This window comes from Arthrobacter sp. Soc17.1.1.1, from assembly GCF_036867195.1.
GTDB lineage: Bacteria > Actinomycetota > Actinomycetes > Actinomycetales > Micrococcaceae > Arthrobacter_D.
The window spans coordinates 114,260-169,413 of sequence record NZ_JBAJII010000001.1; the positions used below are offsets into that span (position 1 = coordinate 114,260).

The 55,154-nt window shown below is 70.5% G+C and carries 58 protein-coding genes and 1 tRNA gene (2 of these 59 running past the window's edge); 33 read left to right on the forward strand and 26 right to left on the reverse strand.

Annotation, left to right across the window (positions count from 1 at the left end):
* The 7 genes from V6S67_RS00535 to dhaM form a co-directional block, all read left to right on the forward strand.
* Positions 1-841, forward strand: partial view of an ATP-dependent Clp protease ATP-binding subunit gene (locus V6S67_RS00535; RefSeq protein ID WP_334208389.1) — the 3' portion only. Its footprint begins 1,667 nt before the window's first position; the window shows 841 of its 2,508 coding nt (coding positions 1,668-2,508); its start codon lies beyond the left edge, outside the window; it ends in the stop codon at positions 839-841.
* Between the two features lie 153 nt (positions 842-994).
* The gene (locus tag V6S67_RS00540) at positions 995-3,019 is read left to right on the forward strand and encodes a S9 family peptidase (RefSeq protein WP_334208390.1); all 2,025 of its coding nucleotides are present in this window, start codon (positions 995-997) and stop codon (positions 3,017-3,019) included.
* Positions 3,020-3,055: 36 nt separating this feature from the next.
* Positions 3,056-3,565 (forward strand): amino-acid N-acetyltransferase, encoded by a 510-nt coding sequence (locus V6S67_RS00545; protein ID WP_334208391.1) that lies wholly within the window; start codon positions 3,056-3,058, stop codon positions 3,563-3,565.
* A 122-nt stretch (positions 3,566-3,687) separates the two neighbouring features.
* A complete protein-coding gene (locus V6S67_RS00550) occupies positions 3,688-3,864 on the forward strand; it encodes a CsbD family protein (protein ID WP_104181114.1) in 177 nt (58 codons plus the stop codon).
* Between the two features lie 237 nt (positions 3,865-4,101).
* Entirely contained in the window at positions 4,102-5,103 is a 1,002-nt protein-coding gene (dhaK, locus tag V6S67_RS00555) for a dihydroxyacetone kinase subunit DhaK (protein ID WP_334208392.1), read from the forward strand.
* Positions 5,104-5,105: 2 nt separating this feature from the next.
* Positions 5,106-5,756 (forward strand): dihydroxyacetone kinase subunit DhaL, encoded by a 651-nt coding sequence (gene dhaL / locus V6S67_RS00560; protein ID WP_334208393.1) that lies wholly within the window; start codon positions 5,106-5,108, stop codon positions 5,754-5,756.
* The gene (gene dhaM, locus V6S67_RS00565) at positions 5,753-6,499 is read left to right on the forward strand and encodes a dihydroxyacetone kinase phosphoryl donor subunit DhaM (RefSeq protein ID WP_334208394.1); all 747 of its coding nucleotides are present in this window, start codon (positions 5,753-5,755) and stop codon (positions 6,497-6,499) included. The genes dhaL and dhaM overlap by 4 nt, the downstream gene beginning before the upstream one ends.
* A 47-nt stretch (positions 6,500-6,546) precedes the next feature.
* Here the strand turns inward: dhaM and V6S67_RS00570 are convergent, their stop codons facing one another.
* A complete protein-coding gene (locus tag V6S67_RS00570; protein WP_334208395.1) occupies positions 6,547-7,488 on the reverse strand; it encodes an A/G-specific adenine glycosylase in 942 nt (313 codons plus the stop codon).
* A gap of 165 nt (positions 7,489-7,653) precedes the next feature.
* Here V6S67_RS00570 and V6S67_RS00575 point away from each other — a divergent pair, with 165 nt between their 5' ends.
* Positions 7,654-8,415, forward strand: a complete 762-nt coding sequence (locus tag V6S67_RS00575) for a hypothetical protein (protein ID WP_334208396.1) — start codon at positions 7,654-7,656, stop codon at positions 8,413-8,415.
* Positions 8,416-8,459: 44 nt separating this feature from the next.
* On the opposite strand, the gene disA is transcribed toward V6S67_RS00575, so the two are convergent.
* The 3 genes from disA to V6S67_RS00590 all read right to left on the reverse strand — a co-directional run bounded on the left by disA (position 8,460) and on the right by V6S67_RS00590 (position 12,410).
* Positions 8,460-9,536 carry a DNA integrity scanning diadenylate cyclase DisA gene (gene disA / locus V6S67_RS00580; protein ID WP_104048530.1) on the reverse strand — a complete coding sequence of 359 codons (1,077 nt, stop codon included), beginning with the start codon at positions 9,534-9,536 and terminating at the stop codon, positions 8,460-8,462.
* Positions 9,537-9,843: 307 nt separating this feature from the next.
* Entirely contained in the window at positions 9,844-11,229 is a 1,386-nt protein-coding gene (gene radA / locus V6S67_RS00585) for a DNA repair protein RadA (RefSeq protein WP_334208397.1), read from the reverse strand.
* Between the two features lie 53 nt (positions 11,230-11,282).
* On the reverse strand, positions 11,283-12,410 hold the full coding sequence (locus tag V6S67_RS00590) for an FUSC family protein (RefSeq protein ID WP_334208398.1): 1,128 nt from the start codon (positions 12,408-12,410) through the stop codon (positions 11,283-11,285).
* A 223-nt stretch (positions 12,411-12,633) separates the two neighbouring features.
* On the opposite strand from V6S67_RS00590, the gene pstS reads away from it, so the two are divergent.
* The 4 genes from pstS (at position 12,634) to pstB (ending at position 16,743) form a co-directional block, all read left to right on the forward strand.
* Positions 12,634-13,752, forward strand: a complete 1,119-nt coding sequence (gene pstS / locus V6S67_RS00595; RefSeq protein WP_133080104.1) for a phosphate ABC transporter substrate-binding protein PstS — start codon at positions 12,634-12,636, stop codon at positions 13,750-13,752.
* 142 nt (positions 13,753-13,894) lie between these two features.
* Positions 13,895-14,827 (forward strand): phosphate ABC transporter permease subunit PstC, encoded by a 933-nt coding sequence (gene pstC, locus V6S67_RS00600; protein ID WP_334208399.1) that lies wholly within the window; start codon positions 13,895-13,897, stop codon positions 14,825-14,827.
* Positions 14,827-15,933, forward strand: coding sequence for a phosphate ABC transporter permease PstA (gene pstA, locus V6S67_RS00605; RefSeq protein ID WP_334208400.1), 1,107 nt, complete (start codon positions 14,827-14,829; stop codon positions 15,931-15,933). Before pstC ends, pstA begins: the two co-directional genes overlap by 1 nt.
* Positions 15,934-15,963: 30 nt before the next feature.
* Positions 15,964-16,743, forward strand: a complete 780-nt coding sequence (gene pstB, locus V6S67_RS00610; protein WP_334208401.1) for a phosphate ABC transporter ATP-binding protein PstB — start codon at positions 15,964-15,966, stop codon at positions 16,741-16,743.
* A gap of 172 nt (positions 16,744-16,915) precedes the next feature.
* Here pstB and V6S67_RS00615 read toward each other — a convergent pair whose 3' ends face one another.
* From V6S67_RS00615 to V6S67_RS00625, 3 genes are all read right to left on the reverse strand, one after another.
* Positions 16,916-17,926 carry an inorganic phosphate transporter gene (locus V6S67_RS00615; RefSeq protein WP_334208402.1) on the reverse strand — a complete coding sequence of 337 codons (1,011 nt, stop codon included), beginning with the start codon at positions 17,924-17,926 and terminating at the stop codon, positions 16,916-16,918.
* Entirely contained in the window at positions 17,927-18,544 is a 618-nt protein-coding gene (locus tag V6S67_RS00620) for a DUF47 domain-containing protein (RefSeq protein ID WP_334208403.1), read from the reverse strand. It abuts the gene before it with no gap.
* 224 nt (positions 18,545-18,768) lie between these two features.
* Positions 18,769-19,416 (reverse strand): hypothetical protein, encoded by a 648-nt coding sequence (locus tag V6S67_RS00625; RefSeq protein ID WP_334208404.1) that lies wholly within the window; start codon positions 19,414-19,416, stop codon positions 18,769-18,771.
* Between the two features lie 146 nt (positions 19,417-19,562).
* Here V6S67_RS00625 and V6S67_RS00630 point away from each other — a divergent pair.
* Positions 19,563-19,639, forward strand: a tRNA-Lys gene (locus V6S67_RS00630).
* Between the two features lie 43 nt (positions 19,640-19,682).
* Here the strand turns inward: V6S67_RS00630 and V6S67_RS00635 are convergent.
* On the reverse strand, positions 19,683-20,438 hold the full coding sequence (locus V6S67_RS00635; protein ID WP_334208405.1) for a ZIP family metal transporter: 756 nt from the start codon (positions 20,436-20,438) through the stop codon (positions 19,683-19,685).
* Positions 20,439-20,587: 149 nt separating this feature from the next.
* On the opposite strand from V6S67_RS00635, the gene V6S67_RS00640 reads away from it, so the two are divergent.
* The 5 genes from V6S67_RS00640 (at position 20,588) to V6S67_RS00660 (ending at position 24,687) form a co-directional block, all read left to right on the forward strand.
* A complete protein-coding gene (locus V6S67_RS00640; RefSeq protein WP_334208406.1) occupies positions 20,588-21,280 on the forward strand; it encodes a hypothetical protein in 693 nt (230 codons plus the stop codon).
* Between the two features lie 37 nt (positions 21,281-21,317).
* The gene (locus V6S67_RS00645) at positions 21,318-22,592 is read left to right on the forward strand and encodes an endonuclease/exonuclease/phosphatase family protein (RefSeq protein ID WP_334208407.1); all 1,275 of its coding nucleotides are present in this window, start codon (positions 21,318-21,320) and stop codon (positions 22,590-22,592) included.
* Positions 22,593-22,820: 228 nt separating this feature from the next.
* Complete coding sequence (locus V6S67_RS00650; RefSeq protein WP_334208408.1) at positions 22,821-23,081, forward strand: hypothetical protein; 261 nt, start codon at positions 22,821-22,823, stop codon at positions 23,079-23,081.
* A 152-nt stretch (positions 23,082-23,233) separates the two neighbouring features.
* On the forward strand, positions 23,234-23,968 hold the full coding sequence (locus V6S67_RS00655; protein ID WP_334208409.1) for a hypothetical protein: 735 nt from the start codon (positions 23,234-23,236) through the stop codon (positions 23,966-23,968).
* Positions 23,965-24,687 carry a hypothetical protein gene (locus V6S67_RS00660; RefSeq protein ID WP_334208410.1) on the forward strand — a complete coding sequence of 241 codons (723 nt, stop codon included), beginning with the start codon at positions 23,965-23,967 and terminating at the stop codon, positions 24,685-24,687. Before V6S67_RS00655 ends, V6S67_RS00660 begins: the two co-directional genes overlap by 4 nt.
* Positions 24,688-24,972: 285 nt before the next feature.
* Here V6S67_RS00660 and V6S67_RS00665 read toward each other — a convergent pair whose 3' ends face one another.
* The 5 genes from V6S67_RS00665 to V6S67_RS00685 form a co-directional block, all read right to left on the reverse strand.
* Positions 24,973-25,251 carry an HPr family phosphocarrier protein gene (locus V6S67_RS00665; protein ID WP_055765843.1) on the reverse strand — a complete coding sequence of 93 codons (279 nt, stop codon included), beginning with the start codon at positions 25,249-25,251 and terminating at the stop codon, positions 24,973-24,975.
* Positions 25,252-25,303: 52 nt separating this feature from the next.
* Positions 25,304-27,421, reverse strand: a complete 2,118-nt coding sequence (locus V6S67_RS00670) for a PTS fructose transporter subunit IIABC (RefSeq protein ID WP_334208411.1) — start codon at positions 27,419-27,421, stop codon at positions 25,304-25,306.
* Positions 27,421-28,443 (reverse strand): 1-phosphofructokinase family hexose kinase, encoded by a 1,023-nt coding sequence (locus V6S67_RS00675; protein ID WP_334208412.1) that lies wholly within the window; start codon positions 28,441-28,443, stop codon positions 27,421-27,423. The genes V6S67_RS00670 and V6S67_RS00675 overlap by 1 nt, the downstream gene beginning before the upstream one ends.
* Positions 28,440-29,207, reverse strand: coding sequence for a DeoR/GlpR family DNA-binding transcription regulator (locus tag V6S67_RS00680; protein WP_334208413.1), 768 nt, complete (start codon positions 29,205-29,207; stop codon positions 28,440-28,442). Before V6S67_RS00680 ends, V6S67_RS00675 begins: the two co-directional genes overlap by 4 nt.
* A gap of 198 nt (positions 29,208-29,405) precedes the next feature.
* Entirely contained in the window at positions 29,406-29,660 is a 255-nt protein-coding gene (locus V6S67_RS00685; RefSeq protein ID WP_334208414.1) for a DUF6458 family protein, read from the reverse strand.
* Positions 29,661-30,008: 348 nt separating this feature from the next.
* Between V6S67_RS00685 and V6S67_RS00690 the strand changes: the two genes are divergently transcribed.
* Positions 30,009-30,278, forward strand: a complete 270-nt coding sequence (locus V6S67_RS00690; RefSeq protein ID WP_334211482.1) for a GlsB/YeaQ/YmgE family stress response membrane protein — start codon at positions 30,009-30,011, stop codon at positions 30,276-30,278.
* A gap of 193 nt (positions 30,279-30,471) precedes the next feature.
* Positions 30,472-31,257 (forward strand): hypothetical protein, encoded by a 786-nt coding sequence (locus V6S67_RS00695; protein WP_334208415.1) that lies wholly within the window; start codon positions 30,472-30,474, stop codon positions 31,255-31,257.
* On the opposite strand, the gene V6S67_RS00700 is transcribed toward V6S67_RS00695, so the two are convergent.
* On the reverse strand, positions 31,254-32,501 hold the full coding sequence (locus V6S67_RS00700; RefSeq protein ID WP_334211483.1) for a DUF445 domain-containing protein: 1,248 nt from the start codon (positions 32,499-32,501) through the stop codon (positions 31,254-31,256). The genes V6S67_RS00695 and V6S67_RS00700 overlap by 4 nt on opposite strands.
* Positions 32,502-32,630: 129 nt before the next feature.
* Between V6S67_RS00700 and V6S67_RS00705 the strand changes: the two genes are divergently transcribed.
* On the forward strand, positions 32,631-33,497 hold the full coding sequence (locus V6S67_RS00705; RefSeq protein ID WP_334208416.1) for a glycerophosphodiester phosphodiesterase: 867 nt from the start codon (positions 32,631-32,633) through the stop codon (positions 33,495-33,497).
* 21 nt (positions 33,498-33,518) lie between these two features.
* Positions 33,519-35,351 carry a glycoside hydrolase family 15 protein gene (locus tag V6S67_RS00710; protein ID WP_334211484.1) on the forward strand — a complete coding sequence of 611 codons (1,833 nt, stop codon included), beginning with the start codon at positions 33,519-33,521 and terminating at the stop codon, positions 35,349-35,351.
* A gap of 72 nt (positions 35,352-35,423) precedes the next feature.
* Here the strand turns inward: V6S67_RS00710 and V6S67_RS00715 are convergent, their stop codons facing one another.
* A complete protein-coding gene (locus V6S67_RS00715; protein WP_334208417.1) occupies positions 35,424-36,614 on the reverse strand; it encodes a zinc-dependent alcohol dehydrogenase in 1,191 nt (396 codons plus the stop codon).
* 97 nt (positions 36,615-36,711) lie between these two features.
* On the opposite strand from V6S67_RS00715, the gene V6S67_RS00720 reads away from it, so the two are divergent.
* Positions 36,712-37,458 carry an AzlC family ABC transporter permease gene (locus V6S67_RS00720; RefSeq protein WP_334208418.1) on the forward strand — a complete coding sequence of 249 codons (747 nt, stop codon included), beginning with the start codon at positions 36,712-36,714 and terminating at the stop codon, positions 37,456-37,458.
* Entirely contained in the window at positions 37,455-37,766 is a 312-nt protein-coding gene (locus V6S67_RS00725) for an AzlD domain-containing protein (RefSeq protein WP_334208419.1), read from the forward strand. The genes V6S67_RS00720 and V6S67_RS00725 overlap by 4 nt, the downstream gene beginning before the upstream one ends.
* Before the next feature lie 7 nt (positions 37,767-37,773).
* Here the strand turns inward: V6S67_RS00725 and V6S67_RS00730 are convergent, their stop codons facing one another.
* From V6S67_RS00730 to pta, 3 genes are read right to left on the reverse strand one after another with little or no spacing between them, the layout of a single operon-like run.
* Complete coding sequence (locus V6S67_RS00730; protein WP_334208420.1) at positions 37,774-38,109, reverse strand: YnfA family protein; 336 nt, start codon at positions 38,107-38,109, stop codon at positions 37,774-37,776.
* A 25-nt stretch (positions 38,110-38,134) separates the two neighbouring features.
* A complete protein-coding gene (locus V6S67_RS00735) occupies positions 38,135-39,250 on the reverse strand; it encodes an acetate/propionate family kinase (protein ID WP_334208421.1) in 1,116 nt (371 codons plus the stop codon).
* Between the two features lie 42 nt (positions 39,251-39,292).
* Positions 39,293-41,371 carry a phosphate acetyltransferase gene (gene pta / locus V6S67_RS00740; protein ID WP_334208422.1) on the reverse strand — a complete coding sequence of 693 codons (2,079 nt, stop codon included), beginning with the start codon at positions 41,369-41,371 and terminating at the stop codon, positions 39,293-39,295.
* Between the two features lie 189 nt (positions 41,372-41,560).
* Here pta and V6S67_RS00745 point away from each other — a divergent pair, with 189 nt between their 5' ends.
* Both V6S67_RS00745 and V6S67_RS00750 read left to right on the forward strand, forming a co-directional pair.
* On the forward strand, positions 41,561-41,905 hold the full coding sequence (locus tag V6S67_RS00745) for an ArsR/SmtB family transcription factor (protein WP_334208423.1): 345 nt from the start codon (positions 41,561-41,563) through the stop codon (positions 41,903-41,905).
* A 12-nt stretch (positions 41,906-41,917) separates the two neighbouring features.
* Positions 41,918-42,418 carry an SRPBCC family protein gene (locus V6S67_RS00750; protein ID WP_334208424.1) on the forward strand — a complete coding sequence of 167 codons (501 nt, stop codon included), beginning with the start codon at positions 41,918-41,920 and terminating at the stop codon, positions 42,416-42,418.
* A 59-nt stretch (positions 42,419-42,477) separates the two neighbouring features.
* Here V6S67_RS00750 and V6S67_RS00755 read toward each other — a convergent pair whose 3' ends face one another.
* On the reverse strand, positions 42,478-43,623 hold the full coding sequence (locus V6S67_RS00755; protein WP_334208425.1) for a fatty acid desaturase family protein: 1,146 nt from the start codon (positions 43,621-43,623) through the stop codon (positions 42,478-42,480).
* Positions 43,624-43,645: 22 nt separating this feature from the next.
* Complete coding sequence (locus tag V6S67_RS00760) at positions 43,646-44,758, reverse strand: ferredoxin reductase (RefSeq protein WP_334208426.1); 1,113 nt, start codon at positions 44,756-44,758, stop codon at positions 43,646-43,648.
* Positions 44,759-44,856: 98 nt separating this feature from the next.
* On the opposite strand from V6S67_RS00760, the gene V6S67_RS00765 reads away from it, so the two are divergent.
* Positions 44,857-46,056, forward strand: coding sequence for a PucR family transcriptional regulator (locus tag V6S67_RS00765; RefSeq protein ID WP_334208427.1), 1,200 nt, complete (start codon positions 44,857-44,859; stop codon positions 46,054-46,056).
* On the opposite strand, the gene V6S67_RS00770 is transcribed toward V6S67_RS00765, so the two are convergent.
* On the reverse strand, positions 46,053-46,922 hold the full coding sequence (locus V6S67_RS00770; RefSeq protein ID WP_334208428.1) for a DNA-3-methyladenine glycosylase family protein: 870 nt from the start codon (positions 46,920-46,922) through the stop codon (positions 46,053-46,055). The genes V6S67_RS00765 and V6S67_RS00770 overlap by 4 nt on opposite strands.
* Complete coding sequence (locus tag V6S67_RS00775) at positions 46,919-47,713, reverse strand: SDR family NAD(P)-dependent oxidoreductase (protein ID WP_334211485.1); 795 nt, start codon at positions 47,711-47,713, stop codon at positions 46,919-46,921. Before V6S67_RS00775 ends, V6S67_RS00770 begins: the two co-directional genes overlap by 4 nt.
* A 254-nt stretch (positions 47,714-47,967) precedes the next feature.
* Here V6S67_RS00775 and V6S67_RS00780 point away from each other — a divergent pair, with 254 nt between their 5' ends.
* The 3 genes from V6S67_RS00780 (at position 47,968) to V6S67_RS00790 (ending at position 50,041) form a co-directional block, all read left to right on the forward strand.
* Positions 47,968-48,273, forward strand: a complete 306-nt coding sequence (locus V6S67_RS00780; RefSeq protein ID WP_104048589.1) for a DUF4193 domain-containing protein — start codon at positions 47,968-47,970, stop codon at positions 48,271-48,273.
* A 168-nt stretch (positions 48,274-48,441) separates the two neighbouring features.
* Positions 48,442-49,083 (forward strand): alpha/beta hydrolase, encoded by a 642-nt coding sequence (locus V6S67_RS00785; RefSeq protein WP_334208429.1) that lies wholly within the window; start codon positions 48,442-48,444, stop codon positions 49,081-49,083.
* 31 nt (positions 49,084-49,114) lie between these two features.
* A complete protein-coding gene (locus tag V6S67_RS00790) occupies positions 49,115-50,041 on the forward strand; it encodes an AEC family transporter (protein ID WP_334208430.1) in 927 nt (308 codons plus the stop codon).
* Here the strand turns inward: V6S67_RS00790 and V6S67_RS00795 are convergent.
* On the reverse strand, positions 50,031-51,050 hold the full coding sequence (locus V6S67_RS00795; protein WP_334208431.1) for a GlxA family transcriptional regulator: 1,020 nt from the start codon (positions 51,048-51,050) through the stop codon (positions 50,031-50,033). The two genes, V6S67_RS00790 and V6S67_RS00795, sit on opposite strands and share 11 nt — an antisense overlap.
* Positions 51,051-51,131: 81 nt before the next feature.
* Here V6S67_RS00795 and V6S67_RS00800 point away from each other — a divergent pair, with 81 nt between their 5' ends.
* Entirely contained in the window at positions 51,132-51,299 is a 168-nt protein-coding gene (locus V6S67_RS00800) for a hypothetical protein (RefSeq protein ID WP_334208432.1), read from the forward strand.
* 63 nt (positions 51,300-51,362) lie between these two features.
* On the opposite strand, the gene V6S67_RS00805 is transcribed toward V6S67_RS00800, so the two are convergent.
* Positions 51,363-52,574: a low temperature requirement protein A gene (locus tag V6S67_RS00805; protein WP_334208433.1), complete on the reverse strand. Its 1,212-nt coding sequence runs from the start codon at positions 52,572-52,574 to the stop codon at positions 51,363-51,365.
* 138 nt (positions 52,575-52,712) lie between these two features.
* Between V6S67_RS00805 and V6S67_RS00810 the strand changes: the two genes are divergently transcribed.
* Positions 52,713-53,594: a YsnF/AvaK domain-containing protein gene (locus V6S67_RS00810; RefSeq protein ID WP_334208434.1), complete on the forward strand. Its 882-nt coding sequence runs from the start codon at positions 52,713-52,715 to the stop codon at positions 53,592-53,594.
* Positions 53,595-53,682: 88 nt separating this feature from the next.
* On the opposite strand, the gene V6S67_RS00815 is transcribed toward V6S67_RS00810, so the two are convergent.
* Positions 53,683-54,081 carry a VOC family protein gene (locus V6S67_RS00815; protein WP_334208435.1) on the reverse strand — a complete coding sequence of 133 codons (399 nt, stop codon included), beginning with the start codon at positions 54,079-54,081 and terminating at the stop codon, positions 53,683-53,685.
* 172 nt (positions 54,082-54,253) lie between these two features.
* The gene (locus V6S67_RS00820) at positions 54,254-54,712 is read right to left on the reverse strand and encodes a DUF4383 domain-containing protein (protein ID WP_334208436.1); all 459 of its coding nucleotides are present in this window, start codon (positions 54,710-54,712) and stop codon (positions 54,254-54,256) included.
* Positions 54,713-55,099: 387 nt separating this feature from the next.
* On the opposite strand from V6S67_RS00820, the gene V6S67_RS00825 reads away from it, so the two are divergent.
* A protein-coding gene (locus tag V6S67_RS00825) for an iron chaperone (RefSeq protein WP_334208437.1) crosses the window boundary here: on the forward strand, positions 55,100-55,154 show its beginning. Its footprint extends 386 nt past the window's final position; only the first 55 of its 441 coding nucleotides appear in the window; its start codon is at positions 55,100-55,102; the stop codon falls past the right edge of the window.

Consider the following 55,154-nt stretch of genomic DNA (forward strand, 5'->3'; position numbering starts at 1 on the left):
GACCGAGCTCGCCAAGGCCCTCGCGGAGTTCCTGTTCGGCGAGGAGGACGCCCTCATCACGCTGGACATGTCCGAGTACTCCGAGAAGCACACCGTCTCGCGGCTCTTCGGCGCCCCTCCGGGCTACGTGGGCTACGAGGAGGGCGGCCAGCTGACCGAGAAGGTCCGCCGCAAGCCGTTCTCCGTGGTCCTGTTCGACGAGGTGGAGAAGGCGCACGCCGATCTCTTCAACTCGCTCCTGCAGATCCTCGAGGACGGGCGCCTCACGGACAGCCAGGGCCGCATGGTGGACTTCAAGAACACGGTGATCATCATGACCACCAACCTCGGTACCCGCGACATCTCGAAGGGCGTCATGACGGGCTTCCAGTCCGGCTCCGACACCACGACGAGCTACAACCGGATGAAGGCGAAGGTCACGGAGGAGCTCAAGCAGCACTTCCGTCCCGAGTTCCTCAACCGCGTCGACGACACCGTCGTGTTCCCGCAGCTCACCCAGGACGAGATCGTCGAGATCGTGGACCTGTTCCTCGAGCGCCTGAGCCGCCGCATGGCGGACAAGGGCATGACGATCCAGCTCACCCCCGCAGCCAAGGTCCTCCTGGCCACCCGCGGCTACGACCCCGCGATGGGTGCCCGGCCGCTGCGCCGCACCATCCAGCGCGAGATCGAGGACCAGCTGTCGGAGAAGATCCTCTTCGGCGAGCTGAAGCCGGGCGAGCGCGTGGATGTGGACGTCGAGGGCGAGGGCGTGGATGCACGCTTCACCTTCGTCGGCCACGGAGCGCCCAAGGAGCTCGAGGACGCACCGGCCGCACTCGAGGCCGTCCTCCCCGAGTAGTACCGCGTGATCGACGGAAGAACCCGCCCTGCACAGCAGGGCGGGTTCTTTCGTCACCCGGCATCCCGGCAGGGATTGGGTGCCCGCAGCAACAAGATTCCTCCCGTAGTGAACCTCTGTGATCCGGCCCACAGGCGGTGATAGAGATGACGCATGACCACTCCCTTCTCCTCGCTCGAGGACTTCGTCGCCCTGCCACGCCTCAGCGGACTCGTCCTCGACCGGGAGGGCACACGCCTGGTGACCGCCGTGGCGACCCTCGACCCGAAGAAGACCGCATACCGGACGGCGCTCTGGGAGGTGGACCCGAGGGGTGAGCGGCCCGCCCGGCGCCTGACCCGCAGTGCGGCCGGCGAGTCGGGAGCCGCGTTCCTCGCCGGCGGAGACCTGCTCTTCACCTCGGCGCGGCCCGACCCGGACGATGCCGAGGGCGAGAAGCGCACGGCGCTGTGGCGGCTGCCGGCCGGCGGCGGTGAGGCGTCCCTGCTCCTCACGCGCGAAGGCGGCGTGGCGGGTGTCGCGACGGCGGACGCGGCCGACGTCGCCGTCGTCACGGGCAACGCGCTCACCGGCTCCACGGACGAGGAGGACGACGCCGAGCGGCGCAAGGCACGCACGGAGTCCGGGGTCGCGGCGATCCTGCATTCCGGGTACCCCGTCCGTTACTGGGACGCCGACCTCGGGCCGGACGAGCCCCGGTACTTCACGCTGCAGGACCCGGCCGGGGACGGCGACCACCCGCTCGAGGACCTCGTCCCGTCGCCCCGGGGCGGCCTCCGGGACGCCCACCCCGTGCTGACGCCCGACGGATCGGCCCTCTTCACCGCCCTCACCGTCCCCGAGGAGCACGGATCCCAGCGGACGGTCCTCGTCCGCGTGGACCTGGCGACGAAGGACCTCGCCGTCCTGCTCGACGACCGCGGGAACGACTACTCGCCGGGACCGGTGAGTCCCGACGGCCGCTTCCTCGCGGTGGTCAGGAACCGCCGCACCACCGCCGATCTCGCGCCGCGCACCAGCCTGCTCCTGCTCCCGCTCGACGGCGGCGACCCCACCCCCCTGGCCGAGGACTGGGACCGGTGGCCCGACCCCGCCGCGTGGCTCCCCGACGGTTCCGGGCTCGTGGTCACGGCGGACGACGACGGCGGCGCGCCGGTGTTCGTGATCGACGCCGGCTCGGGGTCCGTACGACGCGTCACGCAGGACGCCGCCGCGTACTCCGACGTCAGCGTGGCACCGGACGGGGCGACCGCCTACGCCGTCCGCAGCTCATACCTGTTCCCCGCCGAGGTGGTCCGCATCGATCTCTCCTCGGGTGCCACCGTGCGCCTCCAGAACCCCGCGGAGCGCCCCGAGCTGCCGGGCACGCTGGAACGCGTCGAATCGGTGGGCGAGGACGGACAGCCGGTGAGGTCGTGGCTCGTGCTGCCCGAGGGCGCATCCGCCGAGGCTCCCGCCCCGGCACTGCTGTGGATCCACGGCGGACCCATCGGCTCCTGGAACGCGTGGACGTGGCGCTGGTCGCCGTGGATCATGGCGGCCCGCGGCTACGCCGTGCTCCTGCCCGATCCCGCACTGTCAACGGGCTACGGCCAGCGCATGGTGGACCGCGGGTGGGGCCGCTGGGGCAGCGCCCCCTACACCGACCTCATGGCCGCGACCGACACCCTCGTGGCGCGCGACGACATCGACGCGACGCGTGTGGCGGCGATGGGCGGCAGCTTCGGCGGGTACATGGCGAACTGGATCGCCGGCCACACGGACCGCTTCTCCGCGATCGTGACCCATGCGAGCCTGTGGGCGCTGGACCAGTTCGCCCCCACCACGGACGCGGCCTACTACTGGCGGCGCGAGATGACGCCCGAGGCGATGCGCGAGAACTCGCCGCACCTGCACGTCGCGGAGATCGGCACGCCCATGCTCGTCATCCACGGCGACAAGGACTACCGGGTGCCGATCGGCGAGGGCCTGCGCCTGTGGTACGACCTGCTGTCCGCCTCCAGGCTCGCGGCGGACGACGAGGGGCGCACGCCGCACCGGTTCCTCTACTTCCCCGACGAGAACCACTGGATCCTCAAGCCCCAGCACGCGCGCGTCTGGTACGGCGTGGTCGAGGCGTTCCTCGCCTCGCACGTCCTCGGTGAGGAACGCGGGCTTCCCCCCGAGCTGGGCCTGTAGGCGGTCCGGCCGGGCGGGCTCGGTAGAGTGGCACGGGTGACCGCACCCTTCACCATCCGCCGCGCCCGCACCTCGGACGTCCCCGCCATCAAGGCGCTCGTCGAGCCGCTCGCCCAGGAGCGCATCCTGATGGCCAAGGAGACGGTGGCCTACTACGAGGGCCTGCCCGAGTTCCGCATCGCGGAGGCCGACGGCGGGGAGGTGCTCGGCTGCGGGGCGCTGCACATCATGTGGGAGGACCTTGCCGAGGTGCGCACCCTCGCGACGTCCCCCATGGCCCGCGGGCGCGGGGTGGGGCATGCGCTCGTCGAGGAGCTGCTCGAGGAGGCCCGCGGCTTCGGTGTCAGGCGCGTGTTCTGCCTGACCTTCGAGGTGGGCTTCTTCCGCCGCCACGGCTTCGAGGTCATGGCCGACCAGTCCGCCGTCGATCCGCGGATCTACTCGGAACTCCTGCGATCCCACGACGAGGGCGTCGCGGAGTTCCTCGACCTGGCCCGGGTGAAGCCCAACACCCTTGGAAACACGCGGATGATCAGGGAACTCTGAGCGGGGCGGCTGGCTTTCTCCCGTTCGCGGGGGATAAGGTAAGACTGCTTAGCATTCCTGTAGGGGTGCTGGCACGCCACCGGATCCGGTGGCCGTACACCGAGCTGAAGGAGGTCCGATTCATGGGACTGGATGACAAGATCGGGAACAAGGGCGAAGGCCTGGGCGGCAAGGTCAAGGAAGGCCTCGGCAAGGCGACCGGAGACGAGAACCTCGAGGCCGAGGGCCACAAGGACCAGGCGACCTCGAAACTGAAGGACGCCGGCGAGAACGTCAAGGACGCGTTCAAGGGCCACTGACCCGCCCCGGCCGCACCTTGGATCGAGCGGCCAGGCCACCTGAGGGAGGCGCCCGTGACGGGCCCCTCCCTCAGGCGTTTAACGGGCCAGGCAGGGGTGCGCCCGGGCGGTTCCCGGCTATAGGCAGGCGCAGGAACGGGCGGTAGTGTTCCGAGTGGCCGACGTGGTCCATGGAAGGCGGGCTGCAGTCTGTCACAACCGTCCGTTTGCAGTCTTCGCAGTCAAGGAGCAGCCGCCGTGAAGAAGCTCATCAACGACCCCAGAGCCGTGGTCAACGAGTCGGTCGAAGGATTCGGCATCGCGCATGCCGACCTCGTGGCCGTCCACCCCGATCCCCTCTTCATCACCCGCAGGGACGCCCCCGTCCGGGGCAAGGTGGGCCTGGTCTCCGGCGGCGGAAGCGGTCACGAACCGCTCCACGCCGGCTTCGTGGGACGCGGCATGCTCGACGCCGCCGTGCCCGGCGCCGTGTTCACCTCGCCCACGCCCGACCAGATCATCCCCGCCACCACGGCCGTCGACGGCGGTGCGGGCGTGCTGCACATCGTCAAGAACTACACGGGCGACGTCCTCAACTTCGAGACGGCCGCGGAGATGGCCGAGGCCGAGGGTGTCACCGTCCGCTCGGTCCTCGTCAACGACGACGTGGCCGTCGAGGACTCCCTCTACACGGCGGGCCGGCGCGGCGTCGGCGGGACCGTGCTCGTCGAGCGCATCGCCGGAGCCGCTGCCGAACGCGGCGACGATCTCGACGGCGTCACGGCCGTCGCCCAGCGCGTGGTGGACGGCGTCCGCTCCATGGGTGTGGCGCTCGCCGCCTGCACCGTGCCGCACGCCGGCGTGCCCAGCTTCGAGCTCTCGGACGACGAGATCGAGATCGGTATCGGCATCCACGGCGAGCCCGGCCGGCACAAGATCGCCATGGAGGACGCCGACGGCATCACGCAGCGGCTCCTCGACCCCATCGCCGCCGACCTCAGGCTCACCTCGGGCGACCGCACCATCGTGATGGTCAACGGGATGGGCGGCACGCCCGCCAGCGAGCTGTACATCGTGTTCCGCAAGGTCGCGCAGCTGCTGGAGGGCCTCGGCGTGAGCATCGAACGCTCCCTCGTCGGCAACTACATCACCGCGCTCGAGATGCAGGGCGCCTCGCTGACGATCCTGCGGGCGGACGACGAGATGCTCGAACTCTGGGACTCGCCCGTGCACACCGCCGCGCTGCGATGGGGGGCCTGAGCATGGCGGAGGTCCTCGACACCGACTGGGCCGTGCGGTGGATCCATGAGACCGCGCGCGTGGTCGCGGAGAACCGCGCCCTCCTGATCGACCTCGACAGGGTCATCGGCGACGCGGACCACGGGGAGAACCTGGACCGCGGGTTCAGTGCCGCCGTCGCGAAGCTCGATGCCGGGGAGGCGCCGCCCACGCCGGCGGCGGTCCTGAAGCAGGTCGCCATGACGCTCATGTCCACCGTCGGGGGTGCCGCCGGGCCCCTGTACGGCACGGCCTTCCTGCGCGCCGCAACCTCCCTCGGTGATGCGGCGGAGATCGACGCCGGGGCCGCCGCCGGGATGATCCGGGCCGCACGCGACGGCATCGTCACGCGCGGCAAGGCGGAGGTGGGCGACAAGACCATGGTCGACGCGTGGACGCCGGCCACGGAGTCCGCCGAGACCGCCGCCCACGCCGGTGCGACACCCCCGGAGGTGCTCGCCGCCGCGGCGAACGCGGCCCACGCCGGGGCGGTGGCCACCGAACCCCTCATCGCACGCAAGGGCCGGGCCAGCTACCTCGGTGAGCGCAGCGCCGGGCACCAGGACCCCGGCGCCGTCTCCACCGCCCTGATCCTGACGGCGGCCGCTGCGGCCGCCGGGGGAGAGGTCGCGTGAGCGTCGGCCTCGTGATCGTCTCGCACAGCGAGAAGATCGCCGAGGGCGTCGTCGAACTGGCCGCCCAGATGGCGCCCGACGTCCTGCTCGTCGCCGCCGGAGGAGCGGACGACGGCGCCGGTCCCGCCCGGATCGGCACGAGCTTCGAGCGGGTGCAGGCGGCCCTCGAGCGGGCATCGGCGGGGGACGGCGTGGTGATCCTGACCGATCTCGGCTCCGCGGTCATGACCGCCGAGATGGTGCTCGAGTTCCTCGAGCCCGACGCGCGGGAGTCCGTCCGGCTCGCCCAGGCTGCCCTGGTGGAGGGAGCGGTCGCCGCCGCCGTGCAGGCCCAGGGCGGCGCATCCCTCGACGAGGTGGTCCAGGCGGCGGAGCGGGCCGTGGTGTCCATCCGTCCCGAGGAGCTCGAGCCCTTCGTCAGCCATGCCGCGGCCGCCCCGGGACAGGCGGCACCGGCGGACACGGACAGGGCCGCCGCGGGGACGACGGCGAGCGGGTCGTGGACGCTGCCGAACCAGATGGGCCTGCACGCCCGGCCCGCTGCCACGCTCGCCACGGGGCTCACCGATCTCGACGCCGAGGTGACGGTGAACGGCGTGGACGGCAAGTCGGTGATGCTGCTGATGAGCCTCGGGCTCGGCCAGGGCAGGACGGTGACCGTCGAGGCGAGCGGCCCCGACGCCCAGGCCGCGGTCGACTTCGTCGGGCAGGCGGTCGAATCGGGATTCGGCGAGCCGTCCTGACCGCTTCCGGGGGACGGGGTCGCGGGAATGGGTCCGGCGACCCCGTCCTAGCCCGGCAGGCGGAGCCCGCCGTCGGCCTCCTCCGCGAGGCCGTCGGCGAGGAGGCCGGCGAGGGCGCGGTCGAGCTGCTCGGCGGGGGCCCGCAGGCGGTGCAGGGCGGACAGCGGATCCGGCGCCGCGGGGATCCGCACCCCGTCGGCGACCACGGCGAGGTCCACCGGAGCCTCCAGGAGCATGGACCGGGGCACCGGGGCGTGGGCCTCGCGCAGCACGGCGACGATGGCCCCGCGGACCTGCCGGTCCGTCCCCGCCCACGCCTGGCCCTTCGGTACGTAGTCGGGCGCCGGCCGTCCCGCGGCGACCCACGCGCAGGCGTCCAGCACGGGGCACGCATCGCACAGCGGACTCCTGGCCGTGCAGACGACTGCCCCGAGTTCCATCACTGCGGCGTTCCAGCGCACGGACAGCGCCTCGTCGTCGGGCAGCAGCTCCACGGCCCGCCGGGTCTCGGCGGCCGTGAGCGCCGGCGCGGGGAGGGCCGTCCCGCCGAAGAGCCGGGCGTGGACGCGGCGGATGTTCGTGTCCACGACGGTCTCGCGGCGGCCGAAGGCGAAGGCGGCCACGGCAGCGGCGGTGTAGGTGCCCACGCCGGGCAACGACAGCAGCTCCTCGTAGGTGCCCGGCACCTCACCGCGGTGCCCGGCCACCATCGCCGTTGCTGCGGCGTGCAGGCGGAGCGCGCGGCGAGGGTACCCGAGGCGGCCCCAGTGACGGACGGCCGCGCCCGCGGGTTCGGCGGCGAGGTGGGCCGGGGACGGCCAGCGTTCCAGCCAGTCGCGCCAGACCGGGAGGACCCGCGCCACGGGGGTCTGCTGCAGCATGACCTCGCTGACGAGGATGCCCCACGGGGAGCACGAGGGTTCCCGCCAGGGCAGCTCCCGTGCGGCCCCCGCGAACCAGTCGGTGATCCGCAGGTGGAGATCGCGCACAGGTGGTGCCGCGGAGGGTGCCGCGCCGGATAGGGCGGGGCGCGCCGGATCGCCGGGTGTCGCACGGCTGGGGGTTCGGGGATGTTCCTGGATCATCGTCGTGAATACTCTATCCACCGGCGTGGTGGCCGGAGGAATGCGCGGAGCCTTCCCTAACCTTGATGGATGGAACCAACGGGCGGGCAGGACGACGACCACGGCAGCAGCGGGCGCACCGGTAGCAGGCGGCGGCCCAGTCCTGCTGTCTACCGTCGACGCCGCCTGGCAGTGACCATCCTGGCGCTCGTCGTGGTCGTGGCCGTCGCGGTCGGCGCCGTGGCCATCGCCGGCGTCCTCGGGCGGGGGGCGGATGCGAACGCGGACGGTTCACCGACGCCGGGAACCACCGCGGCACCCGTGACGGAGGACCCGGCGACCCCGACGCCCCGTGCGTCAGCGACCCCCTCGCCCAGCCCGACGGCGACCCGGCCCCCCAGCCCGACGGCGACCCCTTCGCCCAGCCCCTCAGCGAGCCCCTCGGCGCGCCCGTCGGCATCCTCGAAGGCATGCGACCCCGACGACGTGGTGGTCGGGGCCGAGACCGACCGGCAGAGCTACGGACCGGACGACATCGTGATGCTCGCCCTCGTGGTCCGCAACGACGGCGACACGGCCTGCGCCGCGAACGTCGGCACGTCCCAGATGGAGTTCCTGGTGACCAGCGGGGACGAGCGCGTGTTCTCGTCCATCGACTGCCAGCAGGCCTCGCAGGACCTCGAGCTCACCATCGAGCCGGGCGCCGAGCAGCGGGCGGAGTTCGAGTGGTCCCGTAACCGCAGCATGCCGGGCTGCACGCCCGTCACGGAGGAGCCCGGGGCCGGACGCTACACGGTGACCACCAAGCTCGGTGTCCGGAGCAGCAGCCCGGTGGACTTCACGCTCGAGTAGGCACCACCGCGCTGGGCCTCATGCTCGCGGGAGGACCGCTGACCTCACATGAAGCGGTCGAGGAGGCTCGTCTCGGCGATCCTGGACAGGCCCTCGCGGACGGTCCGGGCACGCTGCTCGCCGATGCCGTCCACGGCCATGAGGTCCTCGATGTTCGCTGCCATGAGATTCTGCAGGCCGTCGAAGTGCTCCACGAGCCGGTTGGCGACGGCGGGCGGTACCGCCTTGATGCCGGACAGCAGGCGGAAACCCTTGGGCTGGATGACGGCTTCGAGCGAGTCCAGGGACGGGTTGAAGCCCAGCACGCTCGCGATGGTCCCGAGGTCGATGAGATCCGTGGAGCTGAACCCCTGCAGGGTCGCGACGCGCTCCTCCACCGGCGCCGTGCTGCTGCCGAGGTCCATGTAGTCGCGGAGCACCATCTCGCTGCCCGGGCCGAGGCCCGTGGTGAGCTCCTCGACCTGCAGGGACAGCAGACGGCCGTCCACGCCGAGTTCCAGCACGTACTGCGAGATCTCCTCGGAGATCCGTCGCACCATCTCCTGGCGCTGCAGGGTGACGGCGACATCGCGGACGGTCACCATCGCCTCGATCTCCAGGGCGGACAGCGAGTTGGTGACCTGGTCGAGGCGGGCCCGGTACCGTTCGAGCGTCGCGAGGGCCTGGTTCGCGCGGGCGAGCACGGGCTCGGACCCCTCGAGGACGAACCGGAGCCCGTCGATGTAGAGGGCGATGATCTGCATGGACTGGCTGACGCTGATCACGGGGAAGCTGGTCTGCTTGGCCACGCGCTCCGCCGTGCGGTGGCGTGTCCCGGACTCCTGCGTCTCGATGGTGTGGTCGGGTACGAGCTGGACGGCCGCGCGGAGGATGCGGCTCGCGTCCTTGTCGCAGACGATGGCGCCGTCCATCTTGGCCAGTTCCCGCAGGCGCGTGGGCGAGAACTCGATGCCGATGTCGAAGCCGCCCGAGCAGATCGAATCCACGGTGCGGTCGGAGCCGAGCACGATCAGCGCACCGGTGCGACCCCTCAGGATCCGCTCGAGCCCGTCGCGCAGCTGGGTCCCCGGGGCTACTCTGGCGAGGGTGGCTTTGAGCGAGTCCTCCGGACTACGAACCATGGCCTATCCTTTCGCCGCCCGCGCTGTCGATGGCCCGGCGCAGTCGGGCGGCCACCGTCGAGCTCGGACGGCGGGCAGGAGCTGCGGGAATACCCGCGCAGCCGAACATAATACTACTGGCGTGCAGGAATTCCTCCGTATCGGCGCCGTCGCAGATCGGTAACGCTCGGAATCGACGCCCCCGCCGACGCCCCCGCCGACGCCACTGCCGACGCCCCCGCCGACGCCACTGAACCGGCGGTCGCACTCACCCTGGCGTCGCGGCCGCATCCCGGCGACATCCGGACCGTCTCCTGGAGGCGGTCTCCTAGAACAGGAGGGCGAGCGCCTCGGCGAGGGTGGAGACCTCCCGCACGGAGAAGCCCTTGGGTACGGGACCGGTGCCCCCGGGTGAGGACGGGACGATCGCGTGCGTGAACCCGAGCCGCTCCGCTTCCTGGATACGCCGCCCGATGCCCGGGACGGGGCGCACCTCCCCGGCGAGCCCCACCTCCCCGAACGCGATCAGCCGCGCGGGCAGGGGATGGTCGGTCTTCGCGGACGCGATCGCCAGCGCGACGGCGAGGTCGGTGGCGGGCTCGGTCAGGCGCACGCCACCGACCGTCGCCACATAGCTGTCGTCCTTGTGGAGGCTCACCGAGGCACGGCTCTGCAGCACCGCGAGCAGCATGGCCACGCGCGAGCTGTCGAGGCCGCTGGTGGCCCGGCGTGGCTGCGAGTTGGGGGACTCGGCCAGCAGTGCCTGCACCTCCGCGAGGAGCGGACGCCGGCCCTCGAGCGTCACCGTGATGCAGGTCCCCGACACGGGGTCCTTGGTGCGCGAGACGAAGAGTCCGCTGGGATCGGCGAGTCCCTCGATGCCGCCGTCCGTCAGGTCGAAGCACCCCACCTCGTCCGTGGGCCCGTACCGGTTCTTCACGGCGCGCAGCAGGCGCAGGCGCGAGTGGCGCTCGCCCTCGAACTGGCAGACGACGTCGACGAGGTGCTCGAGGAGCCTCGGCCCGGCGATCGAGCCGTCCTTGGTAACATGGCCGACGAGGAGCGTGGTCATGCCGCGGGCCTTGGCCGCCCCGATGAGGGACGCCGCCACCTCGCGGACCTGCGTGACACCGCCGGCGCTGCCGTCCACGGCCGCGCTGCTGAGGGTCTGCACGGAGTCGACGATCAGCAGCGCGGGGTCGATCGACTCCACCTGGCCGAGTGCCTGGCCGAGGTCCGTCTCCGCGCTCAGGTACAGCGAGTCGGCGACGGCGTCGATCCGGTCAGCGCGCAGCTTCACCTGGGCCGCCGACTCCTCACCCGTGACGTAGAGGACGTCCTTGCCCAGCCGCGCCACCCGCGCAGCGACATCGAGCAGCAGCGTGGACTTGCCGACCCCGGGCTCACCGGCGAGCAGGATGACGGCTCCCGGGACCAGCCCGCCGCCGAGCACGCGGTCGAGCTCGTCGATCTTCGTCGGCTGGAACCCGGACAGGGTGGCGTCGACCTCGGCGATCCGCCGCGCCGGAGTCGTCACGGCGGCCGCGGCCGTGGTCCGCGCGACCACCTGGCCCGTCTCCTCGACCGTGCCCCACGCCTGGCATTCGCCGCACCGCCCCACCCATTTCGCGGTCGTCCAGCCGCACTCGGCGCAGCGGTAGTTCGGGGCGTTGCTGCGGCTCGCGCGTGCGGCGGCGGAGGTCTTCGTGGGCATGGTTTCAGGCTACCGGCGTGCACCGACAGCATGGCCCGCCCGGTCCTGCCGGGTCAGAGGCGGGGCAGGTAGTCCGCGGCGTCCTCGTGGGACAGGCCCGTGGCGCTGAGGAGGTCGACGACGAGCGGGCGCAGGAGCAGCACCAGCCCCTCACCCTCGAGACGGCTGATGTTGAGGGTCGCCGGGTGGAGATCGGTGGCGACGGCCGCGAGTTCGTTGCGCGCCTGCCGCAGGTTCAGGCGCCGCTCGGCCGAATCACCCGCCGAGAGCGCCCGGCTCAGCACGTCGACGGCGTCGGCCGTGTCGTCGAGCGACTGGCCGAGGGCCTCGATCGCCTCGTCGGTCAGCGCCGCATGGTTGATGGCCGAGGTCAGCCGGCGGGAGAACACGCGGCTGTTGCGGATGGCGAGGTCGATCGAGTCGATGGCGGTGCGCAGGTCGCCGAGCTCGTCGCGATGGCGCCGATACGCGGGCGAGATGCGTGCCACCTCCTGCGCGGCCTTCATGCCGCCCGTCAGGGTGTCGAGCTGGGACTGGCAGTTCCGGGCACGGACCAGTGCGTGCCACGCCAGGGTGGAATCGCTCTGCCGGAGGGCCGAGGCGCCGTCGCGGAGCACGCCGGAGAGCTCGCCCAGGAGCCCGCGCACGTTGGACTTCGGTTCGCGGCGCGGATCCCGGGGCAGGAGCACGGTGATCGCGAGCGCGAAGAGGCCGCCCACGATCGCGTCGACGCTCCGCGTGAACGGGCCGCCCTGCGGGGCGGGGAGCAGCACCACGAGCAGGGACTGCAGCCCGAGCTGCGTGGTGAAGATGGTGCCGCTGTCCAGGAACCGGGCCAGCAGGATCGAGATGAACAGCACGACCGCCGCCTGCCACAGGCCGGTACCGAACAGGGTGAGCAGGAGATCGCCGACGGAGATGCCGAGCGTGCAGCCGATCGCCACCTCGAGCACCCGCCGGATGCGCGGGTCCCGGGAGAAACCGAGCGAGATCATCGACGACGTCGCGGCGAACAGCGGCCCGCTGTGGCCGAGGACCTCCTCGGCGAAGGCGTACGCACCCACCGCACAGACCGTCATCTGCAGTGCCGCGACCACCGAGTTGGAACTGCGCCTGAGGCCCGTGCGAGAACGCCTGCGCAGGAAGGCGAGGGTTGCGGATATTCCCTGGCGCGGCGGCATGCACCCAGTCTAGGAGGTGCATCGAAGCGAGACGTTCGTCTCATTCACCGGCGCGAACCGGCCATGCAGGTCAATGGCCCTGCGCTGTTCACCTTCCGTTAATGTCGCTTGGTCAGTCTCGTTACCTGCACTGCCTAGCTTCGAGGATGTACAAGAACGCGTACATCTCTACCGAGTGCCTCTCGTGCACCGATGAATACTTCCCTGGAAGGGGCAAAATTTCGTGAAGGCTCTTCGCTTTGGCCGCGCTGCGGCAGTTATCTCCGTAGCCGCGCTGGCGCTGACCGCTTGTGGTTCCGACAACGCCACCGGCGAGCCCGCCGCAGAGGGACCCGCGTCCTCCGCCGCCGGCACCGCCGTGTCCGGAACCCTGACCGGCATCGGCGCCTCGTCGCAGAACTCTGCGATGGAGGCCTGGAAGGCCGGTTTCGAGTCCGCCAACCAGGGCGCCATGGTGCAGTACTCCCCGGACGGATCCGGTGCGGGCCGCAAGGCCTTCCTGAGCGGCGGCGCGCAGTTCGCCGGCTCGGACGCCTACCTCAAGGACGAAGAGATGACCCAGGCCATGGAGGTCTGCGGCCCCGACGGCGCCATCAACATCCCGGCCTACATCTCGCCGATCGCGATCGCCTTCAACCTCGAGGGCGTCACCGAGCTGAACCTCGACGCCCCCACCATCGCGCAGATCTTCGGCAAGAAGATCACCACCTGGAACGATCCCGCGATCGCTGCCCAGAACGAGGGCGTCGAGCTCCCCGACACCCCCATCACCGTCGTGCACCGCTCGGACGAGTCAGGCACCACCGAGAACTTCGTCGACTACCTCGCCGCCGCGGCCCCCGAGGACTGGACCTACGAGGTCAGCGGCGCCTGGCCCGCAGAACTGCAGTCCGAGAACGCCAAGGGCACCTCGGGTGTCGTCCAGACGGTCACCTCGACCGACGGCGCCATCACCTACGCCGACGCCTCCGCCGTGGGAGACCTCGGCAAGGCCAAGGTCAAGGTCGGCGAGGAGTACACGGAACTCAGCTCCGACGCAGCCGCCAAGGCCGTCGAGGTCGCCACCCCGGTCGAGGGCCGCCCCGAGACCGACATGTCCCTCGAGCTCGAGCGCGACACCACCGAGTCCGGTGCCTACCCCGTCGTCCTCGTCAGCTACCACGTGTACTGCACCTCCTACGACAGCCAGGAGACCGTCGACCTCGTGAAGGCGTTCGGCTCCTACGTCATCAGCGAGGAAGGCCAGGCAGAGGCCGAGGCCTCCGCCGGCAACGCCCCGCTGTCCGCGTCGCTCAGCGAGAAGGCCAAGGCCTCGATCGAATCGATCAAGGTCGCCTCCTAGCGAGGCCTCCCGGTCCCGTCTGGTCTAATAAAGACCGGGCGGGACCGTCCGCCGTTCACGGCTGGCATCAGCAGTGACCCCCCGTCGGTCCGTTACCGGGCCGTCACTGCAAACGAAATCGACCGCCCTGGAAGGCAGAGACGTGTCAACCAATACGCTGAAAGCGACGACAGATCGAGGCCGCGCAGGCGACAAGATCTTCTCGGGAATCTCCCTCACGGCCGGTGTCCTGATCCTGGCAGTGCTCTTCAGCGTCGCCGTGTTCCTGCTGGTGCAGGCAGCACCGACCTTCACGGCCGACCCCGCCGAGATCACCGGCGGCAACGGCTTCACCGCGTACATCCTGCCGATCGTCATCGGCACCGTCATCGCCGCGGTCATCGCGCTGATCATCGCGACACCCATCGGTATCGCGGTCGCCCTCTTCATCTCGCACTACGCGCCGCGGCGCCTCGCACGGGCCTTCGGGTACGTCATCGACCTGCTCGCGGCCATCCCCTCGGTGATCTACGGCGCCTGGGGCTACATCGTCCTCGCGCCGCAGCTCGCCAAGGGCTACACGTGGCTCGCCGAGAACCTCGGCTGGATCCCGATCTTCGCCGGACCGGCCAGCCAGACCGGCAAGACCATGCTCACCGCCGGCATCGTCCTCGCGGTCATGGTGATCCCCATCATCACGTCTCTCAGCAGGGAGATCTTCCTGCAGACACCGAACCTCCACGAGGAGGCGGCGCTCGCGATGGGCGCCACGCGCTGGGAGATGGTGCGCATGGCCGTCCTGCCGTTCGCCCGCCCCGGCATCATCAGCGCCACCATGCTCGGCCTCGGCCGTGCCCTCGGCGAGACCATGGCCGTGGCCCTGGTCCTCTCGCCGGGCACCCTCGTGGCGAGCCTCGTGAAGACGGGCAACCAGACGATCGCGGCCGAGATCGCCCTGAACTTCCCGGAGGCCTTCGGCCTGCGCCTCAACGAGCTGATCGCGGCGGGCCTCGTGCTCTTCGTCATCACGCTGATCGTCAACATGATCGCCCGCTTCATCATCACCCGGCACAAAGAATTCTCGGGAGCGAACTAATGGCAGCGAACCAGACCCTGCAGCGTCGCCAGTCGCAGCTCACGCGCGGGCACCTCCCCTCCTACGCCGTGTGGGTGGTCCTCGCGGCCGCCGTCATCCTCGGTGCGGCGCTCTCCTCCCTGATCGGGTTCAGCGTCATCGGCTGGGCGGTCATCTCCGCCGTCGTCTTCGTCATCGCGGCCACCATCGTCACCGCCGTCGGCGAGGGCGAACGCAAGGCCAAGGACCGGCTCGTCACGTTCCTCGTGTACGGGGCCTTCCTGATCGCGCTGCTGCCCCTCGTCTCGGTCCTCTGGACCGTCCTCGAACGGGGCGTCCCCGGCCTCAACTACAACTTCCTGTTCACGTCGATGAACGGCGTCACCGGAGCCGTGGACAACCAGGCCGTGGAGAACGGCACGCCCGTGCTGGGCGGCGCCTACCACGCCGTCCTCGGCACGCTGCAGATCACCCTCTGGGCGACGCTCATCTCCGTGCCCATCGGCCTGCTCACCGCCATCTACCTGGTCGAGTACGGTTCCGGCAAGAACCTCACCAAGGCGATCACGTTCTTCGTGGACGTCATGACCGGCATCCCCTCGATCGTGGCCGGCCTGTTCGCCGCCGCGCTGTTCGCGCTCCTGTTCGGACCGGGCACCCGTACGGGGTTCGTCGCCGCCGTCGCCCTGTCCGTCCTCATGATCCCCGTGGTGGTCCGGTCCACCGAGGAGATGCTGAAGATCGTCCCGAACGAGCTCCGCGAGGCCTCCTACGCGCTGGGCGTGCGCAAGTGGCGCACCATCACCAACGTGGTGATCCCGACGGCGATCTCCGGTATCGCCTCTGGCGTAACCCTCTCGATCGCCCGCGTGATCGGGGAGACCGCCCCTATCCTTGTAACGGCAGGATTCGCCAGCTCCATCAACTGGAACGTCTTCAGTGGCTGGATGAGCACGCTCCCCACCTTCATCTACTACCAGATCCTCACGCCGACCTCCCCGACGGCGCCCGATCCGAGTACACAGCGCGCCTGGGCCGCAGCGCTCCTGCTGATCCTCATGGTGATGCTCCTGAACCTGGTCGCCCGGTTCGTCGCCCGCATGTTCGCCCCCAAGACCAGCCGCTAAGCGCCCGCGGTACCTCACCCGAAGGAAGCAATGTCCAAGCGAATCGACGTCAAGGACCTCAACGTCTACTACAGCAAGTTCCTTGCGGTGGAGGACGTCAACATCAACATCGAAGCCCGTTCCGTGACGGCGTTCATCGGTCCCTCCGGCTGCGGCAAGTCCACCTTCCTCCGTACCCTGAACCGCATGCACGAGGTCATCCCCGGCGCGCGGGTCGAGGGCGAGGTGCTGCTCGACGGCGACAACCTGTACGACAGCGCCGTGGACCCGGTGACGGTGCGCGGGCAGATCGGCATGGTCTTCCAGCGGCCCAACCCGTTCCCGACGATGTCCATCCGCGACAACGTGCTGGCCGGCGTGAAGCTCAACAACAAGCGCATGAGCAAGTCGGATGCCGACGACCTCGTGGAGAAGTCGCTCAGCGGCGCCAACCTGTGGAACGAGGTCAAGGACCGCCTCGGCCGGCCGGGATCCGGCCTGTCCGGCGGCCAGCAGCAGCGTCTGTGCATCGCCCGCGCCATCGCGGTGTCCCCCCAGGTGATCCTGATGGACGAGCCCTGCTCCGCGCTGGACCCCATTTCCACGCTCGCCATCGAGGACCTCATCAACGAGCTCAAGTCCGAGTACACGGTCGTGATCGTGACGCACAACATGCAGCAGGCGGCCCGTGTGTCGGACAAGACGGCGTTCTTCAACATCGCCGGCACCGGCAAGCCGGGCAAGCTCATCGAGTACGACGACACCACCACGATCTTCAACAAGCCCTCGATCAAGGCGACGGAGGACTACGTCTCCGGTCGCTTCGGGTAGGCACGCACCCACGACGCGACACGGCACGGCACGACGGCGGCGGCTCCTGACGGGGCCGCCGTCGTCGTTCCGCCATCCGTACCCGGTGCGACCCGGCACTGCGGCCCTCCGCACGGGCCGTCCGCCCGGAGGCGGCGCCTCCACCGACGGCTGCCGCCGGCGGACGGGACGCCTACAGCAGCGGGCTCAGGGCCAGGAGGAAGACGGCGCCCAGCAGGGCCGTGGCCGGTGCCGTTCCGAGCCAGACGCCCAGGATGCGCGCCACCTGAGGCCGCTGGACCGAGGAGAAGCGCTGGTTCGCCCCGGCCCCGACGATCGCCGAGGTCATGGTGTGCGTGCTCGAGAGCGGGAAGTGCAGCGAGATGGCACCGATGAACAGCATCGCCGAGCTCACCCCCTGGGCCGTCATCCCGCGCAGCGGGTCGATGTGCACCAGCCGGTGACCGAGGGTGTGCGTGATGCGCCACCCGCCGAGGAGTGATCCCGCGCTCAGGAGGACGGCGGCGAAGACCTGCACCCACAGCGGCATGTCCGAGCCCGTGGCGTAGCCGGAGCCGACCAGTGCCAGCAGGATGATCGCCATGGTCCGCTGCCCGTCCTGGAGCCCGTGCCCGAGGGCGAAGGCCCCGGCCAGGACGGACTGCGCCATCCGGTTGCCCCGGTTCACGCCCCCGGGCGAGCGGTGCCGCAGCAGCCAGGTGGCCGGGAAAACCGCGGCGTACGCCAGGAGGTAGGCGACGATCGGGGAGAGCACGAGGGGCAGCACGATCTGCAGCAGGAGTGCCTCGCCCGCACCGCTCATCGCCGGACCGTCGGTCAGCTGCGACGCCCCGCCGGCGCCGAGGACCCCGCCGAGCAGGGCATGGGTGGAGGACGAGGGCTTGCCGCGGTACCAGGTGAACACGCCCCAGGCGCCGGCCGCCAGCAGCGCCGCGAGGAGGATGCCCAGACCGGTGGTGCCGGAGGGGAGCCCGAAGCCGGCGTCCGTGAAGAAGAGGGCCAGCGAGGTGCTGAGCAGTGCGCCGACGAGGTTGAACAGGGCAGCGAGCAGGACGGCGATGGTCGGGGTGAGGGCGCGGGTCCGGACCGCGGTGGCGACGGAGTTCGAGACGTCGTGGAAGCCGTTGAGGAACGCGAAACCGCCCGCGGCGATGATCACCGTGCCGAGGAGGAAGGGCTCCACCTACGATTCCTTGACGAGGATGCTGCCCACCTGGGTGGCTACCCGCCGGATGTCCTTGGTGACGTCGACCAGCTGGTTCGCCACGTCCCGGTGCCGCGCGTACACGAGCGGCTTGTGATCGTTCAGGAGCTCCGCGCACCAGCTGCGATGGGTACGTTCGGCACGCCGTGCCAGGCGCAGGATCTCGATCCAGTACTCCTCGAGATCCTCCATGGAGTTGAGCCGCTGCATGGCGGTCGCGGTCAGCTCGGCCTGCCGGTTGATGACCTCGAGCTGGTCGGCGGCCCGCCGGCTGAGCTTGTTCAGCTTGTACAGCGCGATGAGCTCTCCCGCGCCGTCGAGCTTCTCGATGGCCTCGTTGAGCAGGCGGGACAGCGCGTAGAGGTCCTCGCGGGGCAGGGGGTTGATGAAGGACGTCCGCATGGACGTCAGGAGCGCGAAGTGCAGGTCCGTCGAGGCCGATTCGTGCTGGTGCAGCTCCTCGGAGAGGCGGTCGTACTCCTGGGTGGAGGCGCCGAGGATGGCGGACATCGTCCCGACGCCGAGGACGAGTTGCTGCGCCATGCGGGAGAGCAGTTCCAGCCCAGCGTTCTCCTGCGGGAAGAGGCGTAGTTTCACGGAGTCTTCCTCGCAGCATATGGACGTATCAGCAAGCAGGCCGTGAAGGCGCTGGGTGCCGCAGGGCAAAGTAGTGGCGCCGAACCGGGAGCGCCTCTCGGCGGAAGGCCGCTCGAAGCGGCTGAGTGTTGAAGCCCGGGGGTTCCACGGTCCGACGCCGTGTTAAGTCTTGCCCTCCCCGGAGCCGCTGTCAACACAGGCCCGCTCCAGCTCGAGCGGATGCATCAGTCGAGTTCCCCGCGCCGCCAGGACGCCGCGGCGTGCTCGAGGTCCTCCGCGGTCTTGATGAGCTGGTGCGAATTGCGCGTCAGCTTCGAGGCGTGGGGGCCGTTCGCGAGTTCGGCGTCGTCGGCGTGGTTGGCCTGCCCGAGCGCGACCACGCGGCAGAAGGCGGCGAAGCGTTCGAGGGCCACGTCGAAGTCGCCCTCGAAGGCTCCGGAGAGGATGGTGTTGGCCATCGTGGTCATCTCGGTGGCACCGGGGGGCTCGGCGACGCCGGCCACGACCTTCGACACCTGGGCCACCTCCTTGCCGGAGGCGAAGTAGGCGGCGATCCGCTCGGGGTTCTGCTGCGTGGCGGCCCGCAGCGCGTACAGGCGCCACAGGGCCCCGGGCAGGGACCGCGCCGGGCTCTCCGCCCACATCTCCGCGATGGCCTCGAGCCCCTGCTGGTCCGCGAGTTCGACGAGGCGGCGCGTGACGTCCGGATCGTCGGTGTCGCGCCCGTGGTGCACGAGGGCGTGCGCGGCCATGTGGGCGGCCTCCGAGACCCGCGAGGGGTCCACCCCGCCGGCGAAGACCTCGAAGTCCGCCGGAGCGAAGGGCTTCGGCTTGTGGGGCCTCGGGCTCTTGTTGGTGTAGTCGCCGTCCATGGAACGAGGATACTCCTGCGGAAAATCGGGCCGGAAGGAGGGGTGCGGAGGCAGTCCTCGGAGTGTGGACGATTGCGATAAAGTAGGCGGGTCATCGCTCCGCGCCGGCGGATCGTCCTCGGATGCCCCGGACAGGGCGGTGTGGCGGGCCCTTAGCTCAGTTGGCTAGAGCAACGGACTTTTAATCCGTGGGTCGTGGGTTCGAGCCCCACAGGGCCCACCAGCTAGGACCCCGGGACTCCCCGGGGTCCTTTCCCGTTCCGGGCCTACCCGGACACCTCGTGGACCACGAAGGCCGTGAGGAAGCCGAGGGCGGCGATGAGCCCGGTCAGCAGGTGCTGCTTCTCGAAGGCCTCGGGGATCATGGTGTCGGCGACCATCGCGAGGATGGCGCCTGCGGCGATGGCCGTGATGAAGGCGACCGTGACGCCCGACGCCCCGTCCAGCAGCGCGTACCCCACGAGCGCCGCCAGCCCTGAGACCAGGGCGATCCCGCCCCAGAGCCCGAACACGTAGCGCGAGCTCCGCCCCGCGGTCTTCATGCCCGCTGTACTCGACAGCCCTTCGGGCACGTTGGAGATGAAGATCGCCACCAGCACGGCAGGGTTCACGGAGCCTCCCGCCACGAGTCCGAGTCCCAGGACGACGGACTCCGGGATGCCGTCGAGCAGCGCCCCGAGGGCGATCGCGTTGCCACTGCCGGCGGTGTCGGACTCCGAGGGCTGCTGCCCGCCGGAGCGCTTGCGGTGCTGGGCACCCTTCCGCGCGAGGGCGGCGTTGGCGCCCACGTAGGTCACCGCTCCGACGAGGAAGCCGAGGGCCGTGGGGACGAGCCCTCCGGTCTCCTGGGCCTCGGCGACGAGTTCGAAGGCGAGGGCCGAGATGAGCACGCCGGCACCGAACGCCATCACGAAGGACACGGTGCGCGGCGGCACCTTCCACTTCCAGGCGATGGCGCACCCGATGAGCAGCGCGCCGCCCGCGACGGCACCCCAGGCGAATGCTTGCAGCCACAGTGGCACAGGGCGCTCCTGTTCCCGCGCCCCATGGCGCGACGACGAAAAACCTGGCCCAGCCTGTCACAGGACACGCCCGGGTGACCGAGTGGATCGTGACCGGACCGGGGATTGACTCGCCGCCCCGGCTCGTCTGCACTGGTAGGAGGAACTGGGTGCCGCGCGCGCCGGAGGGCGTGCGGCGGCCGAGCAGAGAGGTGCCCATGGACGCCGTCGCCCTGGCCGGAAGCCTGGCCGCCTGTGCCGTGATGGTGGCGGCCGCAGCCCTGACCGGCTGGCGCCTCGACGCGGTCTCGCGCCGGGCCGGCGGGACCGACGACTACTTCTGGGTCGGCTTCGGCGGGATGGTGGTCCTCGTGGCGGCGGGCGTCGTCGGCGGGTCGCTCGGCGGCGGGGGAGCGGTCCTGGCGGTGGGCCTCGCCTCGGCGGGTGCGGCGGCCGCGTGGACGTGGCACCGCCATGGCCGGCGGAGCGTCGAGGCAGCCGAGGCCGCACGCGCGTCAGCCGGGGCGGAGCTGCGACGGCGCCACGCCGAGGTGGTCCGGCGGTGGGCGGAGTACGACCTCGACCCTGCCAGGGCGATCAGCTTCCCGGCCATGCACGATCCCCGCCATCCCGTGGGGAGGCCGGTGGTCCGTGCCCTGCGCGCGGCCGACGAAGCGCGTGACGGCGGCGCCGTCCCCGACCTCGACCGCTATGCAGCGGCCGTCCACCGGCTGGAGGAGGCGTTCCGCACCGCCGAACACGAGCTCGTCGCCGACGGCACGAGCCACCCGGCACGCCATCGCTCCTCCCCCGACCCTGAATCGTTACCTACGGTTCGGTTCCATGGAACCTTCCACGACTAGGCTTTAAGTTACCGAAACGAACAACTGGGGGAGGGTCATGATGCGCGTCCTGACGCACTGCTGTGCAGGCCTGCTGGCGGCTTCCCTGCTCGTCACCGCCGCGCCGGCCGCCCTGGCGGCGCCCACCGCCGACTCCCTGGGCGTGGCCCCCGACAGCAGGTCCGGGAACCGGCAGGAGGTGCGCTTCGCGACCTACAATGCGAGCCTCAACAGGCTCGCAGCGGGCGACCTGGTCCGCGATCTCGGCACCCCGAGCAACGCCCAGGCCCGGGCCGTCGCCGAGGTCCTCCAGATCAGTCGGCCCGACGTCGTGCTCCTCAACGAGTTCGACTACGTCCCGGGCAACCGGGCCGCCGACCTGTTCGACGAGAACTACCTCCGCGTCGGCCAGAACGGCAGGGCGCCCCTCGACTACCCGTACGTCTATACGGCGCCGTCCAACACGGGGGTCCCCAGCGGCTTCGACCTGAACAACGACGGCAGCGTCGGCGGGCCCGACGACGCCCTCGGCTTCGGCGCGTTCGAGGGCCAGTACGGGATGGTCATCTACTCCAGGTACCCGATCGAGACGGAGTCGGTGCGGACGTTCCGGGACTTCCTGTGGAGGGACATGCCAGGTGCACTCCTGCCCGACAATCCCGCCACGGACGCCCGGGACGACTGGTACTCCGCGGACGAACTCGCCGTCCTGCCGCTGTCCAGCAAATCCCACTGGGACGTCCCCGTGGACATCGGCGGCCGGACCGTCCACGTCCTTGCCAGCCATCCCACGCCTCCCGTCTTCGACGGACCCGAGGACCGCAACGGCCGGCGCAACAGCGACGAGATCCGCTTCTGGTCGGACTACGTCACGGGTGGGGACGGCGCCTCCTACATCCGCGACGACGACGGCGGGTCGGGCGGCCTCCGCCGCGGCGAACGCTTCGTGGTGATGGGTGATCAGAACAGCGACCCGCTCGACGGGGATTCCCTGCCCGGCTCGATCGGACGGCTGCTGGAGAACCGGCTCGTCCAGGACCCGCTGCCCGCGTCGCAGGGCGCCACCGAGGCAGCCGCGCTGCAAGGGGGCGCCAATGCCGGCCACGGCGGCGATCCGGCGTACGACACCGCCGATTTCGAGGACAGGAGCGGGGGTAACCTCCGCGTGGACTACGTGCTGCCGTCCCGCACCCTGAAGGTGGCCGGCTCCGGCGTGTTCTGGCCTCGCGCAGGCACGCCCGGTTCCGAGCTGACGGGGATCTTCCCCTTCCCCACCAGCGACCACCGGCTGGTCCACGTCGACGTCATCCTGAACGGCACCCGGCAACGCTGACCTTGTCGGGCCGCAGGCCCGGGTGTACGGTCGATCCCATGAGGACGATCCTGTTTCAGTAAGCGAGCCGGCTCACGCCGTGCTCAGCGCCACTTGTCGATGACATCTCTCCAAGGGCGCCTGCTGAAGCTGTCCGATTTCTCCCGGCACTCCCGTCGCGGCTCCTGCCGCGCGTCGTGATGACCGGTCGGGCACGTTCCGTGGGCGCAACCACCAGAAAGGAACACCATGACCGGCACGCCCCAGAAGAACCAGTCCCAGTCCGGCCCGCAGCCCGCAGGGAACCAGCCCGCTGAGAACGCGGTAGCGAACGGCACGCCGCCGGACCAGCCGCAGGGCCGCAGGCTCCAGGACGACCCGCGCGCGCAACTCGCGCTCGCGAAGAAGAATCACGCAGCCAATCCGACGGCCGCCTCGGGGGCCGCGCATATCAAGGCGGCGCACGAGAGCAGCAAGCAGGGAAAGAAGGAGAAGAAAGTGCGCTGGTAGGCGCTTTCCGATACCGGTCGACCGGCTGCCGGTGATAACCGGCTCAATTGGAGCTGGCTCCGAGTTCTGCGTATGGGGGAATCGCAGAAATCGGAGCCAGCGATCTCAGTATACTTCTACGCGAGCCCGGAAAGTCCAATCGAAAGGTGATGATGGCCGTCACAGCCAAAGCTTTTCAGCTGTGGCGTTCCCGAATCGCCCCGCAGGACACGCTGACCGATCTCTGCAGGATCGCCGGCATCAAACGCTCCACCCTCGCCCAGCAGCTGGTCCGCGGCAAGGTGTCGATCCCCACCGTCGTCGCCGTCGCCCGCGGGTACGGCCTGCCGCCCGTCGGCGCGCTCGCCCTGTTCGAGGGCTTCGAGGATCTCGAGCGCGGCACCACGCTGCCCACGGACGCCGAACTCGTCAGCCAGGTCTCGCACACCGACATCCTGCGCCTCCTGGTGGCCCGCAGCGAGGACAGGGAGTGCACCTGCACCGATGTCCAGCTGCGGCTCGCGCCGTTCCCGCACCGTAATTCGGTCCGCGCGTGGATCGAGGCGATCGATCCCGGGGACCTCCGTCAGCAGCTCGCGCTGAGCACCGGCGTGGCCCGGCAGAACCTCTCCGCGCAGCTCACGGCAGGCCGCCTCGCCCCCGAGATCGCGGTGCAGGCCGCACGCCTCGCGGGGGTGTCACTGACCAGCGGCCTCGTGGTGACGGGGCTGCTCACCCAGGCGGAGGGCGGGTGGCCCGAGGACGGCCGCGCCCGGGCACTGTGCGCCCTCAGCGACCTGGACCTCGTGTTCCTCGCACGGGACCGGCTGGACGTGCTCGGCAAGCAGCTCCGGCGGGCGGAACTCGACGACGGCAAGGATCGCGCGATGTGGGAGAACCTCGGATGACCACCACGACCATCCAGTGGGTCGCGCTCGGACTGTGTGCTGCCGGCGCGGCGGTGCGGGTCCCCGGCGCGCGGAGGGGGCGCGGGCGGACGGTCTTCATCGCCCTGGTGCTGCTGACCCTCGCCGTCGGCCTGTCGATCGCACCGATCTACGAGGCCGTCGACGGTGTCCTGGGCGCGGTCAACCTCGCGAACCTGCTCCTCCGTCTCACCCTGTATACCGTGTTCGTGCTGCTCGGCATCCGCATGGCGGCGGCCTTCGATTCGCCCCTCGCCCGCCGGCTCATCGTCGGGCCCTTCGGCGTCGCGGTCCTCGCGGTGACCGTCGCCTCGACGCTGTACTTCTTCGTGGCCAGCGAGCTGCCCGGCAGCTCCACCGCCCTGATCGCGTTCGGGGACCAGGACACGGTGCAGCAGTACGCCGCGGTGGGCCGCCTCTATCCCGGCTACGTGGCCGGCTGCCTGGTGATCCCCGCGATCGCCTCGGCCGTCGACCGCCGGGCACGGACCATCCACCGCGTGGCATGCGCACTCCTCGCCGGTGGCTTCTCGCTCGTGGTGGTGTTCGTGCTGCTGCGGCTGACCGCCCTCGACCTGATGGCCTGGGACTATCTCCTGCCGTTCTCGGCCATCGTGCTCACCGTGCTGGGACTGTGCCTGATCTGGCTGAGCCACATCCTCGGCAGGAGGCGCCGGACGGGCGCGAACCGGCTCGCCTAGGCCTCCGCATCTCCCTCGATACGGATGCTTGCCCCACGCAATAAAAGAGACACAATCGTGTCCTCGGTGCATTCACGGTTTCATGATCGTGTGTAAAAATAATGATTATGTAACTGCCGCTTTCCGTGGGGGGTCAGCGGATCGTTACCCGGCAGATAGGTGTGTCCATTAGAACGGGTGGACCCACCTATTTGTTCTTAAGCACTCCGATAGCACCCGGACGCCGAAAAGGGCGCCGCCCGCCGCGAAGTCGCGGGGGTGGCGCCCTTTTCGGTGTGGCCGGTGCTACTCGGCGTCGTGGTCCGTCTCGATGATGCGTGCGAGCGATTCGAGCGCGTCCTCGGCGCCGTCGCCCTCGGCGCGCAGCACGATCACGTCGCCGTGCGAGGCGCCGAGGCTCATGAGGGACAGGATGCTGGAGGCGTCCATCGCCTCCTCGGCGGGCTCGCCGTCCATGGCGATGGTGACCTCGAGGGGGAGTTCACCGGCGGCCTCCGCGAAGATGGAGGCCGGACGGGCGTGCAGTCCCACGCGACTCGCGACGGTTGCCTTGCGTTCTGCCATGATGTTCTCCTTGTTCGTGAATGGGTTCAGGTACAGCCAACCGGACCCGGGGTCAGGCTGCAACCGGCTCGGCGACGGCGGCGCTCTTCTTGCTCGTGGCGTACCGCTTCAGGGCGATGACGGCCAGTGCCGAGATGACCGTCCCGACCAGGATGGCGAGGATGAACATCAGCACGTTCCCGATGGCGAAGAAGACGAAGATACCGCCGTGGGGGGCCTGCGAGGTGACTCCGGTGCCCATCACGATCGCTCCGGTGACCGCGGAGCCCAGGAGGGACGCCGGGATGACGCGCAGCGGATCCGCTGCCGCGAACGGGATGGCACCCTCCGAGATGAACGCGGCGCCCAGCAGCCAGGCGGCCTTGCCGTTCTCGCGCTCCGCAAGGGTGAACCGGCGGCGGTCGAGGCTCGTGGCGAGTGCCATGGCGAGCGGCGGGACCATGCCGGCTGCCATCACCGCGGCCATGATCTGCCACGGTGCCTGGTTGTCGATGGAGCCGGCGCCCAGGCCGGCGACGGCGAACGAGTAGGCCACCTTGTTCACGGGGCCGCCGAGGTCCACGGCCATCATGAGTCCGAGGATGACCCCGAGGCCCACTGCCGCGGTGCCGGTGAGACCGGAGAGCCAGTTGTTCAGGCCCACCGTGATCGCGGCGATGGGTCCGCCGAGGACGAGGAACATCAGGCCGGACGCCACGATGGACGCCACGAGCGGGATGATGACCACGGGCATCAGGCTCCGCAGCCAGCGCGGCACCGAGAGTCGACCGATCATCATGGCGACGTACCCGGCGAGCAGGCCGCCGACGATGCCGCCGAGGAAGCCCGCGCCCATGAATCCCGCGACGGCGCCGGCGACGAAGCCGGGTGCGATGCCCGGCCGGTCGGCCAGCGCGTACGCGATGTAGCCGGCGAGGGCGGGGACCAGGAAGCCGAGCGACAACTGGCCGATCTTGAAGGCCACGGCCCCCAGGTACTCACCGAGCCCTCCGGCCGGCAGGTTCACGAGGCTGTTCTCGAGGACCACGACATCGGCGGTCTCGGTGATGAGGTACCCGCCGAGCAGGAAGCCGAGGGCGATCAGGAGGCCGCCTCCTGCGACGAACGGGATCATGTAGCTGACGCCGGTGAGGAGCGCGCGCTTGAGGGTGCTGCCGATACCGTCCCGGCCACCGTCGTCGTCCGTCTGCTCGCCGCCGGCGGTGCCGGCGACCCTGCGGGCGTTCGGGTTCGAGGCGGCCGCGACGGCCTCCTCGACCATCTCGCCCGGCTCGTCGATGCCACGCTTGACGGGAGCGGAGATCACGGGGAGGCCCGCGAAGCGCTGCTTGTCGCGCACGTCGACGTCGACGGCGAAGATCACGGCGTCGGCCGCGGCGATCACCGCGGGGTCCAGCGGCGTGGCGCCGGAGGAGCCCTGCGTCTCGACCTGGAGGTCGATCCCGCGCTCCTTCGCTGCGGCGACGAGGGAGTCGGCCGCCATGTACGTGTGGGCGATCCCGGTGGGGCAGGCGGTGACGGCGACGAGGCGCCGCACCTTGGTGTCCGTGGATGCGCCGTGCTCGAGGGCGGGTCCGGTGGTGTCGGTCCCTCCCGGTGCGGTGCCGAGCGTCGCGGCGGCCTCGCTGGTCCGTGACCCGGCGCCGGCGGTCGCAGCGACACCGGCGGCACCTGCGGCGTGGGCCCCGGCTGGTTCCGGTGTCGACGCCGGGGCGTCGCCGAGGCCCAGCGCGCCGTTGACGAGGGCGACGACGTCGGCCGGCGTCCGGGCGGCGCGCAGGGAGGCCGTGAAGTCCTTCTTGATCAGTGATCGCGCGAGCTTGGACAGCAGCTTCAGGTGCTCCTGGTCCGCGCCGTCGGGTGCGGCGATGAAGAAGACGAGGTCCGCCGGCCCGTCCTTCGCCCCGAAGTCGACGGGTGGTGCGAGGCGGGCCATGGCGAGGGTGGCTTCGGAGACCGCCGTGGAGCGGCAGTGCGGGATGGCGATGCCTCCGGGGACACCCGTGGAGGTCTTGTTCTCCCGGGCGAGGGCGTCGGCGTACAGGCCGTCGACCTCGGTGGAGCGGCCCTGCGCGGCGACCTGTTCCGCGAGGTAGCGGATCACCGAGGACCGTTCGGTCCCCAGGTCCTTGTCCAGAGTCACAAGCTCCGGAGTGATGAGATCGGACATCAGATTTCCTCCTGTGCGAGGGACCCTGCGGTGGGCCCCGTGGCGCTCGGTTCGATCACGGGCAGCGTGACCATGAGGGGGGTGACCACGACGACGCCGGGCGTCGTCTGGTCGAGGGAAGGAACGGTGGAGCCTGGTAGGGCGGCTGCTGCCGATCCGTGGGCGACGGCCTGGCGCAGGCAGTTCTCGGGGAGTTCGCCTGCACTGTGCGCCAGCAGGTAGCCGGCCAGCGCGGAGTCTCCCGCGCCGACCGTGGATCGTGCCGTGACGGGCGGGTGCACGGCGTGCCAGGCCCCCGCGTTCGTCACGAGCAGGGCGCCCTTGGAACCAAGGGTCGCCAGGACCGCTCCGACCCCCGCGGTGATGAGCACCGCGCAGGCCTTGGCGGCCAGTTCGAAGTCCTGCTCCAGTTCGTCGCCGGTACCGATGCCGGTGAGCTCGCTGAGTTCCTCGGCATTGGGTTTCAGCAGGTCCGGCGCGGGGAGGCCGGCGGCCGCCTCGATGAGGGGTTCGCCGGAGGAATCGATCGCCACGCGCGGCGCGGCTGATCCGTAGGTGGCACGGACGGCCGCGGTGACGCGGGTGTAGAACGTCGGGGGGATCCCCGGGGGCAGGGATCCGGCGAGGACCAGCCAGTCCGCGCCGTCGCTCTCGGCGACGACGACGGCGAGGAGGTCCTCGAGGTGCTCCGCGGAGAGTTCGGGGCCGGGTTCGTTGATCTTCGTCGTGGTGCCGTCGGGTTCGGTGATGGCCGTGTTGATACGGAGGGCCGCACCGATCGGCAGGTTCCGGAACGGGACGGAGACGGAGCGCAGGCCCGTGAGCACGGGGTCGTCGTCGTCGCCCGGCAGGACGGCGAGGGTGCGGGTGCCGGACATGGCGAGTGCGCGGCTGACGTTCACGCCCTTGCCGCCCGCCTCCTGCACCACGTGGGTGGCACGCTGCACGGCGCCGCGGGTGAGCGGCGCGCCGATGGCGACGGTGCGGTCGATGCTGGGGTTCGCGGTGAGGGTCAGGATCATGCCACGATCACCTCCACATCGGCGTCGGCGAGGGCGGCTGCGAGGGCGTTGCGCGGTGCGCGGTCGGTGATGAGTGCATCGATCTCCTCCAGGGTGGCGAAACTGATCAGGGTCTCCTCGTCGAACTTCGACGCGTCGGCGAGGAGCACCACGCGGCGGGCCGAACGGACGATGGCGGTCTTCACCGCTGCCTCGTCGACATCGGGGGTGCTGAGGCCGAAGCCCGCGCTGATGCCGTTGGCGCCGATGAAGGCGATGTCGGCGCGCAGGCGGGAGAAATGGGCGACGGTGCTGCTGCCCACGGCCGCGCTCGTGAGGGCCCGGACCCGGCCGCCCACGAGTTCGACGCTCAGGCCCGCACCGGAGACGAGTGCCGCGATGGGGACGGAGTGGGTCACCACGGCGAGCCCCGGGCGTGCCTCGTCGACGAGCAGGTCGGCCAGCCCACCCGTGGTGCTGCCGGCGTCGAGCACCACGGCCCCGGTCTCGGGGGCGAGGGCGAGGGCGGTCTCGGCGATGCGCCTCTTCTCGGGGGAGTGCTGCCCGGAGCGGCTGATGAGGCTCGGCTCGTGGGTGGTGGCGCCGCTGCCGGCGATCGCACCCCCGTGCACACGGCGCAGCACGCCGTCGTTCTCGAGCAGTGCGAGGTCCCGGCGGACGGTCTCCTTGGTGATGCCGAAGCGGGAGGAGAGGCCTGCCACCGTGACGCGTCCATCGGCGGAGACGAGGCTGCTGATCTGCCGGTACCGTTCTTCCGCGAACATGGCGACTCCGTTGTCTGCTGCTGCGAGGCCGCAACATGTGGTTTTATCTTTGTTTGAGTGACTCTAGCCCCGCTTTAGGTGTGACGTCAAGCACACAACGGGAACGATCAAAAACAACCACAGATGACGAAGGGCCGGAGCGTGGCTCCGGCCCTTCGGTCGACTCAGCTGGTGCTGTGCCTGGTGCTGTGTCCGGCGCTAGAGGCCCGTGTCGCGCGTCTCGCGGCGCGTGACGGTCTCCCCGGTGGCGGGGTCGACGAGGGATCGCGACTCCGACACCCGGTTCTGCCGGCGCGGTGCCGCCAGCAGCAGGGATGCGATGAGGCCGATCACGCCGACGGCCATCAGGATGTAGCCCACGAGCGTGATGTCCACGAAGCTGACCTGCGCCTGAATGGCGAAAGCAAGAATTGCACCCAGTGCAATAAGGAAAATCGAAGAACCGATTCGCATTACAAGAACTCCTTCGGGTTGCGGTGACGAGTGTTTCGGGAGAATTCCCCAGCGGTTAAGGTCCTGCACCGCTTCCTCCCGAGGCGGCACCGCTGCACGCCAGCATAGGGCGTCTTCCCTGTCACGGCGGGGATCTGCGCCTTCGCGGCCTGTGGGTGGCGTCCACGCAACGGTTCGGAAAAGATCGGTACGTAAGGCTTGATAAGCAGGATTAGCGTAGTGCTACCATTGCATCCTAAGCAGGCTGATGAAGTACAGTAGGGCGAAGTTGCACCGCGGTGCATCGGACTATCAGGTAGTGCGCCTCCTCGCGGGGGCCACTGAAAATCACTCAAGGAGCTCCTTATGATCGACATCATTGCCTTCCTCATCCTCGGCCTCCTCGCCGGCGCCCTCGCCAAGCTGATCCTGCCCGGCAAGCAGGGTGGCGGCATCCTCATCACGATGATCCTCGGCGTCATCGGCGCCTTCGTGGGCGGCTTCATCGGCCGGGCCATCTTCGGCACGAGCGGTGGCAGCACCTTCTCGTTCCAGTCGATCCTGTTCGCCGTCCTCGGTTCGCTGATCGTGCTCGTCATCTACGGCGCCATCACCAAGCGCCGCGGCTCGCGCGTCTAGTTCCGCAGAGCAGCTGCACCGGGGGGAGCAGCTGCGACAGGGCGTCACCGACCACGGTGGCGCCCTTTCCTGTTCGCCCTCCCTGGTCGACCTCCCTGCACGATGCGCCACCAGCAGAACCCCCACCCGACACGGCACGCCACGCCTAGACTCGTTGGCGGGGGTAATCCGATCCATCTGCGGAAGGACCACGATGTTTGGCCGGAACAAGGAGAACCCAGCCGTCAAGGCTGCCAACGGGACGCTGTTCGACAAGGACGGCAACCCGAAGCCCGCGATCCTCCGCGGCATCGAGCGGGCCCTCGACGTGCAGCGGCCGCTGATCCTCTCCAACCTCGACCGCCTGCGCCGCGGCCACCCGGACGCCTCCCCCGCCGAGCTCGCACGCCTGCTCGAGCGCGACTACCTGCGGGCGACGACGCTGGCGGGTGCCGCCGTCGGCGCCACCGCCGCCGTCCCCGCTGTCGGCACCATGGCATCCCTCGGACTCTCCGCTGCCGCGACGGTCGGGTTCCTCGAGGCCACGGCACTGTATGCCGAATCCATCGCCGAGCTGCACGGAGTCAACACCCAGGACCCGGAGCGGTCCCGCGCCATGGTGATGGCCATCCTCATGGGCGAGGAGGGCACCGCCCTGATCCGCTCCATCCTCGGCGCTTCCGCCGGGCAGGGTGCACCCCAGTACTGGGGGCAGCTCGTGAACAGATCCGCGCCGACCTCGCTCGTGAAGACCGTCACCGGATCCATCCAGCGGCGTTTCCTGAAGAAGTTCCTGGCCAAGCAGGGCGGATTCATGCTCGGGCGTGCCCTGCCGTTCGGTGCCGGCGCGGTGATCGGCGGCACCGGCAACCACCTCATGGGCAAGGGCGTCATCAAGACCACGCGTGAGGCGTTCGGGCCGTTGCCGCAGACCATCCCCGGCGAGCTCGCCGAGGTGCTGCAGCTTCCCGATCCCGGGTCGCGGCAGAAGCGGGCCTAACCGAAGATCGCGTTCGCGAGCGCGAAGATCACCAGGCCGGCCAGCGAGCCGACCACGGTGCCGTTGATCCTGATGAACTGCAGGTCCCTGCCGACCTGCAGTTCGATCTTGCGGGACGTCTCCTCGGCGTCCCAGCGGCCCACGGTCTCGGAGATGACGCCGGCGATCTCGCTGCGGTAGGTGCGCACCGCGTACGAGGCCCCGTCGGCGATCCAGCGGTTCACCTTCCCCGCCAGCTCGGCGTCGCTCGTCAGGCGGGAGCCGAAGTCCCGGACGGCGGCCTTGAACTTGGTCGTCAGTTCGCTCTCCGGGTCGTTGACGGCTTCGAGCAGGGCGTTCTTGATGGTGGCCCAGGTGCGGGCGGTGAGATCGCGGACGCGCGGGTCGTCGAGCAGCTGCCCCTTGATCTCCTCCGCCTTCGCGATCGTCTCGGGCTTGTGCTGGAGGTCCTGTGCGAGGTCCCGGAGGTACTTGTCGATGGCGAGGCGCACATCGTGCCGCGGATCGTCCTGCACGGCACGGATGAATTTCGACAGCTCGGCATGCACGCGGTCGCCGACCACGCCGTCGACGAGGCGCGGCACCCAGGTGGGGGAGCGCTGCGCCACCACGCGCGTGACCACCGCGTAGTTCGCGTCCACCCAGTCGCCGGCACGGTCCACGAGGAGGTCCACCAGCCGGTGGTGGTGCCCTTCGGCGAAGACGCGCTCTGCGATGCTGCCGATCGGCGGGCCCCACGGCGGCTCGAGCAGGTGCTTGCGGACCATGGACTCGATCACGCCCTGCACGGCGTCGTCGTTGAGCACGGTGAACATGCCGCGGATCAGGGCCGCACCCTCGACGGCCACGCGGTCGGCGCTCTCGGGCCTCTCGAGCCAGGCACCCGCCTTCTGGGCGATCCGCGCGGAGTCGAGCTTCGCGCGCACCACGTCCTCGGACAGGAAGTTCTCCTCCACGAACTGTCCGAGCGACTCCCCGATCTGGTCCTTCTTGCGCGGGATGATCGCGGTGTGCGGAATCCTCAGCCCCATCGGATGCTTGAAGAGGGCCGTGACCGCGAACCAGTCCGCGAGGGCGCCCACCATGCCGCCCTCGGCGGCGGCGCGCACGTACTCGAGCCACGGGTACGTGTCCTGCAGGGCGAAGGCCACCAGGAAGATGGCGGCCATCACCGCGAGCAGCCCCGTCGCCAGCAGTTTCATGCGGCGGAGGGCGTCGGCCCGCTCGGCGTCGGCACCGGTCATCTGAGCATTCACGCTCCGAGTCTAGCGAGGCCGCCGTCCGCGTCGGCGGAGCGCGGCGGCCCGATGGAACGCGGTCGGCGGGGTCACGTACCGTGATAGGCACACCACCTCCGACGGAAAGGCGGGTCAGTGCCCCCTGTGATCTTCGCCCACCGCGGCAGCAGCGGCACCTACGCCGAGCACACGCGCGCCGCCTACCTCCAGGCGCTCGCGGACGGCGTCGACGGTGTGGAGTGCGACGTGCACCTCAGCCGGGACGGGCAGCTGGTCTGCATCCACGACACCACGCTGGAACGCACCACGAACGGTTCCGGGGACGTCGCCGACCACACCGTGGCCGAGCTGCGGATGCTCGACGTGGCCGCCTGGAAGGGCGTGGGCATCCCGTCCGCCTTCGGCGGGGCGGACGAGCAGTTCCTCACCCTCGCCGATCTGCTGACCCTGCTGCACGACGCCGGCCGCCCCGTCCGCCTCGCCATCGAGCTGAAGCACCCGAGCCCGTTCGGACTGCGCCTGGAGGAGGCCCTGATCGCCTTCCTCATGGACGAGGGATGGAACCCGGAGTCCTCGATGCTCGGCGGCATCGAGATCAGCTTCATGAGCTTCAATCCCGACTCCATCCGGCAGCTCGCGGAATCGGCCCCGCACCACATGCTCTGCCAGCTGGTCGCGGACGTCGAGCCCCAGGAGGTCCGTGACGCCCTGCGCTTCGGCTCGATCGCCGAGGGCGCGCTGATCGCCGTGCTGCAGCGCGCTCTGAAGGAGGGCGAGGAACTGATCGACGCGCAGGAGGTCGGCATCGCGGGCCCCGGCATCGAGTACGTACGTGACCACCCCGAGCGGATCCGGCGGTGGATCCAGGAGGGCATGCGCGTACGGGCCTGGACGGTGAACACCGAGGAGGACGCCCTGTTCCTCGCGGACCTCGGCGTACAGGAGATGACCTCCGACTATCCGGCGCGCATCCGGCTCGCGCTCGAGGGCAACAGACAGTAGGCGCACGAAGTCCCCGGACCGCTGTGGTTGAGTGGGGAGATGCAATCGCCCATCGAGGACTACGCGCTCCTCTCCGATCTCCACACCGGTGCTCTGATCTCCCGGCGCGGCAGCGTGGACTGGCTCTGCTTCCCCCGCTTCGACTCCGACTCGGTGTTCGCGGCCCTACTGGGCACGCCGGGGCACGGCCGGTGGCTCGTCGCCCCCGCGGACCCGGCAGCCGAGGTGGTGGACCGCAGCTACATCGACTCGACCTTCGTCCTCCAGACCCACTGGAGGACCGCCGACGGCGAGGCGCTCGTCACGGACTTCATGCCGGTCACCGACCGCCGGGCGAACGTGGTGCGCCGCATCCAGGGCCTGCGGGGCACGGTCACCCTCCACCAGGAGCTGGAGATCCGGTTCGGCTACGGCGACGTGGTCCCGTGGGTCACCCAGGGCGCGCAGGACGGCGTGCCGACACTCCTCGCCATCGCGGGACCGGACGCGCTGGCGCTGCGCGGACCCCGGCTGCGGGCCACGGACCGCCGCCACGAAGGCACGTTCGACGTGACGGAGGGCTCCCTCGTCGACCTGGAGATGCTCTGGTACCCGTCCCACCGCGACACACCTGCCCCGCTCGACGTCGACGAGGCCCTGGACTCCACCATCAGCTACTGGCGGGCCTGGGGGGCCAACACGCTGGGGGACGGCGAGTACGCCGACGCCGTGCAGCGCTCGCTGCTCGTGCTCCGCGCGCTCACCCACGAGGACACGGGCGGGATCGTGGCGGCCCCCACCACGTCGCTGCCCGAGCAGTTCGGCGGGGCCCGCAACTGGGACTACCGGTTCTGCTGGCTGCGCGACGCGGCGCTGACCCTCGAGGCCATGATGACCCACGGCTTCGCCGAGGAGGCACTCGAGTGGCGGAACTGGCTGCTGCGGGCGGTCGCGGGCGACCCCGAGGACCTGCAGATCATGTACGGGCTCGCCGGGGAGCGCCACCTGCCGGAACGCGAGCTCGGCCACCTGCCGGGCTACGCCGACTCGGTGCCGGTGCGCATCGGCAACGGCGCGGTGGACCAGTACCAGGCGGACGTGGTCGGCGAGGTCATGGTGGCTCTGGAGAAGCTGCGCGGCCACGGTGTGACCGAGGACAGCTTCTCCTGGCCGCTGCAGCGATCGCTGCTGGGCTTCGCGGAGAAGCACCTGGACGACCGGGACCACGGCATCTGGGAGATGCGCGGCGACCTGCAGTACTTCACGCACTCCCGCGTGATGATGTGGGCGGCGTTCGACTGCGCCGTGCGCGCCGTCCGGGACCACGGACTCCCGGGCCCGCTGGACCACTGGATCGGCCTGCGCGACGGGCTGCGCACGGAGATCCTCGAGCACGGGTTCGATCGGGAACTCAACTCGTTCACGCAGGTCTACGACGGCACGGAGGTGGACGCCTCCCTGCTGCAGCTCCCGCAGGTGGGGTTCATCGACTACGACGACCCGATGATGCTGGGCACGGTCGAGCGGATCGAGCAGCATCTGCTGAATCCCCAGGGCCTGCTGCTGCGGTACCGGACGGGCGAGTCCGACGACGGCCTGGAACCCGGCGAGCACCCGTTCCTCGCGTGCTCCTTCTGGCTCGTGGAGCAGTACGCGCATGGCGGCCGGCTCGACGAGGCGGCACGCCTCATGGACCAGCTCGTCGGGTATTCCAACGAGCTGGGCCTGCTCTCGGAGGAGTACGACGCCGAGAACGGGCGCATGGCGGGCAACTTCCCGCAGGCCTTCTCCCACCTCGCCCTCGTGCGTGCTGCCGATGCGCTGCAGCTGGCCCGCGGCGAGGCGGATCCGCACGAGCTGATCGCGCGGGAGTAGCAGCCACCGGACGCACCGGGAGCCCGGCCGCATGACCGGGCTCCCGCCGTCGTTCCGGGCTGTTCCTGCCTGCTAGACGGTGACGCCCTGCGGCTTCAGGACCACCTTGATGGTGCCGTCCGTCTTCTTCTGGAAATTCCTGTAGGCGGCCGGCGCCTCGTCGATCGAGACCTCGTGCGTCATGAGGTCCGTGACGCCCAGCGGATCCGAGGGCTCCTCGACGATCGGGAGCAGCTGATCGGTCCAGCGGCGCACGTTGCACTGGCCCATGCGGAACTGGACCTGCTTGTCGAACATGCTCATCAGCGGCATGGGCGTCGCCGATCCCCCGTAGACGCCGCTGAGGGAGACCGTGCCGCCGCGACGGACGGCGTCCATCGCGGAGTGGAGGACCGCCACGCGGTCGCTGCCGCCGGTCTCCATGACCTTCTGGGCGACCCTGTCCGGCAGGATGCCGACGGCGTTCTGCGCGAAGGCGCCGACGGGGGAGCCGTGCGCCTCCATGCCGACGGCGTCGACGATCGCATCCGGCCCGCGGCCGTTGGTCATGCTGCGGAGCTCCTCGGCGGTGTTCTTCGTGAAGTCGATGGTCTCGATGCCGTGGCGCTTGGCCATGGCGCGGCGCTCGGGGACGGGTTCGACGGCGATCACGCGGTGGCCGAGGTACTTGCCGATGCGCGCGGCGAACTGGCCCACGGGGCCGAGGCCGTAGACCGCGAGGACGCCGCCTTCCGGGACGTCCGCGTACTGTACGCCCTGCCAGGCCGTGGGCAGGATGTCCGAGAGGTAGAGGTAGCGTTCGTCCGGCAGCTCGGAGCCGACCTTCACGGGACCGTAGTCGGCGAAGGGTACGCGCAGGTACTCGGCCTGCCCGCCCGGCACGGAGCCGTACAGTTCCGAGAAGCCGAAGAGTGCCGCGCCGGACCCCTTCTCGTGCACCTGGGTGGTCTCGCACTGGGACTGCAGCCCGCGGGTGCACATGAAGCAGTACCCGCAGGAGATGTTGAACGGCACCACCACGCGGTCACCGACCTTCAGATTCGTGACGCCCGCACCGACCTCCTCGACGATGCCCATCGGCTCGTGCCCGAGCACGTCGCCCTTGTGCATGTAGGGGCCGAGGACCTCGTAGAGGTGCAGGTCGGAGCCGCAGATCGCGGTCGAGGTGATGCGGATGATCGCATCGGTGGGTTCCTGGATCGTGGGATCGGGCACGTTCTCGACGCTGACGTTGCGCTTGCCCTGCCATGTCACTGCCTTCATGTGGTGCTCCCTGGGTAGTAAGTAGGCTTTCCTTTCCTACTATTCACCGGTTCGTCACAGATGGGAAGCCGAGGACGGCCTCGCCTAGCCTTGTCCGGTGGTGCTTCTCCAATCCCCGGCGGTCCGTGTGGCCCTCTCGGTCGCCGTGGCGACCGGTCTCTACGGTCTCTCGTTCGGCGCGCTGTCCGTCGCCGCCGGCCTCGATCTGCTGCAGACCATGGCCCTCAGCCTGCTCCTGTTCAGCGGTGGATCGCAGTTCGCGTTCATCGGCGTCGTCGCGGGCGGTGGGAGCGGGTTCTCGGCGATGTCCGCAGCCGCCCTGCTCGGCATCCGCAACGGCGTCTACGGGATGCAGATCAACGTGCTGCTGCGCCCCGCCCGGTGGCGGAGGCTGCCCGCCGCGCACCTGACCATCGACGAGTCCGTGGCCACGGCCACGGGCCAGACCGACCCGGACGAGCAGCGCCGCGGGTTCTGGGCTGCCGGCGTCGGCGTGTTCGTGCTGTGGAACCTCTTCACGCTCGTCGGGGCGCTCGCGGGCAACGCCATGGGTGACCCCGCCCGCTGGGGGCTCGACGGCGCCGCGGTGGCCGCGTTCCTCGGGCTGCTGTGGCCCCGGATCCGGACGAGGGAACCGGCCGCGATCGCCGTCGTCTGCGCCGTGGTGACGCTCGTCGCCGTCCCGCTCGTGCCCGCGGGAGTCCCGATCCTCATCGCGGCCGTCGTGGCCGCGGTCCTCGGGCTCGCGGGTCTCGGCCCCGCCACGGAAGGGCTCGAGCCCGACGTCGAGCCGTACCCTTCCGGCCCCGCCCGCCCTGCCCGCCCGCCGCGGGGGGACGCATGAACCTGTGGGGGTGGATCCTGCTGGCGTGCGCGGTATCGGTCGCCACGAAGTTCGCCGGCTACCTGGTGCCCGCGAAGCTGCTCGACAACCCGCGGATGCTGCGCGTCGCGGGGTCCCTGACCATCGGCCTGCTGGCCGCGCTGACGGCCGTCAACACGTTCGCGTCGGGTCAGCAGCTCGTGGTCGACGCCCGCGTGGTCGCCCTGCTGGCCGCCGCCGTGGCCCTCAGGCTGCGGGCGCCGTTCCTCGCCGTCGTCGCCGTCGGTGCTCTCGCCGCCGGCCTGGCGCGGCTGCTGGGTGCGGCGTAGGAGCGGGTCAGGCCGTCGGCCGCGGCACGAACACGATGAGCGCGACACCGACCAGGCAGACCGCCGAACCGATGAGGTCCCAGCGGTCGGGCCGGAAGCCGTCCACGAGGACGCCCCACGCCAGCGACCCCGCCACGAAGATGCCGCCGTAGGCGGCGAGGATCCGCCCGAAGTGCGCGTCGGGCTGCAGCGTCGCCACGAACCCGTACGCACCGAGCGCCATGATGCCCAGTCCCGCCCACCACCAGGGCCTCCCCTCGCGGACGGCCTGCCAGATGAGCCACGCCCCGCCGATCTCCGCGACGGCGGCCAGCACGAACAGGAGGGCGATGCGGATCGTCATGGCTCCAGTCTGCCGGAGCGGCGCGCTACGAGGCGTCGACGACGGCGGCCGTCGCCTCCGCGATCGCCGCCTCTTCGTCGGTGGGCACCACGAGGACGGGGAAGGCCGATGCCTGCGTGCTGATGGAGCGGGCCTCCTTGCTGCGCTCGCGGTTCTTCTCCTCGTCGAGTTCGAGGCCCAGGGCGCCGAGCTTCGAGACGACGGCGCTGCGGAAGGTGGCCGAGTTCTCGCCGATCCCCGCGGTGAAGACGAGCGCGCGTGCGCCGCCGACCGCCACGTGGTACCCGCCCACGTACTTCGCCAGCCGGTAGGAGGCCACCTCGAGCGCGAGTCCCGCCCGCTGGTCGCCGCCGTCCGCGGCCTCGGTCACCGAGCGCATGTCGTTCGTGCCGGTCAGGCCCTTGAGCCCGCTGTTGCGGTTGAGGAGTGTGTCCAGGTCCTGCTCCGAGTAGCCCTCGCGGAGCAGGAACAGGAGGATCGACGGGTCGATGTCGCCCGACCGCGTACCCATGACCAGTCCCTCGAGGGGCGTGAACCCCATGGACGTGTCGATGCTCTCGCCGTCGCGCACGGCGGTGACCGAGGCGCCGTTGCCGAGGTGCGCGATCACCCCGGTGAACCTCTCCTCGCCGAGCAGCGCCGCCGCGCCACGTGCCACGTAGGCGTGCGACGTGCCGTGGAAGCCGTACCGGCGGATACCGAACCTCCGGTAGAGCTCGTCGGGGACGGCGTACCGCCAGGCGTGCTCGGGCAGGGTCCGGTGGAACGCGGTGTCGAACACGGCCACCTGCGGCATGCCCGGCCACTTCTCGGTGATGGCCCGGATGCCGGTGACGGCAGCGGGGTTGTGCAGGGGTGCGAGCGGGTTGAGGCGCTCGATGGCCCGGGTGATCTCGTTGTCGATGAGCACGGGCTCGCTGAAGCGCTCCCCGCCGTGCACCACGCGGTGCCCGACGGCGTCGATCGTGCGGTCTCCGAGAGCCGCCGCGACCTCGCCGTCCACGCGGTCCAGGGCCGCTGCGTGATCGGGTACCTCGGCCTCGCCGATGCGCTCCACGAGCCCTTCCGCCAGGACGTCGTCGCCCTCGCGGACCTGGTACTTGAGCGAGGACGAGCCGGAGTTGATGACGAGGATGATCATGGGGTCCTGTCGGGGAGAGGGCGTGCGGTGGTCACGAGGTGGTCAGGAAGTGGGCTGCTGGGCCTGGACGGCGGTGATGGCCACCGTGTTGACGATGTCCTCCACGGTGCAGCCGCGTGAGAGGTCGTTGACCGGTTTGCGCAGGCCCTGGAGCACGGGCCCGACGGCGACCGCACCGGCCGACTGCTGCACGGCCTTGTAGGTGTTGTTGCCGGTGTTGAGGTCCGGGAAGATGAACACCGTCGCCTGCCCGGCCACCGTCGAGCCGGGGAGCTTGGACGCCGCGACGGAGGCGTCGACGGCGGCGTCGTACTGGATGGGGCCTTCCACGGCGAGGTCCGGCCGCTGCCGCCGGACGATCTCCGTGGCGCGGCGCACCTCGTCCACGGCACCGCCGGAGCCCGACTCGCCCGTGGAGTAGGAGAGCATGGCGATCCGGGGTTCCACGCCGAACTGCGCCGCGGTCTCCGCCGAAGCCACGGCGATGTCCGCCAACTGCTCGTCGTCGGGGTCCGGATTGACGGCGCAGTCCCCGTACACGAGTACGCGGTCCTGAAGGAGCATGAGGAACACGGAGGAGACGATCTTCGCGCCGTCCTTCGTCTTCACGAACTCGAGCGCGGGACGGATGGTGTTGGCCGTCGTGTGGGCGGCGCCCGAGACCATGCCGTCCACCCGCCCGAGCTGCACCATCATGGTGCCGAAATATGCGCCTTCGAGCATGCGTTCGCGGGCCTGGTCGAGGGAGACGTTCTTGTGCGCGCGGAGGCGGGCGTACTCGGCCGCGAACTCGTCGCGCAGCCCGGAGGTGGCCGGATCGATCAGTGTGATCCCGGAGAGGTCGATGCCCTGCCCGGTGGCCAGTTCCCGCACCTTCGCCTCGGGGCCGAGGATCGTGAGGTCGCAGACGTCCCGGCGGTGCAGGATCTCGGCGGCCTTCAGCACCCGGACGTCCTCGCCCTCCGGGAGCACGATGTGCCTGCGCTCGGCCCGGGCCCGCTGGATGAGCTCGTGGAGGAAGCGCAGCGGGGTCATGCTGACGGGGCGGGGCAGTTCGAGGCGCTCCAGCAGTTCGTTCTCGTCCACCTGCCGGGACCAGGCGCCGAGGGCGGCGGCGGCCTTGCGGCGCAGTCCGCTGGCGATCTCACCCCGCACCTCGCTGACGCGGCGTGCCGCGGTGTAGGTGTCGTCGTCGAGCGCGAAGACGGGGAACGGCGCCTGGGCGAGGAGGGCGAGGATGCTGGGTTCGGGGGCGAGCCCGCCTGTCAGCATCATGCCGGACGGCACGGGGAACTCGGGGGAGAACGACGAGGCGAGGGTCGCCACGTGCACGTCGGCGCGGTCGCCCGGCACGATCACGAGGGCGCCGTCCTTCAGCAGATGCAGGAAGTTGCCCACGTTCATGGCGGCCACGCGGATGCTGGTGACATCGCGTTCGAGGTTGGAGTTGCCGGCGATCTGCCGGGCGCCGAGTGCGACGGACACCTCGGCGACGGTGGGCTGCGAGATCTCGGCGAGCTCCGGGATCACGTAGACGGGACGCCCGGACCTCCCGGGCCGCACGTGCTCGCTGATGGCCGCGACGGCGTCGTCCGCCGCGCGGTTGACCATCATCGCGAGGAGGGACACCTTGGCGGCGTCGAGTTCGCGGCGGGCCACGTCGACGGCGTCGGCGGCCTCGTCCACGGACATGTCCTTGGCGCTGACGACCGCGAGCACCATGGCGCCGAGGTTGTTGGCGAGGCGTGCGTTGAGGTCGAACTCGACGGCGGCGTCATTGCCGGAGAGGTCCGTTCCCTCCACGATGACGACGTCGCACTCCGCGGCGATCTCGCTGTAGATCGCGACGCAGCGCGCGTCGATCTCGGCGCGGTCGCCGGCGACGAGCAGGGCGCGTGCCTCGGCCCGGGTCAGCCCGCCGCGGGCGCGGCTCGCGGGGAGGTCGAAGGCGCGCTGCATGAGGCCCACCATCGGGTCCTCGGCGGGGTCGCTGCCCTCGACGATGGGCCGGAAGAAGCCCACGCGGTCGGCGTGCCGGTGCAGCATGTCGGCGAGGCCCAGGGAGATCAGGGCCTTGCCGGAGCCGTTGGTCATGGCGCTCACATAGATTCCGCGGGTCATGGGCCCAGTCTTGCAGGCTCCCGGGAGGGCCGCCATAACGGGTGTCACGCCGACCTCCTGACCGGTCGCGGCGGCGCTCCCGGCGGCGGCGACCGCCGGCGGGCACTGCGCGACCGGTCCCGTGCCGCGACGCACGGGATGCCCGTGGGGTGTTGACGGGTCCCTGCAGCAGGCGTAACGTACAACCACATGGTTGTAGATCAGTTGCACGAGGACGAGGTGAGCCGCCTGTTCCAGGCACTCGCCGATGCGACACGGAGGGACATCGTGGCGCGCGTCCTGGTCGCCGATTCTTCGGTATCCCGACTCGCCGAGCAGTACGCCATGAGCTTCGCCGCCGTGCAGAAACACGTGGCCGTGCTCGAGCGGGCATCACTCGTCACCAAGGAGAAGCGCGGACGGGAGCAGATCGTGCGAGGAGAGGTCGACGGCGTGCAGAGGGCCCGCCGCCTGCTCGACGACTACGAGAGGATCTGGCGGCAGCGGGTCGACCGGATCGAGGACATCCTCGCCGAAGACGAGGATCGGAACTAGGGAGGCAGCATCATGGCGATCATCAGCGCAGACAAGGACACACAGGAGCTCAACTTCCGGATCGTCGCCGAGTTCGACGCCGACGTGAAGCGGGTCTGGCGGATCTGGGAGGATCCCCGTCAGCTCGAGCGGTGGTGGGGCCCGCCCACCTGGCCCGCGACGTTCGACACCTACGACTTCGCGGTCGGCGGGCGCGCGGAGTACTACATGACCGGGCCCGACGGCGAGAAGGCGCACGGGTGGTGGGTGATCACCGGCATCGACGCCCCCACGCGCCTCTCGTTCGACGACGGCTTCGCGAACGAGAACCGTGAGCCGATGGACGAGCTCGGCCGGACGCACGCCGTCGTCACGCTCGAGGACCTCGGCGGCCGCACCCGCATGACCCTGGTGACCGGGTTCGAGTCCCTCGAGCAGCTCGACCAGATGGTCGGGATGGGCATGGAGGAGGGCCTGAAGGGCGCCCTCGGGCAGGTGGACGCCATCCTCGCCGAGCAGGGCGCCGCCGCCTGACGCAGGAAGGCGCCGCCGTCCCCTTTCGGGACGACGGCGCCTTCGTGCGTGCGCGGTGTCTACGCCGTCGCGGTCTTCGCCTTGCGGGGCGGGAGGGCGAGCTTGAAGATCTTCGCCCAGGTGGAGCCGACCTGCTTGGGCAGGGGGCCCGTGGTGTAGGGGAGCTTGTAGCGGGTGCAGATCTCGCGGACCCTGACCGCCACCTCGGCGTACCGGTTGGACGGCAGGTCCGGGAAGCAGTGGTGCTCGATCTGGTGGGACAGGTTGCCCGTGAGGAAGTGCATGAGCTTCGAACCGGAGATGTTGGCCGAGCCGATCATCTGGCGGACGTACCAGTCGCCGCGCGTCTCGCCGTCGACCTCCTCCTCCGTGAACGTGTCCGTCCCGTCGGGGAAGTGGCCGCAGAAGATGACCGCGTGCGCCCAGAAGTTGCGGATGGCGTTGGCGGCGAGGGTGCCGTACAGGGCCTGCTTGCCGGAGCCGGTCAGCATCGCGACGGCGGGCGTGGCGGCGTAGTCCTTGGAGAACTGCTTGACCACCTTGACGCCCACGGCCTTGAGGTCGCGGTTCATGGCCTCCTTGGACTTCAGGCCCTCCTTGTACTCGGGGATCTCGAGGTCGTACAGGGCGATGCCCCACTCGAAGACCGGCGCCAGGACGGCGTTGTACAGGGGGTTGCCGAGGTTGAACGGGCGCCACGGCTGGTCGGGGTCCATGCGGAGCAGGTTGTATCCGATGTCCCTGTCCTTGCCGATGACGTTGGTCCAGCGGTGGTGCAGGTCGTTGTGCGTGTGCTGCCAGGAGCGCGCCGGCGTGACGAAGTCCCACTCCCAGGTGGTGGAGTGGATGTCCGGGTCGCGCATCCAGTCCCACTGGCCGTGCAGCACGTTGTGCCCGATCTCCATGTTCTCGAGGATCTTGGCGAGGCTCAGCATGGCCGTGCCGGCGAACCAGGCCGGCTTGTACTTGCTGAACAGGAGGGTGCCGCGCCCGGCGAACTCGAGCGAGCGCTGCAGCTTGATCACGCGGCGGATGTACGCGGCGTCGGTGGCGCCGCGCTTGGCCAGGATGTCGTCGCGGACGGCGTCGAGTTCGCGGCCCAGCTCCTCGACCTGCTCGTCCGTCAGGTGCTTCGCGGCGTCGGGGCGGACCAGGGGGTGGCCCGATGCCGCGAGGGCGCCGGGGCGGGTCAGGGTGTCGGTCATGGGGTGCTCCTTCGGTGGGGGGCTACAGGTCGAGGTTCACGGGCCCGGCAGCTGCCGAGACGCAGGTCTGGATGAGCTGTCCGGGGGTGTTGTGCAGCTCGCCGGTGCGCAGGTCGCGGACCTGGCCGGCGCGGAGCGGGATGAGGCAGCTGTGGCAGATGCCCATCCTGCAGCCGCTCGGCATGAGGACGCCGGCGTCCTCGCCGATGTCGAGCAGCGGGGTGTCGCCGTCGGCCTGCACCTCGCGGTCGGACTGTTCGAAGGTGACGAGGCCGCCGTCGTGCCCGGCGCCCGCCGTGAGGTCGGTGCTGAACCGCTCGATGGTCAGCGTGCCGGTGCGCGAGGCGTCGGCTTCCGCCACGGCGGTGACGTCCGGCACGGTGCGTGCCTGCTCGAGGGCCGCTTCACGCCCCCACAGCTCCTCGGCGTCGTTGAGGAACCCTTCGGGCCCGCAGGCGTAGGCGGCACGCGAACGCCAGTCCGGGCAGAGGTCCGCGATGGTCCTGGCCGTGAACTGCAGGCGGCCCCGGGCGCTGGTGAACCAGTGGCGGACCGTGAGGTTGGGGAACTGGTCCGCGAGCTCGTCCAGCTCCTCGCGGAACAGGCTCTTCTCCGGGGTGCTGTTGGAGTTGATCAGCACCACGTCGGCGTCCGGCCTGCGCGGGATCAGCGTGCGGATCATCGACATGACGGGCGTGATGCCGCTGCCGGCCGTGAGCATGAGCAGCGAGCGCGGGTGCTCGGGGAGCACGAAGTCGCCCTGGGGCGGGGCGAGGAACAGGACGTCGCCGGGCTTGGTGTCACGGACCAGGACGTGGGACACGGCACCGGCGTCCTTGACGGTGATCGCGGGGTCGTGCCCCGCGGCGTTGCTGAGGGAGTAGGAGCGCCACTGGCGGACGCCGTCGAGTTCGACGCCGATACGCGCCCACTGCCCGGCCTGGTGCGCATGCCAGCCGTTGCCGGGGCGGAAGTAGATGGTGGCCGAGTCCTCGGTCTCGTGCGCCACGCGCGTGACGATGCCGCGGAGCTGGCGGGACGAGTACACCGGGTTGAAGAGCGCGAGGAAGTCTTCCGCGGTGAGCGGCGTGGTGAGCGCGGCGGTGACGCGCGCCAGCTTCGAAAACCGGATCATTCAACCAATGGTATGGCCTATCCGGATAAAAAGCTGCACCCGGGCCGTACACTTGACCAATAACTATTATCTCTGCGAGATAGATTGGGGCTGGTTCTGTGGGGTCCGACGAGGTGATGGCGGCGCCGCCGGAACCGCCCTGGCTCGCTCTTCCTCCCGAGGTGAGCGACCGGCTGCGGCCGCTGACCCCGGACCTCGTGGAAGCGATCATCGAGGCCGTCCCGCAGCTCGTCCCGGCCTACGCGCGGCCCATCGAGGGCAACTTCGGGCGAGGCCTGCGCCGGGGCGTGGCTGCGGCGCTGGACCGGTTCCTCGAGCTGCCCGGCACCAGCCTGCCCGCCCTGTCCGAGCAGAGCCGGCCGCTGGTCGCGGGACTCGGCAGGGGCGAGTTCCGCCAGGGGCGCAGCATGGATGCGCTGCTCGGTGCCTATCGCATGGGGGCGCGTGTCACGTTCCGTGAGATGTCGCGCCGCTCGATGGAGGCGGGCCTCGGGTCGGCCGTCGTGGTGGACCTCGGCGAATCGATCATGGCCTACATCGACGAACTGTCGGCGGTGAGCGCCGAGGCCTATGCCTTCGAGCAGTCCGAACGCGCCGGGGCCGTGGACCGGCGTCGTGCCGAGCTGCTGGAGCTGCTGCTGCTCGGGCAGGCGGACGAAACGGCCCTGCGGCAGGCGGCGTCGCTCGCCGACTGGGTGGTGCCCGTGCAGGTGGTCGTGGTCACGCTGCCGCTCGAACACGCCGACGGTATCCGCCAGCGGCTCGGGCCGGGGGCGATCGTCGTCGAGCGTGAGACCGACGCCGTCGCCCTCGTGCCCGATCGGGGGCCGCGGCAGCGGGCGGAGCTCGACCGCGTGCTCATGGGACGCGGCGCGGCCATCGGCCCTGCGGGCGGCCTCGAGCAGGTGGCGCAGTCGCTGCGCCTGGCGGTGCTGGCAGCCTCCATGCTGCCGCCGCGCGAGGGCAGCGACGAGTCGCCGGTGTGGGCGGACGAGCACATGACCGAGGTGGTCCTCGCCGCGGAACCCTCGGCGATCCGGGAGCTGGCCCGTCGGAGACTCGCCCCGCTGGCCGGCCTGCCCGACGGCCAGCGCGCCAAGCTCGAGAAGACCCTGCTCGCCTGGCTCCGGCACTGGGGGCAGCGGGCGCCCATCGCGGAGGAGCTCGGCATCCACGGTCAGACGGTCGGCTACCGCGTCCAGCAGCTCCGGGAGCTGTTCGGCGACGAGCTGAAGGACCCGAAGGCACGCTTCGAACTGGAGATCGCCCTGCGCAGTGACGGGCGGGCTGCCGCCTAGGCCCCGCTGTACGTGGCCGCGGTCCAGAGGTGGAACAGCGCGTAGGCGCGGTAGGGGCGCCAGGCCTCCGACAGCCGCTCGGCGTCCCGGATGGTCGGGTCGCCCATGGCGCGGCGTGCCACGAGGTCGCCGGGTGTGAAGGCGTCGGGGTCCCGCAGGACACGCACGGCCAGGTAGTCGGCGGACCACGGGCCGATCCCCGGGATGGCGAGCAGGTCCTTCCGCAGCATCGCGTGGTCGCCGGCGGGGTCGAGCGCCAGGCCGCCGGCGACGGCGCGCGCTACGTTCTGCACCGTCGCGGCCCGCGCCCGGGTCACGCCGACGGCGGCCCGCAGCTCCTCGTGCGGAGCCGCGGCGATGGCCTGCGGCGTGGGGAACAGCGTGAGGCCGGCGTCGGTCGGCGTCCCGTAGGCGGCAGCGAGCCTTCCGCCGAACGTGCCGCCCGCGGCCACCGACACCTGCTGTCCGAGGACCGTCATGATCGCGGCCTCGAAGGCCTCCGGATAGCCGACGGCGCGGAGGGCCGGGCGGCGGCGGACAAGCGGGCCGAGGAGCGGGTCGCCGTCGAACGTGCGGGCGACGGCTGCGACGTCCGTGTCGAGGTCCAGCCACGTCCGCGTGGTGCGCACGAGCTCCGCGAACTCGTCGTCGTCGTCCGTGTCCGCGGTGAGCGTCACGTCGCCGGACCGGACGGTGACGGTGACGCGGCGCGGGCCCCCCGGCGTCGGAAGCAGGCGCGTGTGCGTGGCGCCGGACACGCCCGAGCCGGTGATCTCGCAGCCCGGGATGGCGTGGTTCGCGAGGATCGCCGCCAGCGGGCCGGGCTCGAGCGCGCCGTTCGGGGTGAGGACCGCGGTGCGGCTCACGGGAGGATGGCGTCCACGTACCCGCCGTCCACGCGGACCGCCGCGCCCGTGGTGGCCGAGGCGAGCGGGGAGGCGAGGTAGGTCACCATGTTCGCGATCTCGCGCGGCTCGATCAGGCGCTGCAGCAGCGACTGCGGTCGGTGGTCCCTCATGAACTGCCGCTGCGCGTCCTCCCACCCGAGGTCCTTGTCCACGAGCTGGTAGACGAAGTCCTCGACCCCGCCGGTGTGGGTGGGGCCCGCGATGATCGAGTTCACCGTCACACCCGTGCCGGCGGCCTCCTTCGCGAAGCCGCGCGAGACCCCCAGCAGTGCCGTCTTGGACACGCCGTAGTGGATCATCTCGGCGGGGATGGCGACGGCGGAGTCGCTCGCGATGTACTGGACGCGGCCCCAGCCGGCATCGATCATGCCGGGCAGGTAGGAGCGGGTGAGGCGGATGGCGGTGAGGACGTTGACCTCGAAGTAGCGGCGCCATTCGGCGTCGTCGATCTCCAGCGCCGGCTGTGCACCGAAGATCCCGAGGTTGTTGATGAGGATGTCCACGGCGGGCAGGACGCCCAGTGCCGTGGCGACGCCCTCCTCCGTCGTGACGTCGGCCGCGACGGCCACGAGGTCGGCGTCGGGCACGTCCTGGCGGATGGTCTCCATGGCGCGGACGACCCCGCGGTTGCTGCGGCCGTTCACCCCCACGCGGGCGCCCGCGGACGCGAGGCCCGCCGCGATCGCCATCCCGATGCCCTGCGTGGACCCCGTGACGAGCGCCGTCCTGCCGCTGAGATCGATTGCCACTGCCATGGGAACTCCTGGGACCGTCGGGGAATGGGATCGGAACCAACCCTACGACGGCGCTGCCCGGCCGGCTGCGTAGCACGCGCGGCCCCGGTCCGTCACATCGGGGCGCGGAGCGGCGGGCGATCGGGGCGTGGAGAAAAGATCCAGTTCCAGCCGGTATATTGCTCCCGGTATATGGAATACTTCCGCCTCCCCCGAGGTTGAGAGTGGCATCTGGGCGTATTCCCGCCCACAGAAGGAGATCTACCCCCATGGCAACCGACTACGACGAACCACGCGTCCGTCCGGAAGACCAGCCAGCCAACGAGTCCCTCGAGGCTATCCAGGCACAGCGCAGCGCGACCACGCAAACCGCGTTGATCGATGTCGAGGACGGCGAGACCGCCGAAGGGATCGACCTCCCCGGGGCCGACCTCTCCCACGAGGAACTCCTCATCCAGGTCATCCCGCAGCAGGAGGACGAGTTCACCTGCATGTCCTGCTTCCTGGTCCACCACCGCAGCCAGCTTGCGCGCGAGAAGAACGGCGACAAGTACTGCACCGAGTGCGAGGGCTGACACGACGTCCGGACCGCTCCACGAAAAGCCCCTGGCCCTTCGGCCAGGGGCTTTCTTCGTCAGGCGGTCCATGTGCGCAGCCCCGGCGGCCCGGCATCGACGGGGCGTGCGCGGCCGGCTGCCCGTGGTGGGCGTGGTTCCCCGCGTGCCGCCCAGTACGGTGGAGGGATGGAGTCGTCACACGTCATCGTCCTGCCCGGAGGCGGCTACGGCATGCTGTCCGACACCGAGAGCGAGGTCATCGCGGAGCGGCTGCGCTCGCTCGGCCTCTCGGCCGGTGTCTTCTACTACCCCGTGCAGACCCGGCACCCGGGCCCGCTCGACGCCGTCCGTGAGGAGATCCGCCGCGTCCGCGCCGCCGGCGTCGAGCGGCTGGCCCTCCTCGGGTTCTCCGCGGGCGGGCACCTCGCCGGGCACGCGGCGCTGACGGCGTCGGCGGACGCCGTGGAGGGGGTCGACGCCGCCGTCCTCTGCTACCCCGTGGTGTCGATGGAGCTCGCGACGCACCGCGGCTCACAGGACGAACTGCTCGGGCCCGACGCCGGCGGGGAGCTCCGCGCCGCCACCTCCCTGGACCGCCTCGTGACGGCGGACGCGCCGCCCTTCTTCATCTGGCACACCGCCGAGGACGAGGCCGTGCCCGTGGAGCACGCGTACCTGCTGGGGCAGGCGCTCGCCGCGCACTTCGTCCCGCACGCCCTGCACGTGTTCGCCGAGGGCGAGCACGGCCTCGGGCTGGCGGAAGACGCCGGTGCCGCCGAGCAGTGGCCCCGGCTCGCCGCCGACTGGCTCACGGCCCAGGGCTGGTGATCGGCCCGGTCCTCCCCGGGGGTGGGGCCGCATGATCCTGCAGACCCTCGTGGCGCTCGGCCCGGTCATCGGGCTGATCGCGCTCGGCTACGCCCTCCGGGCCCGCAGGTTCCTGGCGCCCGCCTTCTGGGCGCCCGCTGAGCGCCTCTGCTACTTCGTCCTGCTGCCCGCGCTGTTCATCAGCGGCACCGCGACGGCGGATCTCGCGGGCCTGCCGATCGCCCTGATGGCGCCGGTCCTCGCCGGGCCGGTCGTCGTGACGGCGCTCGGGCTCGTGGTCGCGCAGCGGTGGCTGGACCTCGACGGACCCGCGTTCACGTCCGTGCTGCAGGGCAGCATCCGGTTCAACAACTACCTCGGCCTGTCGATCGCCCTCGCCCTCTTCGGACCCGGCGGCGTCGCGCTCGCCGCCATCGCGAACACCGTCCTCGTGCCGCTCGTCAACGTCCTGTGCACGCTCGGGTTCGCGCGCTACGGGGCGGAGCGGCTGACGCTCGCCGGCACGGTCCGGAGCATCGCCACCAACCCGCTGATCCTGGGCTGCGTCGTGGGGATCCTGCTGAACGTGTCGGGTGCGGGGCTGCCGCCGGGCGTGGCCGAGTTCGTGCGGGCGCTCGGCAGTGCGTCGCTGCCGTTGGGACTTCTCTGCGTGGGCGCTGCCCTGGACCTCCGGAGCATCGGCCGGAACCCGGGCGCCGTCGCCCTGGCCACCGCGGTGAAGTTCGCGGTGCTGCCCGGTCTCGGGATCGCCGGATGCCTGCTGCTGGGCCTCACGGGTGACCCGGCGGCCACGGTGATCCTGTTCCTGTCCCTGCCCACGGCGTCCTCGGCGTACGTCATGGCGCGGGCCCTCGGCGGGGACGCGCGGCTCATGGCCTCGACCATCACGCTCCAGACCGTCGCCGGGGTGCTCTACCTCCCGGTGGTGTTCCTCGTCATCCGGGCGCTCACCGGCTGAGCGCGCGTCCGCCGAACTGCTCCTCGAGCTCGTGCAGGTCCAGGTCGCAGTCCCTGTCGGACCCCCGGAAGGTGCGGCGGTACGCGGCCGGGCTGACGCCGAGGCTCTTCTGGAAGTGGTGGCGCAGCAGCACCGCCTGCCCGAAGCCGGCCGCACGGGCGACGGCGTCGATGGTCAGCCGCGTCTCCTCCAGCAGCGACTGCGCCCGCAGCAGGCGCTGCCCGGTGAGCCAGGCCGCCGGCGTGGTACCCGTCTCCGAGCGGAACCGCCGGGCGAAGGTGCGCTCGCTCATGTGCAGGCGCCGGGCGAGGGTCGCCACGGTGATGTCCTGGTCCAGGTGGCCGGCGAGCCACACCAGCAGTTCCTCCATCGAGGCACCGCACTCGCTGGGGATGGGCCGCTCGATGAACTGTGCCTGCCCGCCGTCCCGGTGCGGGGGCACCACCATGCCGCGGGCGATCGCCGTCGCGGCCTTCGGTCCGAACGCCTGCCGGACGAGGTGCAGGCTCGCGTCGATCCCGGCGGCCGTGCCTGCACTCGTGAGGATGTTGCCGTCCTCCACGTAGAGCACGTTCTCGTCCACGCGGGTCCTCGGGTAGGCATCGGCGAGGGCGCTCGTGTACCGCCAGTGGGTCGTCGCGGAGCGGCCGTCCAGCAGTCCGGCCTCCGCGAGCGCGAAGGCGCCCGAGCACACCGAGAAGATCCGCGCGCCCCGGCGGTCCGCGGCCTGCAGGGCCCCAAGGACGGTGGCGGGGACATCCGTCCCGGCCGAGAAGGGCGCCATGATGACGAGGTCCGCGTCGTCGACCCCGGAGAGGTCGTCGTCGACCTGCAGGGACACGCCGGAGGACGTCCGGACCATGCCGGGGACGGGCGTGCAGATGCGGAGGTCGAAGGCGGGCAGGCCGACACCGAGCGCCGAGCGGTCGACGCCGAACACCTCGCAGACCACGCCGAACTCGAAGAGGGCGAGATCCGGCAGGACGATGACGGCGACCGTGGAGAACATGCCAGCAGTATGGCAGTTTTTGAGCGTTATGGGTCGTTCCTGCCACTCTTTTTCCTGGCTCCGGAGGATCAGGATCGAGGCATGACTCTTCTCCTGATCCTCCTGGCCATCGTCCTCACGACCCTCCTGGTGCGGTACCTCCTGCGGATCATCCGCACCGACGCGCCGGCGGACCAGCCGGCGTCGCACGCCGACTGGAACGTCGGTTCCCTGCCCAGCTCCGCCTATGCCCTGCGGCACGACGCCTAGGGCGGCCGTTCGGCCCCGGGCGGCACGCCGGGCCGCCCGGGGCCGACCGCTCGGGACGTGCGCTCAGTGCTGGCCCCGGGCGTGCTGCTCGCGGACGGATGCCCGTGTCTCGGCGTACAGGAGGCTCTCCACCGCCACGAGGACCGCGGCGATCACGGCCGCGAGCGCGAGGGCCGCCAGCGGTGCGAGGGGTGCGGCCACGGGGATGAGCAGCATCAGCACCGCCGCCCCGCCGAGCCGCCACTTCTTCCAGTACCCGCCGATGCGGCGCCAGAAGGCGGAACTGCCGAGCAGGAACAGGGCGGCACCGCCGAAGAGCGCGAAGGAACCGAGCACGCCGAAATCCTTCGTCTTGTCGATGTAGGCCAGGACGTCCTCCACGCCGAACGCCGACAGGATGATCCCGGCGACCATGGGCAGGTGCAGGTACGTGTAGCCGTCCACCGCGGCCGAGGTGCGCGCGCTGCCCTGCAGGGCGGCGAAGCGGTGTTCGGCGGCGATCGCGGTCACGTCGAAGTGGAGCCACCACAGGCACACGGACAGGGCGATCCCGAACACCGCGCCGAGGAGGATCGGGATGCTCACGGGCTCCTGCGAGGCGCCCACCCCGATGGCGACGATCGATTCCCCGAGCGCCAGGATGATCACGAGGCCGTGGCGCTCGGTCCAGTGCGCCGCGGAGAGCACGCGCCAGTCGCCGCCCGAGGAGGTCAGATAGGTCAGCGTGATGTCGAGGGCGAGTCCGGCGAGCCAGAACCAGGTCTGCGCCGGCCCGCCGATGACCGCACCGGTGATGATGAGCGCGGAGCCCGAGAACGTCGCCACGGAGGTCCTGATCACCTGCCGCTGGAGCGGTTTGTCCTCGACCGACGCATAGAGGTAGAGCAGGAGGTGCAGCAGGCGCACCACGAAGTATGCGAGGGCGAGGACGAGCGGCCCGCTGAGGCCGCCCTCGAGGTCGGTGAATGCCTCGGGGATGGCGAGGGACGTGATGAACATGGCCACCATGACGGCGGACAGGCCGAGGCGCATGATGCCCTCGTCCACGTGCGTCTGGTTGCCGAGCCAGGCGTAGGACACCCAGGACCACCAGAGCAGCCCCAGGATGATCATGCCCTGCAGCACGCCGGTGAAGGAGTGCTCGTGGGCCATGAAACCGGTGACCTGGGTGAACGCGAACACGAAGACGAGGTCGAAGAAGAGTTCGAAGGTGGTGACGCGGTGCGATTCGTCCGAGACGCGCGCCGCCCGAAGGGGTCTTCGCTGGAGATGCATGCAGCCAGAATAGGACCGGCGCGGCCGATCGCCGAGGGTTCCCGGTAGATGAAGTCTACACCCGAGTAGTAAGCATGCTTGCTATCGCCTCGGGTGGGACCTACGGTGAACGAAAGCAACATCGTCGAAAGGGACGTCATGATCACGATTGACCAGATGAAGGACGCCATGAACGCCGGCGCGAACGTGCTGAGCGAGGACGGTGCGGTCCTCGGCCCCATGGGCCAGCTCTACGTCGACGACGCCACGGGGGAGCCCAGCTGGGTCACCGTGGCCACGCACGCCATGGGCAATCCCGAGTCCTTCGCACCGTTGCGCGGGGCGACGCTCACGGGCCGCGACGTCCGCCTGCCCTACACGCACGCCAAGGTGTACGACTCCCCGAAGATGTCCCTGGACGGCCACCTGAGTCCCGAGGAGGAGCAGCACCTGCTGCGCTACTACGGCCTCATGGCGGAGAAGGACGAGGTCGCCGACCGGACGACCGCCGCGGGCGTGGCGGACAGGCGCGACACCGCCGACGTCTCCGACACGTCGCAGACTTCCGACGCCTCCGATCTCTCCCGCGGTGGGCGCGCCCGCACGCAGACCTCCCGCCCCGAGGGCGACTACTCCATGACGCGGTCCGAGGAGCAGCTGCGCGTCGGCACGGAGATCCGCGAGACCGAGCGCGTCCGCCTGGTGAAGCGCGTGGTCACCGAGGACGTCACCATGACGGTGCAGATCCGTCGCGAGGAGCTCGTCGTCGAGCGCGTGCCCGTTAAGGACGGCGCGCCGTTCTACGACGACGGCCAGAACTCCTACACGGAGGCCGAGCGCGAGCGCCTGTACTCCGCCGTGGAGACGGCCTTCAACGGCGATACCGTCGAGGTGGTCCTCTACGAGGAGAAGCCCCGCGTCGAGATGGACGTGGTGCCGATCGAGCGCGTGCGCGTGCGCCGCGAGGCCCGTACCCACGACGAGGTCGTCAGCGGCCAGGTGCGCAAGGAAGTCATCGACACGGAGCGCGTCGAGCTGTAGGCGTGCCGACCGGGCTCCGGTCCCGGGAACAGGAGCGGCCGTCCCACGGCAGGTGGGGCGGTCGCTCCCGTCCTTCCTCCGGAAGGCCCTAGTGCTCGCGGGCGGAGAGGATGCAGAACTCGTTGCCGTCCGGGTCCGCCAGCACCTCCCAGCTGACGTCGGGCCCCTGCCCGATGTCGACGCGGCGTGCGCCGAGGGCGACGAGGCGCTCGATCGTGGCGTCGCGGTCGTCCGTGGTGTGCGGCGCGAAGTCCAGGTGGAGACGGTTCTTCCCCTGCTTCTCGTGATCCACGGCGACGAACACGAGGCCCGGCGGAACCTGCTCGAAGGGGAGCTTCGGCTCCAGTTCGCGGGCCCACGGCGGCACGACGGCGGCCTCTTCGTCGTCCTCGAAGATCACCTCCCAGCCCAGGGCGTCGGACCACCAGTGCGCGAGCGCGCGATGGTCCGAGGATTCGATGACGGTGGAGTACCAGCGCAGAGTCATGCGTCGATTGTGCCGCGGTTCCGGTCCGCACGCACCGGGTCACAGGACAGTTCCGGTCCGCGTGGGCCCGTCGGGGCCCGTGAACACGAAGAAGGCCCCCGGTGCGAACCAGGGGCCTCCTCGGGTGTCCGCCGACGTGCGGCGGCTTCCTGCCGGAGTTCCGGCGGACGGGTCAGGCGTGTGTGGTGGTCCGCTTGTGGTTGCGGGTCAGCAGCAGCGCCAGGGCGATCATGCCGACGCCCAGGAGGAAGTGCAGCCAGTTGTCCGCGCCGTTGAGCGGCACGAAGTTGCCGGCGGAGTCCTCACCGATGACCAGGCCGTAGACCCAGAGGACGAGGTAGATGATGCCGCCGTACAGCAGGTAGGAGCGGGCGCCGCTGATGGTGCGGGCCATGGCGATGCCGGCTGCACCGAAGAGCAGGTGGACGATGTTGTGCAGGATCGAGACCTGGAACAGGCCGAGGAGCTTCGCTTCCGACTCGTGGCCGGCGAACATCATCGTGTCGTAGTCGGAGGTGATGCCGGGGATGAAGCCGAGGATCCCGACGAGCAGGAAGACCGCGCCGACGGCGAGGGCTGCTTTCTGGACATTGGTGCGGGTGCCCGTGTGGGGCGTGTTTGCGGTGGTCATGGTTGTTCCCCTTCAAGTGTGCGGTGCATCGGCGCGCCGAGAATCGTCGGCTGCCGACAGTGGTGCGGGTAGTCCGCTGAGTACGGTGAGACCTGCCGGGAGGACGGGGCGGCTTCTGGTGAAGCAGCGCCCGCGCATCGCGCCCGGCACCGTAAGCCTACTGGGTATCGGCCGTCGGTGGCCGGGTCCTGACGGGATTCCCGGTCGTGTCGCCAGGAGGCGCTCGGAGTGCTACCGGTGCGCTATCGGAGTGCCATCGATGCGCTGTCGGCGGCGGTACTCGTGGCCCGTTCGGGTACTACCGGCCCTATCCACGCCGCGCCGACGTCCCTAGGGTGGGAGCACCGCCGGGCATCGATCCGCGGACCACATCGAGGGAGGCAGATCATGGCACGTCAGACCGACACGACCGAGGGATTCACCGAGCAGGAGCGCGCGGCCA

Excerpts from the sequence above, each read along its gene's own strand:
- V6S67_RS00675 (WP_334208412.1), bottom strand. The coding sequence starts at position 28,443 with ATGATCCTGACCCTCACCGCGAACCCCAGCATCGACCGCACCGTCGCC.
- V6S67_RS00755 (WP_334208425.1), bottom strand. The coding sequence starts at position 43,623 with ATGACCGACACCCTGACCCGCCCCGGCGCCCTCGCGGCATCGGGCCAC.
- V6S67_RS00590 (WP_334208398.1), bottom strand. The coding sequence starts at position 12,410 with ATGCCGCCGCGCCAGGGAATATCCGCAACCCTCGCCTTCCTGCGCAGG.
- V6S67_RS00550 (WP_104181114.1), top strand. The coding sequence starts at position 3,688 with ATGGGACTGGATGACAAGATCGGGAACAAGGGCGAAGGCCTGGGCGGC.
- V6S67_RS00540 (WP_334208390.1), top strand. The coding sequence starts at position 995 with ATGACCACTCCCTTCTCCTCGCTCGAGGACTTCGTCGCCCTGCCACGC.
- V6S67_RS00650 (WP_334208408.1), top strand. The coding sequence starts at position 22,821 with ATGACCGGCACGCCCCAGAAGAACCAGTCCCAGTCCGGCCCGCAGCCC.
- radA (WP_334208397.1), bottom strand. The coding sequence starts at position 11,229 with ATGCCCACGAAGACCTCCGCCGCCGCACGCGCGAGCCGCAGCAACGCC.
- pta (WP_334208422.1), bottom strand. The coding sequence starts at position 41,371 with ATGACCCGCGGAATCTATGTGAGCGCCATGACCAACGGCTCCGGCAAG.
- V6S67_RS00645 (WP_334208407.1), top strand. The coding sequence starts at position 21,318 with ATGATGCGCGTCCTGACGCACTGCTGTGCAGGCCTGCTGGCGGCTTCC.
- V6S67_RS00805 (WP_334208433.1), bottom strand. The coding sequence starts at position 52,574 with ATGCATCTCCAGCGAAGACCCCTTCGGGCGGCGCGCGTCTCGGACGAA.
- V6S67_RS00660 (WP_334208410.1), top strand. The coding sequence starts at position 23,965 with ATGACCACCACGACCATCCAGTGGGTCGCGCTCGGACTGTGTGCTGCC.
- V6S67_RS00795 (WP_334208431.1), bottom strand. The coding sequence starts at position 51,050 with ATGTTCTCCACGGTCGCCGTCATCGTCCTGCCGGATCTCGCCCTCTTC.
- dhaL (WP_334208393.1), top strand. The coding sequence starts at position 5,106 with ATGGCGGAGGTCCTCGACACCGACTGGGCCGTGCGGTGGATCCATGAG.
- V6S67_RS00750 (WP_334208424.1), top strand. The coding sequence starts at position 41,918 with ATGGCGATCATCAGCGCAGACAAGGACACACAGGAGCTCAACTTCCGG.
- V6S67_RS00810 (WP_334208434.1), top strand. The coding sequence starts at position 52,713 with ATGATCACGATTGACCAGATGAAGGACGCCATGAACGCCGGCGCGAAC.
- V6S67_RS00715 (WP_334208417.1), bottom strand. The coding sequence starts at position 36,614 with ATGAAGGCAGTGACATGGCAGGGCAAGCGCAACGTCAGCGTCGAGAAC.
- V6S67_RS00785 (WP_334208429.1), top strand. The coding sequence starts at position 48,442 with ATGGAGTCGTCACACGTCATCGTCCTGCCCGGAGGCGGCTACGGCATG.
- V6S67_RS00655 (WP_334208409.1), top strand. The coding sequence starts at position 23,234 with ATGGCCGTCACAGCCAAAGCTTTTCAGCTGTGGCGTTCCCGAATCGCC.
- V6S67_RS00760 (WP_334208426.1), bottom strand. The coding sequence starts at position 44,758 with ATGATCCGGTTTTCGAAGCTGGCGCGCGTCACCGCCGCGCTCACCACG.
- V6S67_RS00680 (WP_334208413.1), bottom strand. The coding sequence starts at position 29,207 with ATGTTCGCGGAAGAACGGTACCGGCAGATCAGCAGCCTCGTCTCCGCC.
- V6S67_RS00575 (WP_334208396.1), top strand. The coding sequence starts at position 7,654 with ATGGAACCAACGGGCGGGCAGGACGACGACCACGGCAGCAGCGGGCGC.
- V6S67_RS00695 (WP_334208415.1), top strand. The coding sequence starts at position 30,472 with ATGTTTGGCCGGAACAAGGAGAACCCAGCCGTCAAGGCTGCCAACGGG.
- V6S67_RS00725 (WP_334208419.1), top strand. The coding sequence starts at position 37,455 with ATGAACCTGTGGGGGTGGATCCTGCTGGCGTGCGCGGTATCGGTCGCC.
- V6S67_RS00685 (WP_334208414.1), bottom strand. The coding sequence starts at position 29,660 with ATGCGAATCGGTTCTTCGATTTTCCTTATTGCACTGGGTGCAATTCTT.
- V6S67_RS00820 (WP_334208436.1), bottom strand. The coding sequence starts at position 54,712 with ATGACCACCGCAAACACGCCCCACACGGGCACCCGCACCAATGTCCAG.
- V6S67_RS00800 (WP_334208432.1), top strand. The coding sequence starts at position 51,132 with ATGACTCTTCTCCTGATCCTCCTGGCCATCGTCCTCACGACCCTCCTG.
- V6S67_RS00700 (WP_334211483.1), bottom strand. The coding sequence starts at position 32,501 with ATGACCGGTGCCGACGCCGAGCGGGCCGACGCCCTCCGCCGCATGAAA.
- V6S67_RS00790 (WP_334208430.1), top strand. The coding sequence starts at position 49,115 with ATGATCCTGCAGACCCTCGTGGCGCTCGGCCCGGTCATCGGGCTGATC.
- V6S67_RS00625 (WP_334208404.1), bottom strand. The coding sequence starts at position 19,416 with ATGGACGGCGACTACACCAACAAGAGCCCGAGGCCCCACAAGCCGAAG.
- pstA (WP_334208400.1), top strand. The coding sequence starts at position 14,827 with ATGGCAGCGAACCAGACCCTGCAGCGTCGCCAGTCGCAGCTCACGCGC.
- V6S67_RS00745 (WP_334208423.1), top strand. The coding sequence starts at position 41,561 with ATGGTTGTAGATCAGTTGCACGAGGACGAGGTGAGCCGCCTGTTCCAG.
- V6S67_RS00670 (WP_334208411.1), bottom strand. The coding sequence starts at position 27,421 with ATGTCCGATCTCATCACTCCGGAGCTTGTGACTCTGGACAAGGACCTG.
- V6S67_RS00815 (WP_334208435.1), bottom strand. The coding sequence starts at position 54,081 with ATGACTCTGCGCTGGTACTCCACCGTCATCGAATCCTCGGACCATCGC.
- V6S67_RS00730 (WP_334208420.1), bottom strand. The coding sequence starts at position 38,109 with ATGACGATCCGCATCGCCCTCCTGTTCGTGCTGGCCGCCGTCGCGGAG.
- disA (WP_104048530.1), bottom strand. The coding sequence starts at position 9,536 with ATGGTTCGTAGTCCGGAGGACTCGCTCAAAGCCACCCTCGCCAGAGTA.
- V6S67_RS00665 (WP_055765843.1), bottom strand. The coding sequence starts at position 25,251 with ATGGCAGAACGCAAGGCAACCGTCGCGAGTCGCGTGGGACTGCACGCC.
- V6S67_RS00780 (WP_104048589.1), top strand. The coding sequence starts at position 47,968 with ATGGCAACCGACTACGACGAACCACGCGTCCGTCCGGAAGACCAGCCA.
- V6S67_RS00735 (WP_334208421.1), bottom strand. The coding sequence starts at position 39,250 with ATGATCATCCTCGTCATCAACTCCGGCTCGTCCTCGCTCAAGTACCAG.
- pstB (WP_334208401.1), top strand. The coding sequence starts at position 15,964 with ATGTCCAAGCGAATCGACGTCAAGGACCTCAACGTCTACTACAGCAAG.